Consider the following 47071-nt stretch of genomic DNA (forward strand, 5'->3'; position numbering starts at 1 on the left):
AGTGAACCCGCAGGTCAATCCCCAGGTCAACCCCAACATCAGCCCGCTGATCTCACCGGCGAGCGCACCTCAGCTGTCACCGGTCGGCCTCGGACAGGTCGCGGCACCCCCCGTCGGCCAGCTGGGGCTTCCCCGACTCGGCTGACAACCCGTCAAAAGGCTGGCCCGCAAACCCTCTCTCTTTCTCACCTTCCCTCATTCGCTCGACCATACGGAGAAGTCATGCGCAAGCTTCGCTCGGCAGTCCTCGTCAGCGCCGTCATCGGCGCCGTCGGATCCCTCACCGCCCCTACGGCTCTCGCCGATGACATGGGCAAAGACCTTGAGATCATGCAGGGCATCGAGTGCCGCTCACACGACATGAACATCGAGGTGCTCGGCAGCGTGGGCGCCCTCACCGGCCTGGCAGGCAACATTCTCAACGGCGAAGGCTCGCCGGGTGCTCAGAAGAGCCACCTCGGCTCGGACATGGGCTGCAACAGCCAGGCGCTCTGACCTGTCCGACCGTAGCTTTTGAGCGCAAGCCCCGCCCCTCAGGGCGGGGTTGGCTCGTTTACCGCCAACGCCTTCTTCTTGCTCACTCGGTTTCCCCCCGGCTCTTGACCGGCGGGCATCAGAACGCGAGAGCGTTCGAACCAGGGGGAGGTGCGGCGAGCCTGGAACAGTGGCGGTACCAGGGGCGGCGGGCAGCATCGGCTCCTGGGCGGGGAATCCGCTGCGCGGTGGGGCGGCACGTCTGATCCTGCTCGACCGCGTGCCGCTGCGCCCGGAAGCCGAGAACGAAGGCGCGCACGGGCGGTGGACTGGCGGGACGTGGCGGCCACGCCGAAGCGGCCACGGCGCCGCGGACGCAGTGGAGCCTGGAGGCGGTGCGGCGCGCGGGAATCGAGACGGGTGGTACTGGCGAGCAGCAACCGTGTGTCCGGCCTCTACGCCGCCGGGCATGTAAACCGGTCGACAGGAGTCGCTCGCCCCGACGGCCTCGACGGGGTGAGCACGGTGGCGGTCGAGGCCCTCGGACAGTTGTGGGCGGACGGGATCCGGCTGGTCTGCCCTGTCGCTGAAGGCCGGTCTGGACAGACGTGGGCCCTGGAAAAAGTCGCTACTTCTTCCAGGGCCCAGCCTCGACGAGGAACGCACCCCTTCCAACGACACCGCGCCGCAGAAGTTACGCGGCGCCCGCGCACTGCCTGGCCGCCAACCTTCGAATGGCCTTCGAGCACGGTCGACGCCCGGTACCCCGGCCGCCGTGCCTTCGAGAGTGAGCCACTAACGCGCCATCAGAAGCCTTGCGGCCAAGGACGGAATGCGCTTGACCGCGGGCTCGGGACGCTCGGAGCGGGGCTTGTCTTCCGCGGTGCGGACGCAGCCGGAGCCGGTCACCGCGAGCTTTTCGGCGGTGGGGCGGTCGACGAGTTGGACGGAGGCGGAAACACATGTGAACCGGACCGGTGTGTCCGAGCCGGGGCGGGAACGTACCGCGCCTTTGAGGACGGCGGGTCCGTCGACCTTCACCACTGCGCCGCGGCGCTGAGGGGTGATCGGCCCGTTGCAGCGTCCTGTGACCTTTCCGGACGACGCCACTGTGAGTCGACCGCAGGTGAAGGTCGCTGCGTTGGTTGCCGTGGCCGTCGCAACTGCGGGGCCGTCCTTGGCCACCGCGACGGCGGCCGCGGTGCTGACGATGCCATCGTCCGCCACCGCGACGCCGGTGCTCGTGGTCAGCCCGGCGACGGCAAGCATCAGCGCGGCGGTCGTGGAAACCCGCATGCGCATGCGGATCAGCTCCTTCACTGCTGTGGGGAAGGCTTCCTCTTGTCGGAAGATTCCACAATTGTTCCGGAAAGCCACCCCGACACGACCTCTGTGCGCCACGCATCACTCCGCCGCCGCACCGCATGCCGCACTGGTGAGTTGCCGGTGCCCGCCATGTCTTCCCGGGACCAGGGACCGGCGTGCCCGAAAACCTTGCCCAAGGGACTGCCAGGCTGTCGCGGGAGTCGACGGGTTGGGGGGTACCGGCTGCGTCCACCGGAATGCCGAGCCTTCACGGAAGGCGCCCTCGTCGAGGCGTTGCACGGTCCTGACCGATCCCTGCCAGGACGGCCAGCGCTCCACGTCGGTCTGCAGCTTCCAGACGGTGCGCAACGGGGCGTTGATCACGATCTCCGACCTGTGGCGGACGAGAGCGCCGGGGTCGACGCCCTTCCTGCCACAGGTGAGGGACTTGCCCTGGTGGGAGGTCTGGAGGTCGGCGGCCCCGGCAGGTGCGGCGGCGGTGACGAACAGGCCGAGGGCGAGCGGGGCGGCTAACAGTGCGGTGCGGATGCCGGTGCCGCGGATGTCGTACATCTGCTTCTCCTCTTCGGCGCGCGGGAGTGAGCGCTGCTCGTCACGGGTGCGGCGCGTCGTCGTGCCGGACCCTCATGATTTAGAGGATCACATCTTTGTTGGAACATATAACCAATAACCGGTTGCCTGTTGGTGATCGTGGTGGATGCAATGTCCCGGCATGCTCCCCTGGTGCACCCGCGACGGCGAGATGAGATGAGATGAGCGTGCACCTCCACGCCCGCCACTTTGCGATCCGGACGGCCTGCAACCGAATCGTCACACAGGAGACGCTCACACATGAATACGCTGCCATCACCGCCTGAAGCGGCACTGACTGACGGGTCATCCGTCAAGATCGGCGCTCTCGTCCCGCTCACGCGGCCGGGCTGGGTCGAGGCAGGCCGGCACTTGCTCGCTGGACTCGAGCTGGCCGTCCGCGAAGTCAATGAGGCCGGCGGGGTCGACGGACGCCCCATTGAGCTTGTGGTCCGAGACACCGCTGCTGATCCGAAGAAGGCCGCGGCGGCCGTGGATGAATTGGCCCGCTTGGGCGTGGTCGCCTTGGCGGGGGAGTATCACAGCGTCGTCGCTCGCGGTGCCGCAGCCAGGGCCGACGCTCTCGGCCTGCCGTTCCTCTGCTCGTCGGCGGTTCTCGACGCACTCACCGAACAGCCGACCGAATGGGTCGCGCGCCTCGCACCGGCGCAGTCCTACGGGTGGCGGCTCTACGCAGACTTCCTCCTCGGCGCGGGACACAGCCGGATAGCCGTAGCGATCGAACCGAGCGTCTACTGGGCGTCCGGAGCCCGCATCCTGCGGGACCACCTCGCCCCGCACGGCGGCACCGTCGTCGAACTCGACATGCGCGCGCTCACCCCCACGACCCTCTGTGCCGAACTCCTGGCCACGCGCGCGACCGCTCTCCTTCTTCTCGTCGGCCACCCCGAGCGGGCGACGTCGATCGTCAAGGCCGTCCTCCGAGACCAGCGTCTGGCCGACACCCTGATCGGCGCTCCGGCCGGGCAGCCGGAGTTCGCCGAATGGGCGGCCCTGCTGGGCGACGACAGCGCCGCGATCCCCTTCTTGCGCTACCTGCCCGAGCGCCTCGGCCCACTCGGTGTACGAGTCGAGACGGCCCTGCGCGAGCTGCTGGGCCGAGCACCCTCCTTCGTCGCCTTCGAGGGATATGACACGATCCTCGTCCTCGCCGCTGCGCTGCGTTGTCACGGCACCGGCCGGGTCGCCGGCCGGGCACACGTTGCCGGAGCCTGGCCGCACGTTGCCGTCGAAGGCACCCGAGGGCAGATCCAGTTCTCCCGCACGCCGGGCATCAGTGTTTGGCAATGGGGTCGGACACCGATCCAGGTCGCTGACCGAGACCCGGCCGACCCTCACCGCTTTCGGGTCCTTCACACCAACTGAGAGGCCACGGACGACCCACTGCCCCGATCTCGCCCGGCTGGCGTCTGCCCACCGTCCACGCGGTGAGACCGGGCTCTCGGCCCCTGGAAGGGCGTGCCAGGACGCCCGGGAAGTCAGGTCCGTCTGACGGACGGGGCCGGCACGCCCCGGGTTCGGCGTCGGCGCTCTCTTCGGCCGCGCCGACGCTGAGCATGGGCAGGAACCCGGCGTGCGGCTCGACCGTCCGTTCGGATCACGGAGGGGGGCTTTTCCAGTGATTTACGTGGGGACGCGCGCGCCGCACGTGCCGTCATGGGTACGCCCTCTCCGCAGAGGACGGCCTTGCGACCCAAGAGGAGATCAGCCATGTACGCAGTGGTTCGGCGGTACGAAGGGGTGACCGATCCGGCTGAGGCGGGACGCCGGGTGAACGAGGAGTTCGTGCCGCTCCTCCGCCAGGTCCGCGGCTTCGTGGCCTACTACTGGATCGATGCGGGGGCCGGCGTCATGGTGTCGACCGGCGTCTTCCAGGACAGGGCCGGTGCCGAGGAGTCGACCGACAGGGCGAAGGACTTCGTACGAGACCGCCTTGCCGCTCTGCTCCCCAATCCGCCCCAGGTCACGGCCGGGGAGGTCGTTGCTTCTTCGTAGGTCCGCCGACCGCAGCCATGGGCTCCTTCGGCAGCCTTCAGCCGAGCTGCTCGGCCAGTCCGACGATGATGCCCTCGGGACCGCGGACGTAGCAGAGCCGGTAGCTGCTCTCGTACTGTGCGATCTCGCCGACGAGTTCGGCCCCCAGGCTGCGCAGGCGGGCAACGACATCGTCGATGTCGTCGACTGCGAACATGATGCGACGAATGCCCAGCGTGTTCACCGGCGCGTCCTTCGGCTCGGCACTGATCGCCTTCGGCGCGTGGAACATCGCCAGCTCGATCCGGCCGTGGCCGTCCGGTGTCCGCAGCATCGCGATGTCCTGCCGGGCGCCGTCGAGCCCAATGACACGCTCCACCCAACGCCCCTCGACGGGAGCCTTGCCCTCCAGCTCCATTCCGAGTTCGACGAAGAACGAAATAGCAGCATCAAGGTCATCGACAACGATGAGGACGTTGTCCATCCGCTGGATCGTCATGCCGAGTCTCCCAAGTGAGTGCGCGGCCCCTGTGGGGCATCCGCCCCTGAGACGGAGTTGCCGGGCCACTCTCGACATCTTCTGCGGCATTCCCTTCGAGAACCACTTGACGGGGCGGCGCCTGGCTCGCGCCGGCATCGGTGCGGTCGTAAACACCGCAGGTCAGAGCATCATCTGCCATCCTGCAAGTCACCATCCGCGCAGTCGACCCGTGGAGCGCTCGGCTCAGCGAGTGACCACCACCGTTGACGGCGCACGCCCGTCTTGAGTGGTTCAGGACAAAGGGGGGTGCGGCCGCGTACACACGGCATCGGCACTCTGGCCCCCGCGCCCCGCGGTGACCACCGCCACAATCGTGGTTTGGCTCCGACACGTGATGGGCCGCAGGGGGCCGTAGGCGGGCCGGCCCCCGTGCACCCGGGCGTGCGCGTCAGCCGAAAGCCCGCAGTGCTTGGTCTGTGCGGCCGGCCGGACAGATGGTCCCACCTGCCCGGCAAAGCCGCTCTCCACCTGAATCTGACCGCCGGCCCGGCCCTTGCACGAGTGCAGGGGAAGTCAGCATGCGGCACCCGGGGTCTCGATACTGGGCCACACCTCCTGCCGCATCGGGGCCGTAGCGTGGCCCGGCCTGGCCCGTAGCATTCGCCCAGGGCGACGTCTCCGAGCATCCGCCCAGGGCGACGTCTCCGACGCCCGAAAGATCGCCGCTTTCCACGCGGCCACACGAGTGCCTTGACCGACCGACTCGAACTCACTCGGTTGGAGGCCCTGGTCCTCCTCGTGCCCACAGCGTGAAGCCAGGACCTGCTGCTGCCGTACTCAGAAAGCGAGCAGCCGCTGAGGGGACGACGTGAGCCAGGGGCGTCATCGATTCACCGACTCGATGCCCCGGCAAGGTCTCGCTGGGACCGGTCGGCACTACCCATCGAACTCGCCGATGAGAGCGACGTGATCGTCAGGGTGTGGTGAAGCCGCGAAATGTCACGTTCTTTCGGCTTTCGAAACCAAGCCGCTCGTAGAGCGCGATCGCGCTGGTGTTCGCCTCGGCGACGTGCAGGAACGGTCGTTCCTTCCGCGCCAGAATGCGGGTGACGAGGGCTGTGACCAAGAGGGCGGCATGGCCGCGACCGCGTGCCTCGAGACTCGTGCAGACGGCGCTGATCTCGGTCCATCCCGGAGGCCGGAGCCGTTCGCCCGCCATGGCCACGAGCCTGCCGCCCTCACGGATGCCGAGATAGGTGCCCAGTTCCTGAGTGCGGGGCCAGAACGGCCCCGGTTGCGTCTGCGTGACCAGGTCGAGCATCTGGGGCACGTCGGGCGCGCCCAGCTCGACCACCTCGATGCCGGTCACGGGGCGGGGTGCGTCCGGGGGGTGGCCGGGCCAGATCATCTGTCGGCCTTCGAGGACGAAAACCGGCTCCCAGTCCGGTGGCGGGGTCGCCGGGCAACTGAACATGTCGGCGAACGCCTCACGGCCGAGCAGCGTCGCGAGGGCGGTCCAGTCCGACGCGTCCGCGTCGGCGGGTATCGCCGAGAAGGTCGCGACTTCCGTCAGGTAGGTGGCGGCCCGGCCGAAACGGCGCCCGAGATGTGCATGGCGGCCGCGGAGCGACTCGCCCACCGGGTCGTCAAGTGCCGCGATGTCACCGCTCAACATGGTGTTGTGCCTTTCCTGGGCCGGGGCCGGCCGGTGCGGCGTAAAGCCACCGGTGCGTTCCCCAGTGTGTGGATCTTGCCGACGAGTCCGGTAGGCGCCGAGATCATGGGTCAGCAAACATTATCCAACGCCCCCGCGCCGGAGTCGGCCGGTGGGTCTTCCGTCTCCACGAAGGCCGAGGAGCCCCGTCGAGGCCGGCAGCGAGGCCGGCAGCGGGGGCGGCAGCGGGGGCGGCCCGCGGCAGGTGCGCGCGGGCCGCCTCTTCTCCAGGACCGCAGTCCCTCTGCGTTGTCCCACTGAGGCCGTACGGCTGTCCGTGCAGCCCCCGCGCGGTGCAGGCGGGCTCGCGCGTGCCACGGAGATGCGGGAACCACCCGGAAAGCCCGCCGGAAGTCGTCTCAGCCACCGGCCCCCCTGCGCCCCGGGGCCGCCGCACACTGCCACACGGAGTGCTTCCGTTCTCGAACCAACCCTGCTTGCTCATGAGGAACTCGGTGGGCAATCACGACCCGCACCGGGAGCGGGCAGGCTGACGCGTACGGCGAGATCACCGTCAGCTCATCAGCAGCAGCCGGGTCTGAGGCACGAGCTTCCGGTTGACGCTGGTGCTCTGTACGAAGATGGTGAACTCGTCGTTGTGGTCGGGCTTGACGCGGACTTCGGTGTCCGGCAGGCCGAGGAGCGCTCGGGCCTCGGGCCCGGTGTACACCCGGTCCGACTTCTTCTCCAGCACCGCAATCTGCTTCCGTGCCTGGATCTTCTCCGACTTGCTCAGCTGGTAGAACGCGCACCCGGTGCGGTATGTGTGCCCGGATTCGACAACCCAGTCCCGGATACCCGCTTCCCGAGTCACCGGTACCAGCTGGTACTCCGAAGGATCGACCGGGGTGAGACCGGCTGCCTCGATGGTGTCCCTGTTGACAGCCTCCGCACCCGTGGAGAACACCGCCCGTGATCCCCGGATGCCCTGGGCGCGGCCCACCATGAACTTCTCGGTCGCCTGCTGGATGACCTGCCCGGCCTCCTCCAGACCCTGTGTGCTCGTGGCGTCCCAGATGGCGATGTTGTCCTTCGGGAAACCGTACTGCATGGCCTCGCGCTTGCCCATCTGGTCCGGAACGAGGACGGCCAGCGTCCAGTTGTCCTCCTGGGTTTCGATCATGCCGGCCACGGCCTGAACCAGTTGACCCGGAACCCTGGAAGGCACCTCCGCGCAGCGGTGACTCGCGTTCTCCTGCCCGTCGGTCAGCACGAACGTCAGGAAGCTGTGGTCGCCGTACAGTTGCGCCGTCTGCGCCAGCTCTCGCTGGGATTTCAGTGTGGCCGCCAGCAGAGCCGTCATTCCGCCGACCCGGTAGAGCTGCTTCAGGGACGGCATTCGCAGCACGTCCTTGTCGTAGATGACGCACTCCACCTGGTCCGCGAAGACGTACACCGTGACACGGGTTTCCTGGTCGAGTTCCTCGGACCGGCGGGCCAGATAGGCAATCTGCTGGTCGGCGACTTCGACGACCTTGCCGCTCAGACGCGACATGGACGAACTGGCATCCAACACGAGAGCAACGTGATTGATGTAGTTCTGGTTTCCGGACATGACAGCTCCCCCTCTTCCTCGACTCGATGCTCCTACCGTCTCATCCACCACTGACAATCGATCCTGGCTCCCGGACCGGACACCCGGCCCGAGGGCACAGAAGGAGAGGCCGCACACTGTCACAGCCGGTCCCTCCTCGGTGTTGGTGTACCGGCAGGTTCACCGGCCGCCCCGTGGTCGAGCCCGTCCCCCTCTCGCGCGGGCCTCCGATACCCGCGGCACCGCTGCCCCGACGATCCGCCCCCCGACCCGTCAGCTCCTCGGCAGACAGGGGCGAAGCAGCAGTCGTCGGCTCCCGGACCAGGAGCCGGGGGAGCGGCAGAACTCCACGCTCCGTTGAGCCATGATTCTCCCTTCCTCGCCGGGGGCGTGGCGCGAGAGCCGCACACCAACACAGCAGTAGGTGTCCGCCGGGGTCGAGGGGTCAAGTCGCCTGTTCATCAACCGACTTGCGGGCCATGAAACTGGCGATCCTCCAGTTCGACTCTCCATCGGGGTCCTGCACCAGTTGGGCGGTGACGACGAACCCGGCCCGGGTCAGCAGTCCCGCGAGCTGATCTGCGGGAAGTCGATACGATTCGTAGGACACAGGGTGGTCGCCGTAGGCGTGCGTCGGACGTCGGTGCTCACCTGTGCCCACGTGGCCGGCGAGCAAAAGGTGTCCCCCGGGTGCCAAGGTGCGGTGGAACTCGGCGAACACGACCGGCAGCAGCTCCGGAGGCGTGTGGTGGGTGGAGTAGTACGCCAGGATGCCGCCGAGCGTATCGTTCTCGATCTCCAACGCGGTCATGGAGCCCACTGAGAACCGCAGATGCGGGTAGGCACGTCGAGCAAGTTCGATCATCTTCGGCGAGACGTCGATGCCAAATGGCGATACCCCGAGACCGGCCAGGTGCGCCGTGACCTTTCCCGGGCCGCAGCCCAGGTCCGCGACCGGCCCTCGACCGGAAGCTCGTACCAGTTCGGCGAACGCGGTCAGCATCGAGCGTGACAGGGGGTCCAGCTCGGACGGGTTCTTGACGAGGGCGGCGTAATCGGCTGCGACGGTGTCGTACGAGTCCCGGACCGCAGAGAGGTAGGAAGGCTCAGTCACGTGGCGACTCTAAACGGAAGCCGACAGCCCATGGGAGCAACCCTGCCGGGTCGCGCAGCCACCAACAAGTGCTGCGACGGCGCTTTGTGGTGCACCGAGTGCCGGGCGTCATCGCCGCCGTCGCCGCCGGCGGCGGTTTCGCCGAAGGGCGCGGACGCGGCGGCGGACGCGGCCGGAGGCGTCCGGTCGCCTGCGTGCACGGGATGTCGACGGTCCCGTCGCAACCAGGGGTAGCTCCTTACCGCCGGAACCCTGGAAGGCACCACCACTTCCAGGCCAGGAGGGGGGACAGACCGTCACTTCGATAGCGGGCCTGCGCGCAGTCCTGGGGCGAACGCGGTGCTCAGCCCCACGGTTTCACCGCAGGCCTCGAAGGCCGGCGAGGCGCAGATCGATCCAGGGAGTGGTTTCTCCCGGCAGCAGGTACCGCTCGATCTCGGCGAATCCGTGCGTGAGCGCGAACCGCAGACCTTCCTCGTTGGAGGACAGGACCACTGTTTCGATCACCTCGGCACCCAACTCCCGTGCCCGGTCGAGCGCCCGCGCGTAGATCGCCTCACCGAACCCCTGCCCACGATGAGGTACGAGCACGCGGGCGATCACCGTGGCCGTCACCGTGTCGCCAGAGGGAGGCCGCACCGTACTGCAGCCCACGAGGACGTCATCGACGTACACAACCTCGAGGTGGTGGCGCTGCGCGCGTTCCCGTACCTCGTCCATGGACAGGGGGTGCGTAGGGATGATCACGTTGTGGACGTGCTGCCAATCCCTGAGCGTGGCCTCATCGTCCGGTCGCTGGAAGTGAAGATCAGGCATCGCAGTAGAAGACCAAAGCAGGCCTCGGGCGTCAACCCGCTCTGCCTGCACGGGCAAGCTCCACGGGGCGAACGTCCTCAGGCGTCCATCCCGGCCTCCCACTTGCGGCGTCGCAGCACGTAGTCGCTGAACAGGTGGCGGCTCCGGTCGAGAAGAGCGCCCACCTCCGCGTCGCCGCGCTTCACATCCGCAGACGGATGCCACGGGCAGTCCTTTGGCCGACGGCAGCAGAGCCACGGCCGCCTCGCGTACGACACCGGGTGCGGGGTCGTCGAGAAGCGGCTTCAGCAGCTCCGTGTCCCCGAGACCCAATGTCCGCAGCCCTGCCACCGCCTGCGCCCGTACACCGGCCGCGGGATGGGCGAGCAACGGCCGGAGGAGCCCGGCGTCGGTGCGGTCGCCGCACTCCGCCAGTCCGATGACCGTGCCGGGTGCCAGGCCGGGCTCGTCCCGTGCCGCGCACCGCTCCCGGTACCACGCGGTGGGATCTCCTCCGTGCTGCCGTACGACGTACCGAGCGCAGGCGCGCACCAACCCGGATCGGTCACCGAGGAACGACTCCGCCTGCTTCGGCCGTCCGGCCCTCAGCAACGCGGTGACGCCGGCCGACCGGATACGCGGGTTGCGCGCCGTGAGCAGGGGCATGACGACGTCGTCGTACGCGTCTTCCTTCGGCAGGCCGGCGAGCGCGGATGTGGAGCACATGTCCTGGACCACGGTGTCCTCGTCGCGGGCGGCAGCCCGGGCCAACTCGGCGGGGGACAGGGACCGGCGATCGATGGCCAACCCGTAGGCGAACCGCCGCACGGTGCGGTCGGGGTCAGTGAAGAGAACGGCGAGCTGTTCTCTGGGCGCCTCGCGCAGGATCTCCCTGAGCAGTTCCACACCGAAGGTGCCTCGGTCACGACGCCCGAGACGCAGGAGCAGCGGCGCAAGAAGCAGACCGCCGTGCGCCTGGACACTGCCGGCAGGCGACGGAAACGGGACAGCCGTGGCGGGGCGCAGAGCCCCCGCGGCGTGGGCGCCGCGCAGAGATCCCCGCGGGCCGGGCAGCCACGCCGCGCCGGCGGCGAAGTAGGGTTCTTGACCCTCACACCGTGTCAGGCGCTGAACTCGGAGACATCATGTTCACCATCGGAGAATTCGCCCGGCACGGCCGCGTTTCGGTCCGGATGCTGCGTCACTACGACGCGACCGGACTACTGCGCCCGGCCCACGTCGACCTGGCCACTGGCTATCGCTACTACACCGCCGCCCAGCTCGCCCGCCTCAACCGGGTCATCGCGCTCAAGGATCTCGGCTTCACCCTCCAGCAGGTCGGAGAGATCCTGGACGAGAAACTCAGTACCGAGGAACTGCGGGGCATGCTGCGGCTGCGGCGGGCCGAACTTGCGGAGACCGTGGCGGCGACGGCGGCCCGACTGCTTCAGGTCGAGGCGAGACTCCGGTCGATCGAGAGTGAGGGACACATGCCCAGCGACGACGTCGTAGTCAAGAGCCTGCCGACCGTGCGCATCGCCGAGCTGACCGCTGTTGCACCGGACTTCGACACCATCGGGCCGGTCATCCAGCCGCTGTACAACGACCTGATGAGGCGCCTGCGCGCGGCCGGAATCGCCCCGTCCGGGCCCGGTGTCGCCTACTACGAGGACGCCCCGGACGGCGGGGTCCTCATCCACGCGGGCGTCGAGGTGTCCGCGCCGCTCGGGGAGGACAATGGGCTGCGGATCATTGATCTGCCGCCGGTCGAGCGGGCGGCGTCCATCGTGCACCGTGGCTCGATGGAGACCGTACTCACCACCATCCAGACCCTGGGCCGCTGGATCGACGCGAACGGCTATCGCTCGACCGGCTACCCGCGGGAAATCAACCTGGAGTGTCCCGACAACCGGGATGAGTGGGTGACCGAGCTCCAGGAACCGGTAACCCAGGCCTGACAACCGGGGGAGGGGGGGAGTGGGCATCCCGGCCGCACGGACCACGACCAGTCGAAGGCACCGACCTTGGCGGACTTCTGACGACTGTTGGGTCCAAGCGGCCGCCACCCCGCCTCCCCCTGCACGTCTTCGTGAGGTCGCGTGTCGCCGCCACCCGCTGTGACATACGTGGCTTCGTCCGCCTCGTGAACCTCACCGCGGGCGCCCTGGCCCTCGGCCCCGCACGTGATGGGTCTGAACAGGCCCTAGTAGTCACGTGTCACCACGAGGTACGTGCACGCGAGAACAGCGGCGGCACAGAACACGGCCAAGGTGATCAACGCACAGCCGAGCGCTCCCATGGTCCCGGCGATCGCCGCCCAGCCGAGTCGTGTTGCCCGTGCCGCATGCTGGACTGCGTCCTCGTGGTCACTGCCGTGCCAACCGCTATCAGCCATGATTCCCCCGCTTTGACTCTACGGCTCAGCCTTCTCGCCCAGGATCGACGATGGGATTCGTAGGATCTGGGCGGCCGGCGGCCTGACTGTCGGGAGCTTCTCGGTGCACCGTGTCCACCCCCCCCCGCCAGGGGCACCGGCCGCCCACTTGCCGCCTTGCTCCGTTGGCTCGCCCACTGTCCGGCAAGCGTCGAGCTCGAGCACCGCGCCCGTAGCGCAAACCGCCTGGTGGCGATTCCGTCGCCCTGCTCCTCGTCGGGCCGCCCGCGGCTGCGTCGCTGCCGTCGTGAGCTCCGAGCTCGTTTTCCTCGACAACTGCCGGGGGCCAGTGCCGCCCCCGCCGCGGCCGACCGCGTGCCCCAAGCTGCACCGTGAACCGGACGCCGGTGAGCCGGGTGACCGTCGGGCATCGTGGCTGGCCCTGTCAGCGGCGCCGGGCGATCGTCACGCCGTCCCGCACCGGGAGCATCACCGAGTCCACGCTCGTCGGCCGTGATCACGCCGCGGATTTAGAAAACCGGACACTTGAGTCCATGAGCGAAAGAGCAGAGCCACGACCACGGAAGTGAGGCCGGGCGGGGCGAGCACCCCAGCGACCAGCCGGACCACCTGGTGCCGCGCTCGCCCGATCAGTTCAAGGCGCTTGGGCACCCGTTGCGTCACCGCATGGTCAACCCGTTGCGGCAGCGCCCCGCAACGTTGCGTCAGCTCACCGACGTTCTCGGGATGAGCAAGGGCACCATCGGCTACCACGTACGCGTGCTGCGCGAGGCAGGACTGGTCCGGCTGGCGGAGACCCGCCAGGTCGGCGGTACCGAGCAGTACTTCGCTCTTCCGGACAGCGTCCGGCCGCGAGCCGAGCCGCCGGCACTGACGGGAGGGCTGTGTGAACCGTCCACCGTTCCCTCCGGCCAGTAGTCCGCCCGTCGTGCCCCGGCGGCTCGTCAGGAGACCGTTGCCGGGGTGTCCCGCAGGGCGACGTTGGCGTGGCTCTCCTGGAAGCTCTGCTCTGAAACGAGGGTCAGCCGGGCCGAGGACTGGAACTCCGGAATGGTCTTGGAGCCACAGGAGACCATCGTGGTCTTCAGCTTGGCGACGGTCAGGGCGAGTCCTTCGTTGAGGTCGCCCGCGTAAGGGACGAACCCGTCCACTCCCTCTTCGAAGACCAGCCCCTGCCCTCCCTGGCCGTAGCGCTGCCAGTTACGCGCCCGGTTCGAGCCCTCACCCCAGTACTCCTTCACGAAGCCGTCGCGGGTGGGTACCTTGGCGCCGGCCGCCTGGTCGAAGCGTGCGAAGTAGCGGCCCATCATGACGAAGTCGGCTCCCATCGCCAACGCCAGGGCCACGTGGTAGTCGTGCACCAGCCCGCCGTCGGAGCAGATCGGGACGTACTCGCCGGTGCGCTCGCGAAAAGCGTCCCGGGCTGCCGCGACGTCCAGTACAGCGCTGGCCTGGCCGCGGCCGATGCCCTTCTGGTCGCGAGTGATGCAGATGGAGCCACCACCCACCCCGACCTTGACGAAGTCCGCTCCCGCCTCTGCGAGAAAGGTGAACGCTTCACCGTCGACCACGTTTCCGCCGCCGACCGGGATCTCCGGACAGTGCTTCTTCACCCAGGTCAGAGCCTGCGCCTGCCAGTCGCTGTAGCCGTCGGACGAATCGAAGCACAGCGCGTCCACACCCGCCTCCAGCAGTGCGGGGACACGCTCCTGATAGTCGTGGGTGTTGATACCCGCCCCGACGCGCAGACGCTTGGCAGCGTCCACGAGCTGGTTCGGGAAGCGCTTGTTGTCGGTGTAGTCCGAACGGAACACCAGATGCTGGAGGTGCCCCTCGGTGTCCAGCACGGGGAGGCAGTCCAGCCGCTCGTCCCACAGCCGCGCGTTGGCCTCGGAAAGCGTGATGTCGGGCCCGGCGTGGGCCAGGTCGGCGACCGCGGTCATCCGGCCACTGACCGGTCCGGCCAGGTCGTGGCGCTGGGGGTGGAAGTCGCGGGAGGTCACCAGGCCGAGGAGGCGGCCCGTGGCGGTCCCGTCGTGGGTGACCGCCGCGGTGCTGTGCCCGGTGCGGCGCATGACCTCGGCCAGGAGGCTCAGGCTGTCGTCGGGACGGACGTTGGTGTCGCTGGTGACGAATCCGGCCTTGAAGTTCTTCACCTGGCGGACCGCCGCGGCCTGATCCTGGATCGGCTGGTTGTGGTGCAGGAAGCTGAGACCGCCGTTGCGGGCGAGCGCGATCGCGAGATCGGGTGTGCTGACGGCCTGCATGATCGCGGACGTGAACGGGGACTGCAGCTCGATCACCGACGCATCGCCCGCGATGTGCCGTACCAGGGGCGTGCGCAGGTCGACGGTCGTGGCCGAGCAGTCTGTCCGCGTCAGGTTCGGCAAGAGCAGAAACTCGTTGAACGTCCGTGAGACCTCGGCGATGATCTGTGCCACTCGTTCCTCCTGACCCGTCGGCCGGGGCCCGACTGCCCCGCCGTGAGATCGCCCCCGCTTCCAGGGCCTGGGCAGGCAGAGACCGGCGCGACAGCCGTGGAGTGCCACAACTGCGGCAGAGCCCTGACCGGCCCGTGGATCGAACGGGGTGCGGTCGTGACCTGGCACCTTAGCACTGCAACGGTGTTGGCCGTGACGGTGGGACAGTTCCTGGTGGCGGGTGGCCGTGTCGCCCCGGGCCGAGGTTTTCTTGGCCGCGTCGATCTGCCGTTTGGCCTCGGCGCCTGCGACCTTTGCCCGGGCTGCCAACCGGCTCACGGAGGCGCGTTCCTGATCCCTGGCCCCCGGCGATGTGCTGTCCGACTGGCAGAAACTCTCGTACGTCCTTGATGGAGCCGCCGGCCGCGACCTTGGCAGCCGTTTCGTCGGTGCACGCGGCGCGACCGGACAGGCGGCAGGCCCCGGACGAGGGGCTCCAGGGCCCCTTATTGTCGTTGTGCGTGGACTCGTCGTTCGACGTGCTTGTTGATACCGATGCGTGGGAACTCGGCAGTACGGTCCACGTCCGCAGTCTCGGAACTCCCGGGCGGCGAGAGCCGCCCGGGCCCGGTGAGACCGCCGCAGACCGACCACGAAGGGCCACTCACCATCGAAGTCGCTATCGACATCCGACGTTGGTCACTTCTCCCGATACCTCTCGTCGGCCACGAGCACCGAAGTGAAGTAGACCGGCAGGCCGTTCTCGTCCCGCGCTACCTCCTGGGAGGTGTCTCGGGTGAAGGCAAGGGTGACTCCGGGGATGTAGGGGGCTCGCGCGTCGTCGTTATTGACGTGCCAGCCCTTACGGGCGGCGTGGGCGAGGATCTCGTCAGCGGGAGTGCGGAAGACGTCGAGGCCATCCAGCAGGACTTGGACGTCGGGGTCCTCGTCCTCGTCGGGTCCCCAGACGGTGACGGCAGTGACCCGGTGGTCGCGTTCAAGGGCCGCTTGGAAGCCGATACCGTCGTACTCGGTGGACACCAGGTCGAAGTCGCGCACCGCGTCGGCCGGGTACACCCGCGGCGCGCCCCAGGCCGAAACCGCGGCAACCGTTTCGTCGAGCGTCATTCCCAGCCGGACGGGAGCCACGCCGCGCGGCGGGTCGAGGACGAACTGCATGAGGGCCCTTTCTGGTCGGTTGCGGTCACTTCAGTATGTCGTAGTCGATCGTCCAGCCCCGGCGCTCCAGCATCGCTTGGAATTTTCGGTTGTTTTTGAGGCTGTCAACCATATCCGCGATGTGCTTGTCGTACTTGTCGCCGTACTTGGCGCGGACTTCGTCGATGTCCATCTTCATGGCCTGGTCCCAGCGTCCGGCGTCGATAAGGGCGCGCTGGTCGGCACGCCACTGGACGGAGTGCGCCCACGAACCGGTCGAGGACATGTCCCGATGGTCGGCCTTCTCCATGCGGATCGCCGGGCCCATCCCGGCGTCGTTGATGAAGCCCTCCTCGTCGAGGTGAGCGTAAGAGGCTTTGGCCGGGATGTGGTTGATCTCCATCTTGACCGGATACTTCGGCTTGTCGTTCTCGTCCTTGAGGTTGGCCGGGGTCATGCCGCCGTACCAGCCGCCGTCCTCGGTGCACCCCTTGGCGATGAGCCCGAGAGGATCGGTGAGGGTCCAGGGGTTGGTCACGTAGGCGACCGGGTTGGCCGCAGGGGCCAGGCCCAGCGGGTCGGGGCTGGCGTACCGGGCCGTCTCCGGGTCGTAGTGGCGCAGGTAGTTGTAGTGCAGGCCCGTTTCGGTGTCCTCGTACTGGCCGGGGAGGCGCAGTGGGGTGTAGGCAGTCGCCGTGCGGTTCCACCGGGTGCTGCCCCAGGCCGTCCTGCGTGACTGCCATGCCACGTCGCCGTCCTCGGCGACCAGTTCGGTGGGGGCGCCGACCAGGTCGGTGACGATGGCGAAGAACCGCGTGTCGTAGGCGTCCTGTCCGGTGGTCTGTGGACGTCGTTCGAGCTGGCTCAGCGGGCGGTGGTCGTGGGCGTCGTATTCCCACGTGAGAGTGGTGGCGGTGGCAGTGTCCGTCTGTTCTGCCAGCCGGGTGCCGTCCCAGGTGAAGAACACCGACTGGTCGACGCTCCGCCCGTCGGGGGCGATGCGGTGTTTGGCCGTGCGGCGGCCGAGCGGGTCGTACTCGTAGCGCCATGTGACGCCGTCGGGAGTCCGGCAGGCGGTGAGCCGGTTCTCCGTGTCCCAGGTGTAGTGCCAGGTGTCCGGCTTGCGGGAGAGGCGAGTCTTCTGCCTCAGCACCATGCGGCCCGCCGTGTCGTATTCGTAGCGGATCCGGCCGGCACGGAGGACGCGGGTTCCGTCGTAGGTGCGCTCGCCTCGGGCGTCGTCCCTGAGCGCGCGGTCCGGCCAGTCGGCGTGGGCCTGGTTGCCCGCGGCATCGTACGCGTACGTCTCGTTCCACGCCTCTGCGGTGACCCGTAGTGGCCGTCCTACCGGGTCGAGGTGAAACGTGAGGTCGGTATCGGCGATCCGGTCGGTGATCCGCTCGAGGTGACCGTCCGCACGGTAGCCGTAGCCGCGGGAACGGACGATCCGCTCCCCCGCGGTCACGGTGCGGGAGGAGAGCCGGCCCATGCGGTCCCAGGCCGAGGCGAGCGTGATGGGCTGGCCTTCGCCGAGGACCCGGGCCACCTCGCGGCCCCGCTCGTCGCGGGTCATGAGCATCTCGTACCCGTCCGAGCTGAGCTGGGCCCGGCGTCCCGCCGCGTCGTGCGTGTAGCGGGACCGCGCTCCGCTCGGCGTGGTCCGGGCTGTCAGGGCTCCGGCCGGGTCGTACTCGTATCGAGTGGTGCGGCCGTTGACCGTCTTGGCCAGCAGCAGTCCCCCCGTGTCCCGTTCGAGGACGACGGTCGACGTCGGGGAGGTGAGCGAGACCAGCCGACCCGTCGGGTCATAGCCGTAACGGGTGATCTCACCGCCGCTGTTCTTCTCCACCACCCTGTCCATGAGGTCGTAGGCGGTGGTGATGCGCTCCCCGAGCGGAGTCGTACGGGCCGTCGTGCGCCCGGCGGCGTCGAGTTCGTACGTCAGGGTGCGGCCGTCGAAGTCGGTCTCGGCGACCAGCTGGCCGGCTGTGTTGTAGGTGTAAGCCCAGGTCAGCTCCTCCGGGCCGGTCACCTCAATGAGCCTGAGTTCCTTGTCGTATCGGAACGCGTACCGAGCGCCGTCCGCTCCCGTCCGGGCGGCCAGCTTTCCGAAATGGGTGTACTCGAACCGCGTGACCGCACCTGTGGGGTCCGTATGGGAGGTGCGGTTGCCCTCGGCGTCCCACGTCCATGTCTCCGTGCCGCCGTCCGGGTGCGTGGCGCGGGTGGCCCAGCCTTCGGTACTCCACTCCGTCGTGTGTTCCGCGCCCAGCGGGTCGGTGCCCCGGACTGGACGGCCGAAGGCATCGCGCGTGAGACGGTAGGTGTTGCCCAGCGGATCGGAGTAGCTGAGGGTGAGGCCTGCCGCGTTGTGGGTCATGCAGTGCGTGGCGCCCGACGGATCCGTGCGCGAGGTGAGAGCGCCGCGGTCGCCGTAGGTGGAGCGGACGGTGGTGCCGTCGGGGGCGATGACGGCGGTGCGGTTGCCCCGCACGTCGTACTCCTGCCGCCAGACGCTGCCGTCAGGGCCGGTGACGGTGACGGGCAGGTCCAGTTCGTTGTACGACGTCAGGGTCCGGGTCCCGTCGGGGCGGGTGACAGACGTCAGGTTGTCGCGCTCGTCCCAGGTGAACGTCGCGGTGCGACCAAGTTGATCGGTCCGCGAGAGGAGGTTGTCGTATGCGTCCCACTGCCGGTACACGGTGTGCCCGAGCGGGTCGGTCTCCGTGACGACCTGACCGATTTCGTTGAAGCGGGAGGTAGTGACCGCTCCTGTGGCATCGGTGAAACGGGTCACCCGCTCGGCGGCGTCGTAGGAGAAGCGGGAGGAGAGGAATCCGTCGGGGCCCACGGTCTCCACGACCCGGCCGTGCTGATCGTAGACGTAGCGGTACGTCGAGCCCAGTCGATCGGTCCACGACGTGACCCGGCCGGCGTCGTCATAGGTGAAACGCAGCGCGACGTCTTCACCGTCGCTGCCCCGGGCGTCGGAGACGGCGGTGAGCCGGTCCTCGGAGTCGTAGACGAACTCGCTCAGCGCCTGCGAACCTTCGCCGGTCCGAAGGGCGAGTCCGGTCACGAGCCCGTGCTCATTGCAGGTGACACCGACATGGTAGCCACCGCTGTGCACGACGCTGACGGGTACTCCGCCGGCGTCCCGCTGGATGCCGATGGTGTTGCCGTTGCGGTCCTCGATGCGGCTCAGCCAGTAGAACTGGTCGCCGTGGTAGGGGTTCCCCGTAAACAGTCGTGTCTGGCCGGTGTGCGGCTCGTCCACTGCGTAGGTGACCTGCCCGAGGCCGTCCCGGGAACGCAGGCTCAGGCCGGCCGTCCGGTTCGACGTGATCGGCAACAGTCTCTCGCCGCCGTCAGGGAGCCGGGGGTAGAGGAGGAGGGAGCCGTCCTCCCGGGCCCAGGCCGTCGTGCCCGCTGCGTCGACCGAGATCTCCAGTCGCTCGTCGAGCGTGGACGCCCAACCTGCTCCGAAGCAACGTCCGTAGTGGTACCCCGACACATGAGTGCGGCGCAGGACGAGGGGAAGGGTGCCGGGCAGCGTCAGATCGGTCTGCTGAAGCAGCATTTCGCCGCTGGCGATGTCCACGGGGTCGGTCTTGCAGCGGCGTTTGCTGAGGCTGATGCCCTTGCCGCGAGGATCGCCGAGGGCGTCCCGTGTCGAGTCGGGCGTCCGGCGCGCGCCGTTGCCGCGGTTCCGGCCGGCGCTGCTGCCACCCCCGCTGCTGCTGTCATGGTCGCCCTTGTTGAGGCGGGCGAGACGGTCGCGGGTGTCGAGATCGTTGTTCTTGTGGTCGACGGATATCTGCTTGACGGCCTTGGGCAAGGTCTTGCCTATGTGGTCGCCCATGTTCTTGGCGGACTTCACCAGGGCGCCCATGGCTTTCTCGATGACCGGGTCCAGGGCATCGGCGATGTCGTCGCGGCCCTTGTTGCGGCCCTGGGCCGTCTTGGCCTTGGTCAGCTTGCCGGTGGTCTTGCCGTGGATGCCGACGCTCACGCCGTTCAGCTTCGTGCCGGCGTTGTCGTGCTCGTCGTGCTCGATGTGGAAGCCCTTGCCCTTGGGGCCACCGCCGCTGCCGCCTCCGCCCGCGGATGCGAGGTTCATGCCCTCCTTGGCGCCCTGCACACCCTCGTTGAAACCGTCCTTGCCGGCCTGCTTGGTCTGATCGAGGTTCACACCGTTCTGGACGCCCAAGGCGTCCATGCTGACCTGGACCACCAGGTCCGCCGCCATGTTCTCCAGCGCCGCCACCGCCGGCTCGGTCATCACCGAGACGATGTGACCGACCGCCTCCTCCATCGCGCCCGTGATGAGCTTCAGCAACTGCTTCTTCGTGAACGCGATCGCGCCGGCACCCAGCAGCGCGGACAGACCACCGGTCACCGGGATCAGCGCCATGGCGAGACCGGTCTGGCCGGCCAGGATCCCGAGTTCCGCGACCGCCTTCCACTTCATGGTCTCGATCGCGCCCGCGGCCATGTCGAGTGCGCCCGCGATCGTCCGGGCGGCGGAGATCATGTCCTTGAGGTGTTTGCCCTTTACCTTGCCCCAGTGCTCGTTCAGCGCCTCCATCGCCTCGCCGTGACCCGACGACAGCAGACGCTCCATGTGGTTGTTGGCGAGCTGACCGTCGTCGGCGAGATCGTCCGCGAACTCCCTGAGCGCGTCCGCCATCTCCCGATAGGCGTCCTCGTCAACGTTGGGCCAGTTCACCCCCACCAGGTCCAGCAGCGTGTCAGCCCAGTCCGGCACCGTGACAGCCAAGTCCCACTCCCCGTCAGACCATTCGCGAAATCAAATAGTCATACCACGAGGGACTTTGACTGCTTGACGCCTCATGGCGGATCGGGACGGCAAACAGGTCCCCTTGAGGCCCTCTTCAGGACGCGGGCCGCGCGGCGGAGCCCGGCTTGAGGGCCCTGTCGTCCAGCTTCCCGCCTGTCAGCGGTCCTCAGAAGACTGCCGTAGTCGCCCGGCCGAAGCGCGGCGGCCGGCCGTCGCGGGAACCGCGACTCGCGCGGTTGCGAGCCCAGCCCGCCTGACGAACGGCTCTGTATCCGACGTGGTCGGCTTCGCCGGGCAGTTCTCCTGGGCCCTGTACAGGTTGGACCGCAAGGAATACGGCGATGTCCTGTCGAGTGATCAGTTCCTCTGCACCCGGGCTGCGGTCGTCGCAGCCGGCCGGCGGGAGTACGAGAGCGGACTTCGGGACCCACAGCGGTTCACGCCGTACGCCAACGACCGCGTCTGGGCCGAAGCGCTGCTCTACGTACCCGACAACGCATACAAGCAACTGACCGGCGACGAATGGGACCGCAGCACCCGATACAGCTACGAGTCGTACTCCCACAGTGCCGTGTCGACCGACGCATTGGCGCCGAGGTCGCCCCTGCCTCACCATTTGAAACGAGGTCATAGCGCTGACTCGGCAACTGCACGCATCGTGACCCTCATTGGCAGCCTCCGGCGTTCGATCAGGGGCACCCGGTCCCCGGAGTCGTCGGAGGTTCGCCGCGAGGGACGCGCACAGTCGCTCGGTCGCACGCGGCCGGCAGAGTGCAGGCCCCGGCACGCTCCGCGACGTCGTCGAGCGGAGCTTCGGCCCATCCCTCAGTTGAAGCGACTCGCCGTCACCCGGGAACGGCTGCGCCCGACCGTCAAATTCGAGAGCCGCCTCCCCGGGCCGCCAAGTACCATCCCCGAATGCCCGACATGGACACGCTGATCCCGTCGGCCGGACAGGCCGACACCGACGCCCTGCGCACGTACGACGCCGAGCACCTCGCCCGCTATGTGGCCGACCCGTCCCACCCCTGGTGGCGGCGCAGGCCCTGCGCGCAGGCGCTCGCCGGACGCGTACCGGAGGCCTGGGTCGGCGCCCTGCTCGACCGGGTCCGCGACACCGCCGACGTCGCCGAGGTGCGCGAGGTGCTGCTGGATCTCGTCGGTGACCGACCTGAGCTGCTCCCCTGGCTCCGCCACGACGACCGTCGCCACGAGAAGTCGTACGGCATGCCCCAGGCGTTCCTCAGGACACGCGGCCTCATCGGCGACCTCACGGCGGCCGAGGAACTGGCCACCCTCGCCGCCGACCCCTGGCGGCACAGCCAGGACGCCGGGGAGGCTGCCCTGGACGCGCTGGTCGAGCGGTACGGCGTCGAGGAGGTTCTGGCGCGGCTGGGGGACGAGCGCCCCGAGGACCGCCTCTTCCGCCTGCGCATGCGGTACCGCGCCGGTGAGGACGTGACGTACGCGCTCGCCGATCCGGACAGGATGGTGGCCCACCGCGCCCACCTGCTCGCGCACGACGCCGACCGGCTCCGCTCGTACGTCGCCGAGGCTCCCACCACCGAGGCAAAGCTCTGGGCCGTCCAGGCGCTGCACCAACTCACCGACGACCTCGACGAGACACGCAGGCTCTACGAAGCACTCGGCAGCCCCCGAGTGGAGGTCCCCGGGCTCGACGAGGAACTGCGCACGCCGATCCTCCACGAGTACGTGCCCTGGAGCCAGCGGCTCACCGACCCCCGCTGGCGCGTCGAGGCCCTGTGCGCGGAACGGCCGGCTCCGCACGACGTGGAGGGCTGGCTGCGCCGCGCCATGGAGGCCCTCACCGCCGCGGACCTGGCCCCGCGACCGCCCGTCTCGTGCGGGCTCCACCACCAGCAGGGCGACGGGACGTACGACGTCATCGAGTTCGGCGACAACGAGGTCTGGATCAGTACGCTGGGCCGGTTCGCGTTCGCGCACGAGGGCGGCGCCGTGGCCCGCCCGGCGCTCGAGGCCGCGGGCTTCCGCTGGATCGACGAGGAGACCGAGGCCATACGGGTCACCGACCTGTACGTGTACTACTTCGGCAGCCGTATCCCCCTCACCGTCGACACCCTGCTGTTCTACTGGCAGGACTGAGATGCCGTCCAACCTGCCGGCCAGGCCGCGCCGCCTGACAGCCCGGCAGGCGCACCGGTCGGCGCGCCGGGCAACGAGGCTGGTGCCCTCGTTGCGACCGGTGGAGCCCTGAACGGAATCGGCCTCCGCCGAGGCGGGCGACCGGTGGAGGTGGCGTGACCGCCAGGGGAGATCTTCGTGTCCGGCCCGCCACACCCGCGGACCGTCCGGCGATCGGCGAGAGGGCTGCAGGTACGGCACGCCCGGACGCCCCGAGCCCTGACCGCGTCCTGGGGGCGGCACGACCGTGGGGGGCCCACTCGACGTCCTACGACGCGGCGGGCCTTCCGGCGCCGCTGGCCGGACGAGACAACCAGATGGTGGGGGCTACTCACCCATGCGGTCTCGGACGTGGGCCTGGAAGACGTTTCGCTCAGTGCCCTGGTACGGCATGTCGGGGCAGGCACTGCCCTGCCGGCCGCTGGTGCCGAGGTCGCCCGGCGTGGACGGTGCCGGGCGGGTGCGACGGGTCACCGAGAACGGCCGCATGCAGGCGCGGCGGTTCTGCCAGCAGACCGGAGCCATGGCCGGGCTCCGCAAGGCATTGTCAGAAGCCGGTCACCGTCGCCCAACTGGTGACGTTCACGATGGCGAGCCCGCTGAAGGCCATCCCGCCGAGTGCTCCCAAACCGAGGGCGACGCGCTTGGGAAGCCACCCGCTCAGGCCGCCGGACCCGAGTTGTATAGAGCCCCAAACGAACACCACCATGGCAAGGAGCGCTGTCCAGGACAGGGTTGGGTCCGCTCGGTCCGCGTCATTCTGGAAACGCACGGCGATACTCAAGGCGATGCCCATCAGGACGAACACGAGCCCGACGACCAAACCGGCCACGGGTTTCCCTTCCGGGACGGGCCCACGCTGCGGCACGGGTTTCGTTTTCGCGGTTGTCGCTTCTCCGGAACGCAGCATCTGCAAGGCCGCCTCGGCTGTCGGCCTCTTGGCCGGGTCCTTGTCCAGCAGCCGCATAATGAGCCGGGCCAGCGATCCGGTGTGCTGGAGCGGATCAGGATCGTGGACCAGAACGGCGCGCAGTGACGCAGTGGCACTGGACCGCCTGAAGGGGGAGACGCCTTCCACCGCCCGGTAAAGGGTCGCGCCGAGGGAGAACAGGTCACTTTGCGAGCCTCCGTCGTCCCCCTCGGCCCGCTCCGGCGCGATGTACTCCACTGAGCCGATCACCATGCCGGTCCGCGTGAGCGCGGTGTCGGCGTCGTGCACCGCTATGCCGAAATCGGCGAGCAGGACGCGCCCGTCCTCGGCCAGCAGCACATTGGCCGGTTTGACGTCCCTGTGCACGATCCCGACGGCGTGCGCTGCCCGCAACGCCTCAAGCACCGCCTCGGCGATTCTCGTCACCTGCGTCAGCGACATACCGGCGGCGTCGGCTGAATTGTCGGCGCGCAGCGCCTCTTCCAGGGAGCGCCCGGCCACCAGCTCCATGACGATCCAAGGGACGCCGTCTTCGACCACCACGTCGTGGACAGCCACCACGTTCGGGTGAGTGCGCAACTGGGCGGCGTGCCGAGCCTCTCGCTCCGCGCGCAACACCCTCTCGGCTCGCTCCGAGTCGGAGCCGATCTGCGCCAGCGAGACCTCCTTGACAGCCACATGCACGCGTAGGTTCTCGTCCAGGGCCTTCCACACCTGCCCGAAACCGCCTGAGCCGAGCCTGCCGATGAGCCGGTAACGGCCCGCCACCCGACGCCCTGCATACCCCTCGCGCGACATCTGCCCCCCGCCCAACTCCCATACCAGGGACCAGAATCCCATAACGCGGTGCCGCCAGAAAGAGCTGCCCGTGAGCGCAGCACTGCCGCTGGTCCGGTTCCACGCTGGGTCGCACCGGCTCCGGCGGACACCCCGTATGCCCGCACAACCGTTTGGCGCCTGCTCACCGAGACCGGGCCCGCACGCCAGGGACGCCGGCGCCTGCCCGGGCGCCCGGTCGGGCAGTACACGTTCGTTGACCAGCAGGTGCCCGCTGCCCCGGATCCACGGGGGCGACCAGATGGTCTTCCCGTCGGCATCCAGGAGTGGCTGATCACGACGGTGATCCATCGGCAGTGATCGCTCTCATGAGCCGGGGCCGTAGGCCTTGTCCCAGGTCTTGGAGTGTGTCCCACGTGGGGTTTGGCTGCCCCGCCACTTCACTGCCGGGGCGGCCGGGGCTGGGGGCGACTGCTTGTTACTCTTTCCGATCACGCGAGCCCTCTTCCCAGGATCCTTCGACCCGGTCACTCAAGGGCACCAGGACGTACTCCGGCGCGCGGCCCTGCTGTTCGACGAGGTCATCGTGTGCGTGATGTTCAATCAGAACAAGACCGGCCGCTTCCCCATCGCGGGGCGGCTGGACCGGCTCCGCGCGGCAGCAACTGACTTGAGCAACGTCACGGTCGACTCCCACACGGGCGGCCTGCTGGTCGACTACTGCCGCCGCGTCGGAATCGACGTCGTCATCCGCGGAGTCCGCGGCGTACCCGACCTGGACTACGAATGGCCGATGGCCCGCATGCACCGTGAACTGGCCGGCGTCGAAACGTTCTTCATCGCTGCGGACCCCACCCTGGCCCACGTCTCCTCCACCCTCCTCACAGCGATAAGTCAACAGGACCGTGTCGCCGAATGATTATTTGAGCACGACGAGGCAGTCGTGAGTGTTGGCCGTGGTGACGCCGACAAGGAGTGGCAGCCCGTTCGCGTCCGGCGGGACGTGCATTCCCGAACCGAGTCCGCCCGGTGTCCACGGGGCTCGAACCTGTGAGTTCGTCCCCCTTTTGGCGCGGACGTGGGCGGAGTCGAGGACGGCACGTGAGAGATCGAGGAGGCCGGCGTCGTCGAGCCGGCGCAGGTTCTCCTCGTGGAGCCGGCCGTCAATTTCCTGCCAGGGGGCTTCGTTTGAGATTCGTCTGAGCTTATGGCGCTGGCGAGCATTCGGAATATGGCCCTTCTTCGGGTAGTCCTACTGACTTCCGGCTCGGATGTGTCAGTCTTATGCGCATGGACCGGGAAGCAGCGATGCAGGCCGCGGGCGTCTATCTCATGGCTCACGTACCGGGAGGAGAAGAATGGAAGGTACAAGGCCCCGTGCGGCCGGACACCTCCGAATGGCTTTTCTGTTCACTCCGCCTCGACGCATGGGCGACGATGACGCCGTACACGTATCAGTGAGCAAAGCGACTGGCACATGCTCGCAGCGGGCGTCGCTGACCTGGTCTTCTGGCCGAAGTAGCTGATCAGGGGGCAGGGAGGGGGCTCCGTGAATCCCCAGGGCGCGCCGCCACCCAGGCTTCAGCTCGGCACTCGGATTTCTGGCCGATTTCTCCCGCCGCCTCTTGGCATGCTGCGGCCGCGCGGAGGTCTGCCCTCTCGGCTGCCTGCTGCGGGCGCCCGGATACCGGGTTGCTGCGTCGTTCCTTGCTTGTCACGCGATTCCAGTCTCCTGGGCCGCCTGAGCCGTTCATCCGGCATGGGTGATGGGTTCCGCCGCGAGGGTGGCCACATCCGAGGGCGGGCGGAGATTCGAGGCCTACTCGTTCCTCCGTCCGTCCTTCCCGCTCCACCGCGCTTCAGCGCCCTGACCGAGATCGGGGGCGGCCGATGTGGCGGCCCCACGCATACGGCTCCGATCGCCTGAGGGAGATCCCACATGCCCATACTGCTCCGCCGCGTTGACCGGGTGCGCCCGCGAGACGGCCTGCCGGCCCTCGTGGCCGCGTTATGTCTCCTTGGTGCCGCCGGCTGTTCGCAGCCCAGCGGCGGGGGTCCGTCGGCGCAAGGCATCGTGCTCAACCTCGGCGGCAGCATCGCGGTCCTGGACGACCTCAACGCCGACGCAAAGGTCGTGGCCGGCCGCCCGGCCGGCACCCAGAACCTCGACGTCTACGAACTCGCCGGCACCCGCCAGCTTTCATCCGGGCGGATTCTGGGCATTCGGGACGGCTCCGTGGTGGCTGTCGACCCGAAGGCTCCCGGAAAAGCGGTCCTGATCGCCCCTGCCACGGCGTGGTTCCCGGCGACCGAACCGGAGCAGATCTGGGCCGTCACGGAAGAACCCACTGACACGGCATGCGCCGGGCAGTCCGTTCCCGGGTCCGTCCGTGCCCGCTACACCATCACTCAGTACGCCGAATCCGGCGGTCCGTCCCACCGCACCGTGCAACTGCCGTGCGCGGTCCAGCCCTTCGCGCAGACACCGAATGGAATCCTCGCCCAGCAGACAACGAAGGACATCCCCGCCGGCGGCAACGCCAAGACCGTGCGGACCGGCATCGTCCTCCTCAACAAGGAGGCCACGGCCATCAGTCAGGTACTCGACCAGAGCGGAGCGGTCCTCGCCGCTGCCGGCGGCCGGGTGCTGTGGAAGCGGGACGACTGCACAGGCAACACCTGCATCCAGGTCTACGACGCCCAGGCCAGGACCACACGACCGGCACCAGCTTGCAACACGGGAACCCTCGTCGGCCGGGGCGTACTCGACCCGGCCGGCCGCTGGTACGCCACCGCACTGACCCCCCACAACGGCACCGGCACGCACCTGGCCCTCCTGGACCTCCAGGAAGGCACCTGCAAGAGCATCGACAACGACGAGGCCACGCAGGCCCATGATCTCGACGCCGACGGCACCGCCACCTGGACCCAGGACACCCTGCTCGTCCTCGACGCCCGGTCCGGAACACTCGCCGCCATCGATGCGGAATCCGGCGAGCGCAAGCAGCGCGACCGAGGCCTCGACGTCACTCAGGGTGCCCAGGTCTGGGGAGCGCAGCACGCCCTGGCGTGAGCCCAGGACGTTCGCGCTGCGCAGCTCGGCCGGAAGGATCTCATGGAGCCGGGCCCACGCGCCGACTCACCCACTTGGTCAAGCCGGGGCCGTCGAGGCTCGGACGATCGGGGGACGCCCCAGGCGGGTCAGCTTCCACACCGTGCGCCGGCGCATCGGCTTACGGCGGCCGCACGGTGTGCGCCAGCCCTCGGCGAACCCCGAGAACCACTCGGGTGGTGCCGGGCACCCCGCGCGACTCACTGCACATCCTGGATGCGCTGCTGAACCTGGACGCCGCCGTCGCCCAGCTCCAGACCGGGGGCCACGAGCTCCGCGAGGAGGACATCACCCGGCTCTCCTCGCTCGAGCACCGCAACTGAACTTGCCTGGGGTGCTGGGAAAGCGCAAGCGCCGGTAGGGGAGCTGACGTCAGGCTGCCTGGTACGTCTGACTAAGCCCTGACCGCCGACCTGGCCGCCTGCTCGATCTTCGAGCAGTAGGCTGCACGGGCTTCCTCGTCGATCCGCTTTTCGTGTTCGGGGCGCAACCCGGTCCGGCCGTCGAGGCCCTCGCGCAGGATATCGGCGTGCCCCGCATGCCGGTTGGACTCGCCGAGGACATGGACCATGACGGCGAACAGGTTCGTGTTGGGATGAGGCTCCGGCCACCACGGCACGTGACCGGGGGCGTCGAGGGGAAGCTCGTTGATCGTCGCGTCCGAGTGTTCCCACGTGCGCCGGTAGAACTCGATGATCTGATCGCGGGTCTCGTCCTCGGTCGCCCACAGATCGCTGCCGTTGTAGTCCTGCCACCGGGGCAGCGGTTCGGGGGAAGGGCGGTCGAAGACCTCGCCGAAGTACCTGGCCTCGACGGTGGCCACGTGTTTGACCAGGCCGAGGAGGTTGGTCCCGGTCACTGTCAAGGGCCGGCGGGCGTCGTATTCGGACACGCCGTCGAGTTTCCAGAGCAGCGCCTTGCGGTCCCGCCGCAGTCTCCCGTGCAGGTTGCCTTTCGCGAAATCATCGATCATGGGCATGAGCCTGCCATGCGCCGTCGACGGGCTCGACCTTCGGCCGGCATTAGGGGCTGTCCGATGGGTCGTGTGAGCTGATCAGGGCCGTGGCATAGGCGCAGATGAGCTTCTCCGGAGGCTCCGTCGTCGGGCTCGCTGGCACTGAGAGCTCGTCGCCAATCCGCCCATCCTTGCCTGCGTCGGCCGGTTGAGGAATTTGGTTGCGGTGGATCAGGCGGATGCGGTCATACTCCGGCATGAGTAGAGATGCCGAGGTCATCGTGCTCGCCCGCTGGTCGGACGAGGTGATGGAACCGCTGACCCAGGACGACCCGGAACGCACGTGGCGAGGTCGCTTCGTCCCGATAGCGGGGCAGTGGGGCTACGAGTTCGGATGGGCCCTGGAGTTCGAGAAAATGCGTGGCCGCCAGGGCCTGCTCAGGCACCTGGAGTCGCTGCCGTGGCCGCATCCGCACACGGTGCAGGTTCTGCTTCGCGACCAGGACGACGACTGCTTCGGGCTATGGATGTTCCACGAGGGCCGGCTGGTGGAAGTCACCATTCCGCGCACCGAGCGTTTCCACCGGCCGGCACCGCCCGATGAGGACTTCGAACCCGACCCGGGCATGCTGCTGCGCACCGACCAAAACACGGCTCTGCCCGAGCAGACCCCAGAAGCACGCCGCGACCCCCGCTCACCCTGGTAGACCGAGTTCGACAGCTCATCTTGGGACGTCAGGACTGTCGACGAGCGCGTACTCAGCGAACTGCGCCACCACTACGCAGGTGCCAAGGACCTCGCAACGGGGCGTTTCACTGCGGACGGAGCCATAGGCGGATCGCGGCCACGGTGACCGTCCCATGGAAGACGTACGCCCGTTTGTCGAAGCGCGTGGCGACGGCGCGGAAGTTCTTGAGCCGGTTGATGGTCCGCTCGACCTCGTTGCGGCGGCGGTAGATCGTCTTGTCGAAGCCTGCGGGCCGGCCTCCTTGGCTGCCGCGGCGCCAGCGGTTAGCCCGCTGGTCTCTCGGCTCGGGGATCGTATGCTTGATCTGGCGCCTGCGCAGGTGACGCCGATTACGGCGTGATGAATACGCCTTGTCTCCCCCGACATGGTCGGGCCGAGTGCGCGATCGTCCACCAGCCTGTCGGGGCACACGGATCTCTTCCAGGACGGGAATCATCTGCGGTGCGTCCCCCCACTGACCGGGCGTGATGACAAACCCGAGCGGGCGACACCCGCCCTCTCCAGCAAGGTGGATCTTGCTCGTGAGCCCGCCTCGCGAGCGTCCCAAGGCCTCATCGGGACGGTGACGCGCCGGGCTTCTGCGCCGACCCGGAATCTTCGGGGCATGAGTGGAGACGCCGGCCGCGTGCTGATGAGCGCGGCAGGTCGTGGAATCGACGCTGACCATGCTCCAGTCGATCCGGCCCTCAGCATCGGCGTCGGCCTGGACGGCCCGCAGGATCCTCTCCCACGTGCCGTCCGCCGACCACCTTCGATGACGATCGTGGACCGTCTTCCAGCTACCGAAGCAGGGAGGAAGGTCCCGCCAGGGGAGGCCGGTCCGCTGCCGGAACAGAATCCCGTTGATCACACGGCGGTGGGATTGCCAGCGTCCACCCCGCCCGCGATTCGTCGGCAAGTGCGGCTCCAGTCGAGCCCACTCTTCATCCGAAAGATCTCCCCGCCCCATGTCCCACGGAACGAGTGCCCAGCGGGAGCGTCACGCGACCCATCGGACACGACCTAGTTGTATTGCCCTGTGAGGTTGGGGACGCGGCTGGCGGGTGGTTTGCCTGCGAGCGCGGTGTGTCCGCGGTGGTGATTGTAGGTGTGCAGCCAGCTGGGGAAGGCGTCGCGTCGTTCGGCTTCTGAGCGGTAGGGGCGAGCGTAGGCCCATTCGTCGAGCAGGGTGCGGTTGAGGCGTTCGACCTTGCCGTTGGTCTGGGGCCGGTAGGGCCGGGTTCGCTTGTGGGCGATCCCGGCCGCCGCGAGGGTGTCGCGCCAGTCGCGTGAGCGGTAGCAGGAGCCGTTGTCGGTCAGGACCCGTTCGACGGTGATCCCGGCCTGGGCGAAGAACGTCTGGGCCCGCGTCCAGAAGCCGGTTGCGGTTTCCTTCTTCTCGTCGGCGTGGATCTCGCTGTAGGCGAGGCGGGAGTGGTCGTCGACGGCGGTGTGGAGGTAGCTGTAGCCGGCGTTCTTGCGGTTCTTGCGGCCGGCCCGGCGGCCGAGGACCTTGTGCCCGCCGCCGTCGGGAATGTTGCCGAGCTTCTTGATGTCCACGTGCACCAGCTCGCCGGGCTTCTCGCGTTCGTAGCGGCGTATGTTCCGGCCGGTTGCCCGGTCCAGGTGGGTGAGGCGGGCCAGCCGGTAGCGGGTCAGCACGCGGTGGACGGTGGAGGGGACCAGGCCGAGCAGGTGGGCGATGCGGGCCGGTCCCCACCGGCGCAGGAGACGGACCTTGATGATCCGGCGTTCGGTCCGGGTCGGGGTGCGGCGGGGGCTGTGGTGCGGGCGGGAGGACAGGTCCGTCATCCCGGCCTCGCCCAGGAGCCGGTAGCGGCTCGCCCATCGCTGGGCGGTGGTGGGCGAGACCTGGAAGCGCTCTGCGGCCCGCCGAAGCGGCCAGCCGTCCTCGACCACGCAGCGGGCCAGCCGCAGTCGTCCGGTCTCGGTCAGGGGTGCATTACGGTGGGGCATGAGGGCCTTCTGATCGTTCGGTGCAGATGTCGCAATCCACACCGAACCCGGAAGGCCCTCACCCGTTCAAGATCCCCCAGCCGAGACCTGCATCACCCGTCCACAACCTCCCGGGACAGAACACCTAGTGCCTGCCCGAGGCGTACCGCGGAGTGCCAGGAACGGCAGCCCTCCGGACTGCACCATCTCAGCCTCCTCGAAGCCGTTCCGCCCGTTCGGGCAAGCGCGGCCGGCCGCGGCGCCGACCGGACGTCGTTCTCGCTGACCGTGAGCACGACCACGACAAGTACCGTCGCCTGGTGTGGAAGCTCGGCGTGAAGCCGCTGGTCGCCCGGCGAGGCACCGAGCACGGCTCCGGGCTGGGCACTCAACGCTGGGTTGTCGTTTTGAGGCGCCGCCGCCCGCAGATGATTGCGGCGCCGGTACGCCCGGAGGCGCTGTCGCAGCCGAGGGTGAGGACGGCCTGGTGGATGTCGGCGCGGACTTCCCGGCGGACACGCGGCCGGCGGAACGGGAGCAGAAGTCGACCGCTGTACCGAGGTTCCCGAGGCCGGTGGTGTTCTGGCTCGGCCGGTGCCGTGAGCGTGGCCAGAACGCCATCCGGAGCTGAGCACCTTCGCACCCCGTCCCGAGACCGTGCTCCCCGTCAACTCGCCTCCGGCCCGAACCGGCGCTTGTATGCCGAAGGAGTGATGCCCGTCTCGCGGCGCATCAACGTGCGCAAATTGGCAGCGGTGCCAAGCCCGCTGCGTCGCGCGACCATCTCCAATCGGGCCTCGCCTCGCTCGATCAACCGGCATGCCAGGGCCAGACGTTCCCCCGTGAGCCATGCCAACGGCGTCGTTCCCAGCTGTGCCCGGAAGCGGCGATGCAGCGTCGCCGGACTGACTGCCGCGCGCGCCGCGAGGTCGGAGACCGTGAGCGGTGCGTCCAGCCGTTCCTGGGCCCAGGCCAGGACGGGAGCCAGGGACTCGTCAGGCAGGTCAGGGATCGGGCGCTCCACGAACTGCCGTTGGCCACCGTCCCGGTGCGCCGCGAAGACCAGTCGCCGGCTCACGGAGTTGGCGATCTCCGCGCCGTGGTCGCGGCGAACCACATGCAGCCCGAGATCAAGCGCGGCCGCGCTTCCCGCAGCGGTGAGGACGTCGCCGTCGTCCACGAACAGCACGTCTGATTCGAGGCGGACGGAGGGGAAGCGGGCCCGGAAGGATTCCGCCCACTGCCAGTGCGCGGTCGCCCGGCGGCCGTCGAGGACTCCCGCCTCGGCCAGGGTGAAGGCACCGCTGCAGAAGCCGACCAGACGCGCGCCACGCGCGTGTGCCCGTCGGACGGCATCGAGCACCGCGGGTCGACGGGGCACCTCGACGTCGGGGCGGTTGGGGACGATCAAGGTGTCCGCCGTCTCGGCCGCCTCCAGACCGGCGACTCCCGTGAGCGTGAAGAATCCGTCCCGCATCAGGGTGTCGGGCTCGGGGGAGCAGAGCCTGAAGTCGTAGAGATCACGACCGATCTCCGGTCTGCGCAGACCGAAGACCTCGGTCGCGCAGCCGAGCTCGAAGGGGTTCGAATTCTCGTCGACGATCACGACCACCCGGTGTGCGCCTGCCGCGCCGGCTCCGTGCGAGGATTCTTTCGCCATATGCGATTTCTAGCACTCCCGTCGACCGGGTGAAGCGGCTCAGGATGAGCTCATGACCAACCAGCCCAGGGCCGACCGGCCCATCTCCCTTCGCACGGCTCTGGCCTCCTTCGATGCCCTCTGGAGCCCCCGCATCGTCACGCGCGTCAACGACTATGACGTCCGTGTCGCCAAGGTCGGAGGGGAGCACATCTGGCACACCCACGACGACACCGACGAGTTCTTCCTGGTGCTTGACGGAGAACTGCGTATCTCGCTGCGTGAGCCCGGTGGCGAGCGCACGGTCCTGCTCCCCCGGGGGACGTTCTTCACGGTTCCCCGAGGCACGGAGCACAGGCCGTTCGCACCGTCCGGCGCCGCGATCCTCATGTTCGAGCCCACGGGGACGTCGACCGTGGGCGATCGCCACGACGAGATCCCGGACCACGTGGACGCAACGTCCGGACACGCCCTCAACGCCTGAGCGGTCCGCGTGTGGTGCCCGGGACCGTCAGCTCGTCCAGGACGGGGGCGGCAAGGTTTTGTGCGTCAGCAACGATGCCGCGGGCAGCGTGCGCCGCGGCGTCACCGCGCTGTGTGCCGTCTGTTCACCCTCGTCCCTCTTCCCGCCCGATCGGCCGCCGGTCAGGGCGGGTCGCCGGATGGCGACTCGGCCTCTTGATCGGGGTCGAAGCACAGGACGATGTGACGTGCTCCGCGGCTGCTGAGGGGCTCGGAGGCTGTCATGATCGTGACTCCGGGACCCAGCAGCGCGTGCCGCAAGGGACGCGCGTCACCGTCCGGATGGATATAGGCTTCCGTGCCCAGCTCGTAAAGGGGACCGGCCAGTTTGTCCCGGGTCACATCTCGGTGCAGCTCGGCGATCACCTTGTTGTCGGGGTTCGCTATGTAGGCGGCGCGCAGCTGAGGGAGAACGAATGGTGCCCAGTGCGTCGACCACTTGAGGAGTGAGTACTCCCGGGCCTCCTCGGAGAGGACCATCCAGCGCATGGTGTTCTCGGGCGGGGACCCGCTGGGGAACAGCGCCGCGAACGCATCGTTGTAGACCAACAGGTCCCATTGGACGTTGTTCACGTAGGCCATCTCCTTCTGCCCCTTGACAACCCTTTCCCAGGAATCGGGCACTGTCAGGCCGGCCCGCGGGTTCAGGGGCTGGAGGGGCTGGTGGCCGAGCGAGTACAGGTACATCTGTGTGTACTCGCTCTCACGCATGCGAAGGATCTTGGCGACCTCAAGCAGGTAGTCGGGGGTGGGTGTGAACTTGCCGACCTCGAACCGCTGGAACGTTCCGATGGCCCGGTGCATCAGCTGGTCCATGTCCGATTGGGACAGGCCGGTGATGCGAGGCCCTTTTCGGCCGGGCTTCCTCGGGGGCAGTCCGGCTTCCTCGCGCGTGACCTCGCTCCGCCGCTCACGAAGCAAATGCTGCAACTGGTCCATCGCGCCCCTTCACCTGTCGCCGTTCGCGTTCCGCCCCTGATCTGTCTCGATCACGACCGACTCGATCAAGGCCGTGCATGGTAACCGGCAGTGACATGGCATCACAAAAATGCAGCTCTCGGATCGTGCTCGGCTGTCATCCTCGGCGGGCGCCCGGTTCGCCGTGGGGGACCGACGCGTACCGTCCCGGCCCTCGCAGCGGCGATACGACAGGAGCGGGGGGCACGTGCGATCGCTTTCCCCACCCGCCGGCGGTGCTACGCGCGAGCGGTGCCGAACCGTCGATGCAGGAGGGCGCTCGCGGCCGTACGGACTTCCGGGAGCCGCCGGACCAGCCGAGCCGAGGCGGCGGCGTAGCCGATGCCGAAGGCGAGTGAGACGGCGAGCGCCAGGTGCTTCGAGAGGCCGTCGAAGATCGGGTAGATCTGCCAATGCGTCAGGTAGATGGCGAGGGAGCTGCCGGCCAGCAGGCCGGCGAGCTGGTTGAGCCGGCGGCCGCTCGGGAGAGTGGCGAACCACACCAGGAGCAGGAAGCCGGCCATGACGAAGATTTCGCGGCGTGGCTCGCCCGGGAAGAAGCCGGGGATGGTGGCGGTCGCGGCGACCGTGATGAGGAGCCGTTGGGGGACGGTGTTCGCGCGGGCCGCGGCCCAGCCGAGGGCGAACAGCCAGAAGACGGTGACCGCGTCGGTGATCTGGGTGCGGTCGGGCAGGCCGACGAGTTCGTAGCGGGTGAGCAGCCCCGCGGCGACGAGGGCCAGGGGCATTCCGTACGGGAAGCGCCGCTCCAGACGGTCCACGACGGGCAGTGCCAGCAGGGCGAGCATCGTGAGGAGGATGTAGACGAGGGCTTCGACGAACCAGAGGTGGATGCCCGGGCCCATGTCCTGCGGGAACAGGGCGTTGTGCAGGAGGAGAAGGTTGGAGAGGTCGTAGTCGTCACTGACGAGCAGCGCGAAGGCGGTCCAGGCCATGCAGGGCAGGGCGATCCGCCCGATACTGCGGGCGGTGCGGCGGACGCGGGTTCGGCGCTCGGCCGAGGTGAGCAGGAAGCGGGCGAAGTTGAAGCCGGCCACGGCCAGGAGAAGGTGAGCGCCGCCTCGGATCTCGAAGAGCCGGATGTGGGAGCCCACGACGCAGACGATCGCCAGCGCGCGCAGCGCGACACTCGTCTCCAGGGTTCTTTTGCGGCTCCGGGGTGATGGCGGGCCGCTCTGCTGGAGTTCGCGTATCGGTGTGGTGTGCCAGTTCGCCGGGAGCCGGCCCAATCGCCGTTCGAGGTGGAGGGACATCTCGACGTACGACAACGAGTCGCCGCCGAGACCCACGAAGGAGCTCTCCGGGGTGACGTCGTGGCGGTCCAGGATCCGTGCGTACAGGGCGCAGAGGTCCTCGGCCGGTTCTCCTGCCGGCGCGGCGGCCGGGCTTTCCGGCACGGGACGGGCCAGGCCGCGCACCGCCGCGTAGTCCGGCTTGCCGTTCGCCAGCCGGGGCAGGTCGTCGACCACGTGGACGTCCACGGCTCGTACCGGCAGTCCGCACTCGTCCATCACCCGCCGCCGGATCCGGCGCACGTCCCAGCCGGGCCGACGGGCGGCCGCGACGACGAGCCGTTCGTCGTCGCCGGTGCACAGCGCGCGCACCCCGTGCCGCTCGAGCATCGTCTCCACCTGCTGGGGATCGATGCGCAGCCCGAAGATCTTCAGGAATCGGGAGCGCCGCCCCACGATCTCGTACAGGCCGTCGTCGGTGCGCCGGGCCAGGTCCCCGGTGCGCAGCGCGTCGACGGTCCGGCCGAGGCGGAGGTCGTCCGGGGAGTGCGCGTAGCCGAGCATGACGTTCGGCCCCCTGTAGACCAGTTCGCCGACGCCGGCGTCCGCCTCCTCCACCGTTTCCAGGGCGAATGAGCCGCCCGGCACCGGTATTCCGATGGCGCCGGGATGGGCAGTGGCCTTTTCCGGCGGCAGGTAGGCCATGCGGGCGGTCGCCTCGGTCTGGCCGTACATGACGAACAGATCCCATCCGCGCTGCCGTCCGAGTTCGGCATAGCGGACGACGCCCTCGGGTCCGAGCCGGCCGCCCGCTTGAGTGACGTATCGCAGGTGCGGGAGGTCCATGTCTGCGAAGCCGACCCGGTCGAGCAGGTCGAACGTGTACGGCACGCCGGCGAGCGCGGTGCCCCGGGCCGAGCGGAAGAGATCCCAGAAGCAGGCGTCGGCCACCGAGAGGCCGGTCAGGATCACGCCCGCCCCGCGCAGCAGATGACTGTGGACGACCGACAGGCCGTAGCAGTAGTGCATCGGCAGGGTCGTCGCGGCACGGTCCGTGTCGCGGATCCCCAGGTACGCGGCGATGGACTCGGCGTTGGCCTGGAGGTTCTCGTACGAAAGGCGGACGAGTTTCGGGGATCCGGTGGAGCCGGAGGTGCTGAGCAACAGCGCCAGATCGGGGTGGAGGGCGTGGGCCGAGAGCGCCCGCCGTTCGTCGATCCGCCACTCACCGTCGTCGCCGGGCTCCGGGTGGATGACGATGTCGGGGTCGTACGCGGCGGTGAGCGCGGCCACGGCCTCCGGGTGGTCGCCCGGGACGAGGAGCACCGGGTGACCTGCCGAGAGGGCGGCCAGGTGGATGACGAGTGCCTCGACGGTGTTGGCGCCGGGGAGCAGGATGAGCCGGCGTTCGACGCCGAGGCGTCGGGCCGTCTCGTGGACCCTCCGGGCAAGCTCGCGGTAGGGGATCTCACCGGCGGGGGTGACGAGGGCGGTGCGGTCGCCGTGGCGTGCCAGGTCGTGGGCAAGGGGGAGCACGCTGCCGCGAGCGGGCGGGGAGGGGAGGAGCTTCACGGGCGCATCGTAGGTAAGCCTTTCCTAATCGGAAAGGGGGAGGGGGTGCTCCGGATACCCCTTCGCAATGCGGTCGTTATCAAAGACTGACTTGACCCTTAGGTTAGCTTTACCTTATCAATACTGTGTTCACAGGTTCCTCGGATAAGTTTTCGCCGCTCGCCACCTGCCCCGTACCCCGTGGCGCCGGAGGCCGGTCCGGCAGGAAGGCATTCCCGTCCCATGCGCCGCCCCCTGGCCCGTACCCTCACCGCGCTCGCCGCGGCCACCCTGCTCGGTCCGATGCTCGCCGCATGCGGCAGCGACGAACCGGCCGACCTCGTCATCTACTCCGGCCGCAACGAGAACCTCGTGAAGCCGCTGATCGAGAAGCTGGAGAAGCACCTCAACGCCAACGTCGAGGTCCGCTACGGCGACAGCGCCGAACTGTCCGCCCAGCTCCTGGAAGAGGGCGACAAGACCGAAGCCGGCCTCTTCCTCTCCCAGGACGCCGGCGCGCTCGGCGCGCTCTCGACGGAACAGCGCCTCGCCCCGCTGCCGAAGACCACCCTCGACAAGGTCGCCCCCGCCCACCGCAGCTCGGCCGGCGACTGGACCGGCGTCAGTGGCCGCGTCCGTGTACTGGCGTACCACCCGGACCAGGTTCCCACCCCGCCGAACAGCGTCCACGAGCTGGTGAAGCCGGAGTGGAAGGGCAAGATCGGCTTCGTGCCGACCAACGCCTCCTTCCAGGCGTTCGTCACCGGCATGCGTGTCCTGGAGGGCGACGACGCCGCCCGCACCTGGCTCAAAGGCCTGAAGGCCAATGACCCCAAGAAGTACGAGAACAACCTCAAGGTGCTGGAAGCCGTCGACAAGGGCGAGGTCGCTCTGGGCCTGATCAACCACTACTACTGGTACGAGCAGGCCGCCGAGAAGGGTGCCGACGAGCTCAAGGCCAAGGTCCACTACCTGCCCAAGGGTGACCCGGGCGGTCTCGTCAACGTCGCCGGCGTCGGCATGCTCAAGGGCGCGGACAAGAAGCAGGCCCAGTACGCTCAGAAGGCCGTCGACTACCTGCTCTCCGCCGAGGCCCAGAAGTACTTCGCCGAGGAGACCAAGGAGTACCCGCTGGCCGCCGGGGTCAAGACCGCCGAGGGCGTTCCGCCCCTCGAGACCCTGCAGCCGCCGAAGATCGATCTCGGAAAGCTCGACTCGCTCAAGCAGACCCTGGCCATGCTCCAGGACGTCGGACTTGTCTGACGTGACCTCACCGGAGCGCTCCGCCCCGGCCCGTCGCGATCCCCGCCCGGCAGGCGCTCCCGCCCTCGCCGGGCGGGGGCGTGCAGGCGGCCGGCCAGGCTGGACCCTGATCGTGCCCGCCACGGCCGCCGCCCTGCTCGCCGTCCTGCCACTCGGCTACCTCGCCGTCCGAGCGCTGGAACGCGGGCCTGCCTATGCCTGGGAGGTCGTGGCCGCCGCACGCACCGGCGAACTCCTGCTGCGCAGCCTCGGCCTGACCGTGACCGTCGTCGGCGCCTGCCTCGTGCTCGGCGTCGCGCTCGCCTGGCTCATCGTCCGCACCGACCTGCCCGGTGCCCGCGCCTGGTCCGTGGTCGTCACCCTGCCGCTGGCGGTGCCCAGTTACGTCACCGCCTTCGCCTGGCTGTCCGCCGTGCCCTCGCTGGCCGGCTTCACCGGCTCCGCCCTGGCGCTGACCCTGGCATGTTTCCCGTACGTGTACCTGCCGGTCGCCGCCGCGTTGCGCGGCACCGACCCCGGGCACGAAGAGGTCGCCCGCTCGCTCGGCCACGGACCCTTCCGGACGTTCGTCCGTGTCACCCTGCCACAGCTGCGTCCAGCCGCGGCCGGCGGTGGACTCCTGGTGGCGCTGTACGTGCTCTCCGACTTCGGCGCCGTCTCGCTCATGCGGTACGACACCTTCACTCTCGGCGTCTACACCTCCTACCGGGCCAGCTTCGACCGCACCCCGGCCGCCGCGCTGAGCGCCGTGCTGGTGGTCATGACCATCGCGCTCGTCGCCGCCGAAACCCGCACCCGCGGGCGCGCCGACTACGCCCGCACCGGCACGGGCACCGCCCGGCGGGCCGTCCCCGCCGCCCTCGGCCGGTGGCGCCCGGGCGCCTTGGCCTTCTCCGGCGGTGTCGTCGCCGCGGCCGTCGGCTTCCCCCTCGCCACACTGTGCTACTGGCTCGCCGTCGGCTCCTCCGCCACCTGGGACCCGGCCGCGCTCACCACCACCGCGCTCACCACCCTGGGCCTCGCCTCCGCGGGCGCCGCGCTCACCACGGTGCTCGCGCTGCCGGTCGGCGTCATCGCCGCCCGCCACCGCGGGCGGTTCGCCCGGATGCTCGAACAAGCCGCGTACGCCGGCCATGCCGTACCCGGCATCACCGTCGCGCTGGCCATGGTCTTCTTCGCGGTGCGCTACGCCCGCCCGCTCTACCAGGAGACGCCGCTGCTGGTCTGCGCCTACGCGGTGCTCTTCCTGCCCCTCGCGGTGGCCGCCACACGGGCGGCGGTGCTCCAGGCGCCGCCCGTCCTCGACGACGTCGCCCGCTCGCTGGGCCGTACCCCGTTCGGAGTGCTCCGCGAGGTGACCGTTCCCCTGGCGGCCCCCGGCGTGGCGGCCGGCGCGGCGCTCACCTTCGTGGTCTGCATGAAGGAGCTTCCCGCCACCCTGCTCCTGCGCCCCACCGGCATGGACACCCTGGCCACCCGGCTGTGGACGGAAACCGGCAGCGGATCATTCGCCGCCGCGGCTCCGTACGCCGCGGCGCTGATCCTGCTGGCAGCCGTCCCCTCGTACCTCCTCGGGAAAGACCGCACATGAACGACCTCCAGATCAGCGGCGTGGTCAAGGCCTACAGCGCCGGGGCACCGATCCTCGACGGCCTCGACCTCACCGTCCCCGGAGGCACCCTGGCCGCCGTCCTCGGCCCCTCCGGCTGCGGCAAGACCACCCTGCTGCGCGTCATCGCCGGCTTCCTGAAGTCCGACGCCGGCAGCGTCACCGTCGCCGGACGCCTGCTCAGCGGCCCCGGAACCCACCTGCCGCCCGAACGGCGCCGCATTGGCATCGTCCCCCAGGAAGGCGCCCTCTTCCCCCACCTGAGCGTGGCCCGCAACATCGCCTTCGGACTGAAGGGGCACGATCGGGCGGCACGGCACGGACGCGTCGAGCAGATGTTGGAGATGGTCGGGCTCGCGGGCTACGGAGCACGCATGCCGCACGAACTCTCGGGCGGCCAGCAGCAGCGCATCGCGCTTGCCCGTGCCCTCGCTCCCGAGCCTCAGCTCGTCCTGCTCGACGAGCCGTTCAGCGCTCTGGACGCCGGCTTGCGCGAGGCGGTACGAGCGGACGTACGCGAGGTGCTCCGCGACAGCGGTGCCACCGCCCTCCTCGTCACGCACGATCAGCAGGAGGCGCTCTCCACCGCTGACCTCGTCGCCGTCCTCAACGAGGGCCGCGTCGCCCAGTGCGCCGCCCCCGAGGAGCTCTACCACCTTCCGGCCGACCCCTGGGTGGCCTCTTTCGTCGGAGAGGCCGTTCTCGTCCCCGCCACTGCCCAGGGGACCACGGCCACCACCGCCCTGGGGCGGATCCCGCTCGCGGCCCCCGCCGCCCACAACGACGGTGTCGTCCTGCTCCGGCCCGAGCAGCTCCGGCTCACACCCGTCGCCGACGCGGTCGTCGAGGGCACGGTGACCGAGGTCCGCTTCCACGGCCACGACGCCTTGCTCACCATCACCGTCGACACGCTCGCCGACACCCTTGTCGTCCGCGCCCCGGGCCCGGTAACCGCCCGACAGGGCGAGCGAGTCGGCCTGTCGGTCACGGGTCGGGCGACGCTGCATCCACACCCTGGGTGAGCCTCCGCGGGCACGCGGGGAGCACCTGCGTCACCACCCGGTCGTGTCCATGGCCCAGGTCACTCGCGAGCGCCGGCTCGCAGTGACGTCATCGAGCGGATGGCGAGCGGCCTGGCGGCCGTCGCGCCGCGGAGCCGGCACCCTGGGGTCGGCCGGATCCCGGTCCGTCGGCGACCGGGTCTCGACCGAAGCCCAGTGGCGTCGGCGATGTCGTACCTCACACGCCCCCAGAGCCATATCGGCTTCTTCCGCTTCGTCGGCACGGCGGACACCCCGTGGAACGCAAGCAGATCACCTGCTTGCAACTGCATACGTCGGTCACGCGTTCGCCGACGGCAATTTCTTGCTCCATGTCAAAGCCGGGAGGCTTCGCGTCGGTTCGGCCGTCCTTTGACTGTCAAGCGTGACAAAAAATCTTGGTTGAGCGTCGCCTTAATGGCGTGGCTGCATCCCACGGTGACCCCTCTCATCACAGGTGTGCGCTGCTGTTTCGTCCGTCAGGTGCGAGGTGGAGGGGATATCGGCCGCTCGTACCGCTTGCGAGGGCAGTGATTCGGCAGCGGTATCCAGCCATTCAGACAGGAAGGCCACCGATGAGGGTGTGCAGCACAGGAGCGTTGTGCGACCCGGCGGCTCCGTCGCGTTGCCACCGGCGTACGCCCCTGGCAAAACCCGTCATGTGTGTATCGGTGCACTGGTTGGAACGTTTTTGCTTGACTCTGTGTCATGGTGTCGGTCGAGTGCCTCACGATTGATCACCCGTGTGGTTCCCGGTATCAAATTCAGCCACATTTGAAATTTACATATAGTCCTATTTTCTCTAGTGGTCTTGTTGTTCCTTGTCCTCATGCGCATAGCTATTGCGTACACCGCTTCCTCGTCCTGGGCTCCGGATGAGCCCCGGGCAGGCGGCTGTGAACCGTCCTCCGGTTCGCGGTCGCCAGGGATGCGGCAGTGGCACCTGTGTGTGAGGAGAGGTCATGAAGAAGGCATACGAAGCGCCGACGCTGGCCAAGCTCGGGACGTTCCGGAAGAACACCGGGCTCCTGGGACGCTCCGGCAACGACCGGCTCATCCTGAGCAAGAACTGACGACCGACGGTTCTGACCCGACGTCATGACTGAACTGCACGAGAGTGCGGGGACGGGCCCCGGCGAGGCGCACTTCACGGTCTTCACCGACCGTGAGGAGGCGGCCGCCGTGGCCCGGTCCTTCTCCCGCCCCGGAACACGCGCCCTGCCGCATGCCTCGGGCCGGCCCTGGCTGGTGGGGCAGTGGCACGACGAGGACATCGTCGTCGCACGCGCCGGCCATACGGCCATCGCCGTCATCGGCTGTTGCCCGGTCGATGTCGCGGGGCTGGAACGCCGGGCCGGGCGATTGCGCGACCTCGCCGAGCTCGACGCACTGGCCCGCACGCTTCCCGGGAGCTTCCACCTCGTCGCCACCCTGGACGGACAGCTCAGGGTGCAAGGCACCGCGTCAGGGCTCCGGCTGGTGTTCCACGCCACCGTGGACGGTGTGCAGGTGGTCGCCAGCCGAGCCGACGTCCTCGCCGGTATGTGCGACGCGGAACCGGACGCGGAGCAGGTGGCCATCCGGCTGTTGTGGCCCGTTCCGTACCCGCTGGGCGAGACACCCATGTGGCGCCACGTCACCGCCGTGGCACCCCAGGACGCGGTGGTCGTCGCCGCGGACGGCCGGACGGCACGACACTCCCGCTGGTGGACACCGCCCGAGCCGGTACGGTCCCTCGCCGAGGGTGCCCCCCTGGTACGCGAAGCCCTGGCCACGGCGGTGGACGCCCGTACGAGGCAGGGCGGCGTGGTCAGCTGCGACCTGTCCGGCGGCCTCGACTCCACCTCGATCTGCTTCCTGGCCGACCGCTCACCGGCCAAGGTGGTCGCCAGCACCTGGCCGGGCCGCGACCCCGCGGACACCGACCTCTACTGGGCCGAACAGGCGATCCAATCGCTGCCGGACGTCGAGCACATCGTCTGGGACGCCGACGCGTCCCCCCTCGTCTACGAGGATCTGCTGTCCATCGACGACCTGCTGGACGAGCCGACCATCGGCGTCATGGACCGTTCACGTGTCCTGCACCATCTGCCGGGCATGGCCGAGCGGGGCAGCCGACTGCACCTGACGGGCATCGGCGGTGACCACGTGGCCTGGTGCTCAGAGGCGTACTACCACAGGCTGCTGCGCACCCGACCGCTGTTCGCCCTTCGCACGCTGCGGGGCTTCCGGGCGCTGTGGCAGTGGCCCCTCGGCGCCACGGCACGCGCGCTGGCGGACTCACGGCCGTACGGGGCCTGGCTGGCCGACGCCGCCCACCGGCTGCGGGATCCCCTGCCGACAACCGTCAGCACCGGCCTCGGCTGGGGCATGCCCCCGCGCCTCTTCGACTGGGTCACCCCCGACACCGAACGCATCGCCCGGCGGGCCCTGCGCGAGGCCGCCGAGCACGCCGTCCCGATCCATCCGGACCGTGGCATGCACGCCGATCTGGAGCAGATCCGATCCTGCACACGCATCATCCGCCAGTGGGACCAAATGGCCGCCCGCGCCGGCGTACCGATGGCATCGCCCTTCCTCGACGACCGCGTCATCGAGGCATGCCTCGCCGTCCGCCCGAGCGAGCGGGTCACACCCTGGCAGTACAAACCCCTCCTGACCGCCGCCATGCACGGGATCGTTCCCGAAGCGTGTCTGCGGCGCACCAACAAGGCCGCAGCCTCCATGGACGCCTCCAACGGACTGCGCGAACACCGCGCCGACCTGCTGGCACTGTGGACGGATTCGCGCCTGGAACAGCTCGGTCTGGTCGACGGGAAGGCCCTGCGCCTGCTCGCCCAGCGGCCGGGCACACCCGAACTGCGCGAGGCGATCCTCTACTCGACCATCGCCGCCGAAGTGTGGCTGCGCGGCCTGCCCCGGACCACGCAGGCAACAGCCCGCACCGGCCCCTAGGGCGTGTTTCGAAAGTTCCGTCTGGCCGGGGCCCCGCCCTCCGGGCGGCCGACGCCACTTTCGAAACACGCCGTGGAACCAGCCTCCGCACTCCACCACCGGAAAGGGACGCACGATGGCATTGAGGTTCGGCGCCGGCATCTCCACCGCGGACACCGACTACGGCACGGTGCTCTTGAACGAACGCGCCGGGGAGTACTGGGAGTTGAACCCCAGTGGCACCCTGGTGGTGAAGACCCTCATGGCCGGCGGTGACGAAGCGGACGCGGTCGCCGCACTCACCGACGCCTTCGAGATCGACCTCGCCCAGGCGACCCGGGACGTCGAAGCCCTCGTACAGCAGCTGCGGTCCTCGGGGCTGGCCGAATGACGACGCCCAGTGCCCTGGAAAGGCCCGCCGACGTCCCGTTCGCACGGCGCCTGGCGGCTCGTCTCGTCCTGCTCCCCGCGCTGGTGCTCGCACTCCTGCCACCCAGCCGGATCCGGACCCTACTCGGCGTCGCACGCCGCGGCGCCACGCCGGCCACCGCCGAGCAGGCGAAGAACGCCCGGGACGCGATGTGCGCGGTGAGCCTGCGCTGCGCCGGCCCCAAGGGCTGCCTGCCTCGTTCCCTGGGGGCCGCCCTGTTGTGCCGTCTGTCGGGGACATGGCCCACCTGGTGCACCGGAGTGCGCGTGGTGCCGCCGTTCACCGCCCATGCCTGGATCGAGGTGGACGGCCGGCTCGTCGACGAGGGCGTTCCCGACGACTACTTCACCCGCCTCATCGCAATCGCCCCCAGGAGCCGATCGGGCCGATGACCGCAAGCACAGTGGACCAGGCGCAGCCGTCCCCAGAGAGCGACCGCTCCACGCGAGCCGCGGTCGCCACCATGTACCGGCTGACCGCCGGACACCGGCCCTCCATCGTCATCGCCACCGCCCTCACCCTGGTCGGCTCCGCTCTGGGCCTCGCCCAGCCACTCGTCGCCAAGCAGGCCATCGACGCGAGTGGCCGCGGACAGGTGCTCTGGCCCCTCCTCCTGGCCCTCGCCGCACTGTTCGCGGCCGAAGCGGCGACAGGTGCGGCAGGTCGATTCGTTCTGGAACGCATGGGCGAAAGCGTCGTCCGCCAGCTGCGTCACGGCCTGGTCGCACGACTCCTCCGGCTGGAGATGCGGGAGTACGACCGGCATCGCGGCGGTGACCTGATCTCCCGGGTCACCACCGACACCACCCTCTTGCGAGAAGTGGTGTCCCAGGCACTCGTCGACCTCGTCACGGGTGCCCTCGTAGCGGCGGGGGCCATCGCGCTGATGGTGTGGATCGATCCGCTGCTGCTGCTTCTGGTCGCCCTCACCGTGGCCGTCGCCGCCGTGATCGTCGCCTCCCTGCTCAAGGGAATCAGGGCGGCCTCCGAACGCATGCAGGACTCGGTGGGCGCTGTCGCCGCCGACCTGGAACGCGCACTCGGCGCCCTCCCGATGGTCCGCATCCACCGCGCGGAGGACCGCGAGGCGGCACGCATCGGAGAACGCGTCGAAACGGCGTACAGCGCCGGCGTGCGGACCGCGAAACTCGCCTCCATCATGAGCCCAGCCGTCGAACTCGCCGTGCAGGGCTCCTTCCTCATCGTCCTGGTCATCGGCGGCCTGAGGGTGACCGGCCAGGCCAACTCTCTCGGCGACCTGGTGGCCTTCCTGCTCTACGCCTCCTACCTGGTTCTGCCGCTCTCCTCGGTCTTCCGCGCGGCAGGACTGATCCAGCGCGGCATGGGCGCCTACCAGCGCATCGAACAAGCCCTCCTTCTGCCCGTGGAACCCACGGCCCCCGACCTCGCGCCCGCCCTCGAACACCAGCAGCCGGAAACGGTCACCGGCCCGGCCACGCCGTCCCGACTCCGCCCGGCGACCGCCGTCGTGAAAGAGCCCTGCCGTACGGCCGGAGAGGAGGGCGAGGCAGCGCTCAGCCTGCGTGACGTCTGGTTCGGCTACGAAGCGGACCGGCCGGTACTGCGCGGCATTTCCTTCACCGTGCCCCACCGTGGTCAGACGGCCCTGGTCGGCCGGTCGGGCGCGGGCAAGAGCACGATCTTCGCTCTCATCGCCAGGTTCTACGAACCGGACTCCGGGAGTCTGCTGTTCGACGGCCTGCCCGCCACCGAACTGACCCGCACCGCCTGCCGAGAACGCATCGCCGTCGTCGACCAGGACACGCACGTCGTCCACGGCACACTGCGGGACAACATCACCTACGCCGCGCCCCACGCCACCGACGCCGAAGTACGGCGTGTCGTCGAGCTCGCCCAACTGGAAGGCGTGGCACGGCGACTGCCCGGCAGCCTGTCGGGAATGCTCGGCCCGCGTGGCGGAACGCTCTCTGCGGGCGAACGCCAAAGGGTCGCCCTGGCCCGCGCCCTGCTGGCGCGACCTGCGCTCCTTCTGCTCGACGAACCCACCTCCCACCTCGACAGCATCAACGAAACCGCGCTCACCACCGTCATGAAGGACGCCGCGCAGGAGTGCGCGCTCCTCGTGATCGCACACCGCCTCTCCACGGTGCAGCACGCCGACCAGATCATCGTCCTGCACGACGGCCGTGCCACCGCCAGCGGACGCCACAAGGAACTGCTCACCAGCAGCCCCACCTACCGCAAGCTGGCCGCCGGGCAGGTGCTTCATCCCGCGGCCGCACCCCGCCCGCCGGCGTGACCGACACCGCTCCACGCCTTCGCTGAGCGGGGTACGCGCCCGCCCGTGGGCCGCCCCGGCGATGAGGGAGCCGCGATCTCCTCCGACGGTGTAGCCAGTTGGGGGAGCAGGGGGGCGACTTGTTGTTCGAGGTGTCACCTGTTGCGTTGATTTGTGGGCGACACGAGGGTTGTCGTCCCTCTTCGAGCGTGGG

Annotated in this window: 38 protein-coding genes and 1 pseudogene; 21 read left to right on the top strand and 18 right to left on the bottom strand. The window is 69.0% G+C overall.

What is annotated here, in order from left to right; all coding sequences use genetic code 11:
* Positions 1–222 precede the first annotated feature (222 nt).
* Positions 223–495 carry a hypothetical protein gene (locus ACY34K_RS29715; protein ID WP_462752598.1) on the top strand — a complete coding sequence of 91 codons (273 nt, stop codon included), beginning with the start codon at positions 223–225 and terminating at the stop codon, positions 493–495.
* A 774-nt stretch (positions 496–1269) separates the two neighbouring features.
* Here the strand turns inward: ACY34K_RS29715 and ACY34K_RS29720 are convergent.
* Both ACY34K_RS29720 and ACY34K_RS29725 read right to left on the bottom strand, forming a co-directional pair.
* Positions 1270–1794 carry a hypothetical protein gene (locus tag ACY34K_RS29720; RefSeq protein ID WP_462752599.1) on the bottom strand — a complete coding sequence of 175 codons (525 nt, stop codon included), beginning with the start codon at positions 1792–1794 and terminating at the stop codon, positions 1270–1272.
* Between the two features lie 84 nt (positions 1795–1878).
* Positions 1879–2352, bottom strand: a complete 474-nt coding sequence (locus tag ACY34K_RS29725; RefSeq protein WP_462752601.1) for an SRPBCC family protein — start codon at positions 2350–2352, stop codon at positions 1879–1881.
* A gap of 279 nt (positions 2353–2631) precedes the next feature.
* On the opposite strand from ACY34K_RS29725, the gene ACY34K_RS29730 reads away from it, so the two are divergent.
* Together ACY34K_RS29730 and ACY34K_RS29735 are read left to right on the top strand one after the other, a co-directional pair.
* Complete coding sequence (locus ACY34K_RS29730) at positions 2632–3756, top strand: ABC transporter substrate-binding protein (RefSeq protein WP_462752602.1); 1125 nt, start codon at positions 2632–2634, stop codon at positions 3754–3756.
* A gap of 345 nt (positions 3757–4101) precedes the next feature.
* Positions 4102–4386, top strand: coding sequence for a hypothetical protein (locus ACY34K_RS29735; protein ID WP_462752604.1), 285 nt, complete (start codon positions 4102–4104; stop codon positions 4384–4386).
* Positions 4387–4423: 37 nt separating this feature from the next.
* Here ACY34K_RS29735 and ACY34K_RS29740 read toward each other — a convergent pair whose 3' ends face one another.
* The 5 genes from ACY34K_RS29740 to ACY34K_RS29760 all read right to left on the bottom strand — a co-directional run bounded on the left by ACY34K_RS29740 (position 4424) and on the right by ACY34K_RS29760 (position 10024).
* Positions 4424–4864 carry a VOC family protein gene (locus tag ACY34K_RS29740; protein WP_462752606.1) on the bottom strand — a complete coding sequence of 147 codons (441 nt, stop codon included), beginning with the start codon at positions 4862–4864 and terminating at the stop codon, positions 4424–4426.
* A 955-nt stretch (positions 4865–5819) separates the two neighbouring features.
* Positions 5820–6521, bottom strand: a complete 702-nt coding sequence (locus tag ACY34K_RS29745) for a GNAT family N-acetyltransferase (RefSeq protein ID WP_462752658.1) — start codon at positions 6519–6521, stop codon at positions 5820–5822.
* 553 nt (positions 6522–7074) lie between these two features.
* Positions 7075–8115, bottom strand: a complete 1041-nt coding sequence (locus tag ACY34K_RS29750) for a vWA domain-containing protein (protein ID WP_462752608.1) — start codon at positions 8113–8115, stop codon at positions 7075–7077.
* Between the two features lie 424 nt (positions 8116–8539).
* The gene (locus tag ACY34K_RS29755; RefSeq protein ID WP_462752609.1) at positions 8540–9208 is read right to left on the bottom strand and encodes a class I SAM-dependent methyltransferase; all 669 of its coding nucleotides are present in this window, start codon (positions 9206–9208) and stop codon (positions 8540–8542) included.
* A 357-nt stretch (positions 9209–9565) separates the two neighbouring features.
* Complete coding sequence (locus ACY34K_RS29760; protein WP_462752611.1) at positions 9566–10024, bottom strand: GNAT family N-acetyltransferase; 459 nt, start codon at positions 10022–10024, stop codon at positions 9566–9568.
* A 1124-nt stretch (positions 10025–11148) separates the two neighbouring features.
* Between ACY34K_RS29760 and ACY34K_RS29765 the strand changes: the two genes are divergently transcribed.
* Both ACY34K_RS29765 and ACY34K_RS29770 read left to right on the top strand, forming a co-directional pair.
* Positions 11149–11961, top strand: a complete 813-nt coding sequence (locus ACY34K_RS29765) for a MerR family transcriptional regulator (RefSeq protein ID WP_462752660.1) — start codon at positions 11149–11151, stop codon at positions 11959–11961.
* 1049 nt (positions 11962–13010) lie between these two features.
* Positions 13011–13316, top strand: a complete 306-nt coding sequence (locus tag ACY34K_RS29770) for an ArsR/SmtB family transcription factor (protein WP_462752613.1) — start codon at positions 13011–13013, stop codon at positions 13314–13316.
* 26 nt (positions 13317–13342) lie between these two features.
* On the opposite strand, the gene ACY34K_RS29775 is transcribed toward ACY34K_RS29770, so the two are convergent.
* From ACY34K_RS29775 to ACY34K_RS29785, 3 genes are all read right to left on the bottom strand, one after another.
* Positions 13343–14839, bottom strand: coding sequence for an IMP dehydrogenase (locus ACY34K_RS29775; RefSeq protein ID WP_462752615.1), 1497 nt, complete (start codon positions 14837–14839; stop codon positions 13343–13345).
* A gap of 678 nt (positions 14840–15517) precedes the next feature.
* Complete coding sequence (locus ACY34K_RS29780; RefSeq protein ID WP_462752616.1) at positions 15518–15997, bottom strand: hypothetical protein; 480 nt, start codon at positions 15995–15997, stop codon at positions 15518–15520.
* Positions 15998–16022: 25 nt separating this feature from the next.
* Positions 16023–20756 (bottom strand): DUF6531 domain-containing protein, encoded by a 4734-nt coding sequence (locus ACY34K_RS29785; RefSeq protein ID WP_462752618.1) that lies wholly within the window; start codon positions 20754–20756, stop codon positions 16023–16025.
* Positions 20757–20829: 73 nt separating this feature from the next.
* On the opposite strand from ACY34K_RS29785, the gene ACY34K_RS29790 reads away from it, so the two are divergent.
* Together ACY34K_RS29790 and ACY34K_RS29795 are read left to right on the top strand one after the other, a co-directional pair.
* Positions 20830–21717: a DUF4240 domain-containing protein gene (locus ACY34K_RS29790; RefSeq protein WP_462752620.1), complete on the top strand. Its 888-nt coding sequence runs from the start codon at positions 20830–20832 to the stop codon at positions 21715–21717.
* On the top strand, positions 21696–22901 hold the full coding sequence (locus ACY34K_RS29795; protein ID WP_462752622.1) for a hypothetical protein: 1206 nt from the start codon (positions 21696–21698) through the stop codon (positions 22899–22901). The genes ACY34K_RS29790 and ACY34K_RS29795 overlap by 22 nt, the downstream gene beginning before the upstream one ends.
* Before the next feature lie 366 nt (positions 22902–23267).
* On the opposite strand, the gene ACY34K_RS29800 is transcribed toward ACY34K_RS29795, so the two are convergent.
* Both ACY34K_RS29800 and ACY34K_RS29805 read right to left on the bottom strand, forming a co-directional pair.
* Positions 23268–23465: a hypothetical protein gene (locus ACY34K_RS29800; RefSeq protein WP_462752623.1), complete on the bottom strand. Its 198-nt coding sequence runs from the start codon at positions 23463–23465 to the stop codon at positions 23268–23270.
* 22 nt (positions 23466–23487) lie between these two features.
* Positions 23488–24639: a serine/threonine-protein kinase gene (locus ACY34K_RS29805; protein WP_462752624.1), complete on the bottom strand. Its 1152-nt coding sequence runs from the start codon at positions 24637–24639 to the stop codon at positions 23488–23490.
* 484 nt (positions 24640–25123) lie between these two features.
* Here ACY34K_RS29805 and coaD point away from each other — a divergent pair, with 484 nt between their 5' ends.
* The 3 genes from coaD to ACY34K_RS29820 all read left to right on the top strand — a co-directional run bounded on the left by coaD (position 25124) and on the right by ACY34K_RS29820 (position 28083).
* Complete coding sequence (coaD, locus tag ACY34K_RS29810) at positions 25124–25567, top strand: pantetheine-phosphate adenylyltransferase (protein WP_462752626.1); 444 nt, start codon at positions 25124–25126, stop codon at positions 25565–25567.
* A gap of 1155 nt (positions 25568–26722) precedes the next feature.
* On the top strand, positions 26723–27721 hold the full coding sequence (locus ACY34K_RS29815; protein WP_462752628.1) for a hypothetical protein: 999 nt from the start codon (positions 26723–26725) through the stop codon (positions 27719–27721).
* 218 nt (positions 27722–27939) lie between these two features.
* Positions 27940–28083 (top strand): hypothetical protein, encoded by a 144-nt coding sequence (locus tag ACY34K_RS29820; RefSeq protein WP_462752664.1) that lies wholly within the window; start codon positions 27940–27942, stop codon positions 28081–28083.
* Positions 28084–28154: 71 nt separating this feature from the next.
* On the opposite strand, the gene ACY34K_RS29825 is transcribed toward ACY34K_RS29820, so the two are convergent.
* Positions 28155–28733, bottom strand: a complete 579-nt coding sequence (locus ACY34K_RS29825) for a DinB family protein (RefSeq protein ID WP_462752630.1) — start codon at positions 28731–28733, stop codon at positions 28155–28157.
* Between the two features lie 239 nt (positions 28734–28972).
* Between ACY34K_RS29825 and ACY34K_RS29830 the strand changes: the two genes are divergently transcribed.
* Complete coding sequence (locus tag ACY34K_RS29830; RefSeq protein ID WP_462752632.1) at positions 28973–29422, top strand: hypothetical protein; 450 nt, start codon at positions 28973–28975, stop codon at positions 29420–29422.
* A 106-nt stretch (positions 29423–29528) separates the two neighbouring features.
* On the opposite strand, the gene ACY34K_RS29835 is transcribed toward ACY34K_RS29830, so the two are convergent.
* A complete protein-coding gene (locus ACY34K_RS29835; RefSeq protein ID WP_462752633.1) occupies positions 29529–30413 on the bottom strand; it encodes an IS5 family transposase in 885 nt (294 codons plus the stop codon).
* Positions 30414–30466: 53 nt separating this feature from the next.
* Positions 30467–31420 (bottom strand): IS481 family transposase, encoded by a 954-nt coding sequence (locus tag ACY34K_RS29840; protein ID WP_462752635.1) that lies wholly within the window; start codon positions 31418–31420, stop codon positions 30467–30469.
* 186 nt (positions 31421–31606) lie between these two features.
* Between ACY34K_RS29840 and ACY34K_RS29845 the strand changes: the two are divergent.
* Positions 31607–31803: pseudogene (locus tag ACY34K_RS29845) on the top strand (IS5/IS1182 family transposase); the annotation flags it as partial.
* A 263-nt stretch (positions 31804–32066) separates the two neighbouring features.
* Here ACY34K_RS29845 and ACY34K_RS29850 read toward each other — a convergent pair.
* A complete protein-coding gene (locus ACY34K_RS29850) occupies positions 32067–33059 on the bottom strand; it encodes a GlxA family transcriptional regulator (protein WP_462752637.1) in 993 nt (330 codons plus the stop codon).
* A gap of 52 nt (positions 33060–33111) precedes the next feature.
* Here ACY34K_RS29850 and ACY34K_RS29855 point away from each other — a divergent pair, with 52 nt between their 5' ends.
* Complete coding sequence (locus tag ACY34K_RS29855) at positions 33112–33522, top strand: cupin domain-containing protein (protein WP_462752639.1); 411 nt, start codon at positions 33112–33114, stop codon at positions 33520–33522.
* Between the two features lie 161 nt (positions 33523–33683).
* On the opposite strand, the gene ACY34K_RS29860 is transcribed toward ACY34K_RS29855, so the two are convergent.
* Positions 33684–34499, bottom strand: coding sequence for an MmyB family transcriptional regulator (locus ACY34K_RS29860; protein WP_462752640.1), 816 nt, complete (start codon positions 34497–34499; stop codon positions 33684–33686).
* A gap of 257 nt (positions 34500–34756) precedes the next feature.
* On the bottom strand, positions 34757–37342 hold the full coding sequence (locus ACY34K_RS29865) for an AMP-binding protein (RefSeq protein ID WP_462752642.1): 2586 nt from the start codon (positions 37340–37342) through the stop codon (positions 34757–34759).
* 222 nt (positions 37343–37564) lie between these two features.
* Between ACY34K_RS29865 and ACY34K_RS29870 the strand changes: the two genes are divergently transcribed.
* From ACY34K_RS29870 to ACY34K_RS29905, 8 genes are all read left to right on the top strand, one after another.
* Entirely contained in the window at positions 37565–38584 is a 1020-nt protein-coding gene (locus ACY34K_RS29870) for an iron ABC transporter substrate-binding protein (RefSeq protein WP_462752644.1), read from the top strand.
* Position 38585: 1 nt separating this feature from the next.
* Positions 38586–40175: an ABC transporter permease gene (locus ACY34K_RS29875; protein WP_462752662.1), complete on the top strand. Its 1590-nt coding sequence runs from the start codon at positions 38586–38588 to the stop codon at positions 40173–40175.
* Positions 40172–41215 carry an ABC transporter ATP-binding protein gene (locus ACY34K_RS29880; protein ID WP_462752646.1) on the top strand — a complete coding sequence of 348 codons (1044 nt, stop codon included), beginning with the start codon at positions 40172–40174 and terminating at the stop codon, positions 41213–41215. Before ACY34K_RS29875 ends, ACY34K_RS29880 begins: the two co-directional genes overlap by 4 nt.
* A 980-nt stretch (positions 41216–42195) precedes the next feature.
* Positions 42196–42306 carry a keywimysin-related RiPP gene (locus tag ACY34K_RS29885; protein WP_462752648.1) on the top strand — a complete coding sequence of 37 codons (111 nt, stop codon included), beginning with the start codon at positions 42196–42198 and terminating at the stop codon, positions 42304–42306.
* 25 nt (positions 42307–42331) lie between these two features.
* The gene (locus ACY34K_RS29890) at positions 42332–44188 is read left to right on the top strand and encodes a lasso peptide isopeptide bond-forming cyclase (RefSeq protein WP_462752650.1); all 1857 of its coding nucleotides are present in this window, start codon (positions 42332–42334) and stop codon (positions 44186–44188) included.
* Between the two features lie 115 nt (positions 44189–44303).
* Entirely contained in the window at positions 44304–44558 is a 255-nt protein-coding gene (locus ACY34K_RS29895) for a lasso peptide biosynthesis PqqD family chaperone (protein WP_462752652.1), read from the top strand.
* Complete coding sequence (locus ACY34K_RS29900) at positions 44555–44989, top strand: lasso peptide biosynthesis B2 protein (RefSeq protein ID WP_462752654.1); 435 nt, start codon at positions 44555–44557, stop codon at positions 44987–44989. Before ACY34K_RS29895 ends, ACY34K_RS29900 begins: the two co-directional genes overlap by 4 nt.
* Positions 44986–46878: an ABC transporter ATP-binding protein gene (locus tag ACY34K_RS29905; protein WP_462752656.1), complete on the top strand. Its 1893-nt coding sequence runs from the start codon at positions 44986–44988 to the stop codon at positions 46876–46878. The genes ACY34K_RS29900 and ACY34K_RS29905 overlap by 4 nt, the downstream gene beginning before the upstream one ends.
* Positions 46879–47071 lie beyond the last annotated feature (193 nt).

The sequence above is a fragment of the Streptomyces sp. STAM6 genome (genome assembly GCF_054963715.1).

What these genes read in the sequence shown, in the direction of transcription:
- ACY34K_RS29715 (WP_462752598.1), top strand. Translation starts at nt 223, where the DNA reads ATGCGCAAGCTTCGCTCGGCAGTCCTCGTCAGCGCCGTCATCGGCGCC.
- ACY34K_RS29725 (WP_462752601.1), bottom strand. Translation starts at nt 2,352, where the DNA reads ATGTACGACATCCGCGGCACCGGCATCCGCACCGCACTGTTAGCCGCC.
- ACY34K_RS29730 (WP_462752602.1), top strand. Translation starts at nt 2,632, where the DNA reads ATGAATACGCTGCCATCACCGCCTGAAGCGGCACTGACTGACGGGTCA.
- ACY34K_RS29735 (WP_462752604.1), top strand. Translation starts at nt 4,102, where the DNA reads ATGTACGCAGTGGTTCGGCGGTACGAAGGGGTGACCGATCCGGCTGAG.
- ACY34K_RS29740 (WP_462752606.1), bottom strand. Translation starts at nt 4,864, where the DNA reads ATGACGATCCAGCGGATGGACAACGTCCTCATCGTTGTCGATGACCTT.
- ACY34K_RS29745 (WP_462752658.1), bottom strand. Translation starts at nt 6,521, where the DNA reads ATGTTGAGCGGTGACATCGCGGCACTTGACGACCCGGTGGGCGAGTCG.
- ACY34K_RS29750 (WP_462752608.1), bottom strand. Translation starts at nt 8,115, where the DNA reads ATGTCCGGAAACCAGAACTACATCAATCACGTTGCTCTCGTGTTGGAT.
- ACY34K_RS29760 (WP_462752611.1), bottom strand. Translation starts at nt 10,024, where the DNA reads ATGCCTGATCTTCACTTCCAGCGACCGGACGATGAGGCCACGCTCAGG.
- ACY34K_RS29765 (WP_462752660.1), top strand. Translation starts at nt 11,149, where the DNA reads ATGTTCACCATCGGAGAATTCGCCCGGCACGGCCGCGTTTCGGTCCGG.
- ACY34K_RS29780 (WP_462752616.1), bottom strand. Translation starts at nt 15,997, where the DNA reads ATGCAGTTCGTCCTCGACCCGCCGCGCGGCGTGGCTCCCGTCCGGCTG.
- ACY34K_RS29790 (WP_462752620.1), top strand. Translation starts at nt 20,830, where the DNA reads ATGGCGGATCGGGACGGCAAACAGGTCCCCTTGAGGCCCTCTTCAGGA.
- ACY34K_RS29795 (WP_462752622.1), top strand. Translation starts at nt 21,696, where the DNA reads ATGCCCGACATGGACACGCTGATCCCGTCGGCCGGACAGGCCGACACC.
- ACY34K_RS29800 (WP_462752623.1), bottom strand. Translation starts at nt 23,465, where the DNA reads ATGGCTCCGGTCTGCTGGCAGAACCGCCGCGCCTGCATGCGGCCGTTC.
- ACY34K_RS29825 (WP_462752630.1), bottom strand. Translation starts at nt 28,733, where the DNA reads ATGATCGATGATTTCGCGAAAGGCAACCTGCACGGGAGACTGCGGCGG.
- ACY34K_RS29830 (WP_462752632.1), top strand. Translation starts at nt 28,973, where the DNA reads ATGAGTAGAGATGCCGAGGTCATCGTGCTCGCCCGCTGGTCGGACGAG.
- ACY34K_RS29835 (WP_462752633.1), bottom strand. Translation starts at nt 30,413, where the DNA reads ATGGGGCGGGGAGATCTTTCGGATGAAGAGTGGGCTCGACTGGAGCCG.
- ACY34K_RS29840 (WP_462752635.1), bottom strand. Translation starts at nt 31,420, where the DNA reads ATGCCCCACCGTAATGCACCCCTGACCGAGACCGGACGACTGCGGCTG.
- ACY34K_RS29850 (WP_462752637.1), bottom strand. Translation starts at nt 33,059, where the DNA reads ATGGCGAAAGAATCCTCGCACGGAGCCGGCGCGGCAGGCGCACACCGG.
- ACY34K_RS29855 (WP_462752639.1), top strand. Translation starts at nt 33,112, where the DNA reads ATGACCAACCAGCCCAGGGCCGACCGGCCCATCTCCCTTCGCACGGCT.
- ACY34K_RS29860 (WP_462752640.1), bottom strand. Translation starts at nt 34,499, where the DNA reads ATGGACCAGTTGCAGCATTTGCTTCGTGAGCGGCGGAGCGAGGTCACG.
- ACY34K_RS29870 (WP_462752644.1), top strand. Translation starts at nt 37,565, where the DNA reads ATGCGCCGCCCCCTGGCCCGTACCCTCACCGCGCTCGCCGCGGCCACC.
- ACY34K_RS29880 (WP_462752646.1), top strand. Translation starts at nt 40,172, where the DNA reads ATGAACGACCTCCAGATCAGCGGCGTGGTCAAGGCCTACAGCGCCGGG.
- ACY34K_RS29885 (WP_462752648.1), top strand. Translation starts at nt 42,196, where the DNA reads ATGAAGAAGGCATACGAAGCGCCGACGCTGGCCAAGCTCGGGACGTTC.
- ACY34K_RS29890 (WP_462752650.1), top strand. Translation starts at nt 42,332, where the DNA reads ATGACTGAACTGCACGAGAGTGCGGGGACGGGCCCCGGCGAGGCGCAC.
- ACY34K_RS29895 (WP_462752652.1), top strand. Translation starts at nt 44,304, where the DNA reads ATGGCATTGAGGTTCGGCGCCGGCATCTCCACCGCGGACACCGACTAC.
- ACY34K_RS29900 (WP_462752654.1), top strand. Translation starts at nt 44,555, where the DNA reads ATGACGACGCCCAGTGCCCTGGAAAGGCCCGCCGACGTCCCGTTCGCA.
- ACY34K_RS29905 (WP_462752656.1), top strand. Translation starts at nt 44,986, where the DNA reads ATGACCGCAAGCACAGTGGACCAGGCGCAGCCGTCCCCAGAGAGCGAC.